The 55,957-nt window shown below is 74.7% G+C and carries 54 protein-coding genes, 4 tRNA genes and 1 pseudogene (1 of these 59 cut by a window edge); 30 read left to right on the top strand and 29 right to left on the bottom strand.

Going from position 1 to position 55,957, the window contains the following annotated elements:
* The 7 genes from ABWU78_RS10145 to ABWU78_RS10115 form a co-directional block, all read left to right on the top strand.
* Positions 1–298 carry the 3' end of a hypothetical protein gene (locus ABWU78_RS10145; protein WP_353708067.1) on the top strand. 1,046 nt of this gene lie to the left of the window's left edge, so 298 of the gene's 1,344 nt are visible here — the last part of the coding sequence; the start codon falls outside the window, past its left edge; its stop codon occupies positions 296–298.
* The gene (locus tag ABWU78_RS10140) at positions 295–1,320 is read left to right on the top strand and encodes a glutamate ABC transporter substrate-binding protein (protein WP_439158254.1); all 1,026 of its coding nucleotides are present in this window, start codon (positions 295–297) and stop codon (positions 1,318–1,320) included. Before ABWU78_RS10145 ends, ABWU78_RS10140 begins: the two co-directional genes overlap by 4 nt.
* A complete protein-coding gene (locus ABWU78_RS10135; protein WP_253051192.1) occupies positions 1,317–2,423 on the top strand; it encodes a hypothetical protein in 1,107 nt (368 codons plus the stop codon). Before ABWU78_RS10140 ends, ABWU78_RS10135 begins: the two co-directional genes overlap by 4 nt.
* A complete protein-coding gene (locus tag ABWU78_RS10130) occupies positions 2,420–4,777 on the top strand; it encodes a tetratricopeptide repeat protein (protein ID WP_439158253.1) in 2,358 nt (785 codons plus the stop codon). Before ABWU78_RS10135 ends, ABWU78_RS10130 begins: the two co-directional genes overlap by 4 nt.
* A complete protein-coding gene (locus tag ABWU78_RS10125; protein ID WP_439158252.1) occupies positions 4,774–6,054 on the top strand; it encodes a PP2C family serine/threonine-protein phosphatase in 1,281 nt (426 codons plus the stop codon). Before ABWU78_RS10130 ends, ABWU78_RS10125 begins: the two co-directional genes overlap by 4 nt.
* A 101-nt stretch (positions 6,055–6,155) precedes the next feature.
* Complete coding sequence (locus ABWU78_RS10120; RefSeq protein ID WP_253051189.1) at positions 6,156–7,439, top strand: VWA domain-containing protein; 1,284 nt, start codon at positions 6,156–6,158, stop codon at positions 7,437–7,439.
* Positions 7,436–8,347 (top strand): FHA domain-containing protein, encoded by a 912-nt coding sequence (locus tag ABWU78_RS10115; RefSeq protein WP_439158251.1) that lies wholly within the window; start codon positions 7,436–7,438, stop codon positions 8,345–8,347. Before ABWU78_RS10120 ends, ABWU78_RS10115 begins: the two co-directional genes overlap by 4 nt.
* Before the next feature lie 6 nt (positions 8,348–8,353).
* On the opposite strand, the gene ABWU78_RS10110 is transcribed toward ABWU78_RS10115, so the two are convergent.
* The gene (locus ABWU78_RS10110) at positions 8,354–8,842 is read right to left on the bottom strand and encodes an Hsp20/alpha crystallin family protein (RefSeq protein ID WP_374614547.1); all 489 of its coding nucleotides are present in this window, start codon (positions 8,840–8,842) and stop codon (positions 8,354–8,356) included.
* Positions 8,843–9,198: 356 nt separating this feature from the next.
* On the opposite strand from ABWU78_RS10110, the gene ABWU78_RS10105 reads away from it, so the two are divergent.
* From ABWU78_RS10105 to ABWU78_RS10085, 5 genes are all read left to right on the top strand, one after another.
* Entirely contained in the window at positions 9,199–9,879 is a 681-nt protein-coding gene (locus ABWU78_RS10105) for a biotin transporter BioY (protein ID WP_439158250.1), read from the top strand.
* Positions 9,880–9,898: 19 nt separating this feature from the next.
* Positions 9,899–11,365, top strand: a complete 1,467-nt coding sequence (locus ABWU78_RS10100) for a class I adenylate-forming enzyme family protein (RefSeq protein ID WP_439158249.1) — start codon at positions 9,899–9,901, stop codon at positions 11,363–11,365.
* Entirely contained in the window at positions 11,362–12,555 is a 1,194-nt protein-coding gene (locus ABWU78_RS10095; protein WP_439158248.1) for a thiolase family protein, read from the top strand. The genes ABWU78_RS10100 and ABWU78_RS10095 overlap by 4 nt, the downstream gene beginning before the upstream one ends.
* Positions 12,556–12,668: 113 nt before the next feature.
* Positions 12,669–13,376 carry an energy-coupling factor ABC transporter ATP-binding protein gene (locus ABWU78_RS10090; RefSeq protein WP_439158247.1) on the top strand — a complete coding sequence of 236 codons (708 nt, stop codon included), beginning with the start codon at positions 12,669–12,671 and terminating at the stop codon, positions 13,374–13,376.
* The gene (locus tag ABWU78_RS10085; protein WP_439158246.1) at positions 13,373–13,972 is read left to right on the top strand and encodes an energy-coupling factor transporter transmembrane component T family protein; all 600 of its coding nucleotides are present in this window, start codon (positions 13,373–13,375) and stop codon (positions 13,970–13,972) included. Before ABWU78_RS10090 ends, ABWU78_RS10085 begins: the two co-directional genes overlap by 4 nt.
* A gap of 155 nt (positions 13,973–14,127) precedes the next feature.
* Here ABWU78_RS10085 and ABWU78_RS10080 read toward each other — a convergent pair whose 3' ends face one another.
* From ABWU78_RS10080 to ABWU78_RS10070, 3 genes are read right to left on the bottom strand one after another with little or no spacing between them, the layout of a single operon-like run.
* Entirely contained in the window at positions 14,128–15,465 is a 1,338-nt protein-coding gene (locus ABWU78_RS10080) for an MFS transporter (protein ID WP_439158245.1), read from the bottom strand.
* Positions 15,462–16,130 (bottom strand): ArsR/SmtB family transcription factor, encoded by a 669-nt coding sequence (locus ABWU78_RS10075; protein ID WP_439158244.1) that lies wholly within the window; start codon positions 16,128–16,130, stop codon positions 15,462–15,464. The genes ABWU78_RS10080 and ABWU78_RS10075 overlap by 4 nt, the downstream gene beginning before the upstream one ends.
* 44 nt (positions 16,131–16,174) lie before the next feature.
* Positions 16,175–16,921 (bottom strand): phosphatase PAP2 family protein, encoded by a 747-nt coding sequence (locus tag ABWU78_RS10070; RefSeq protein ID WP_439158243.1) that lies wholly within the window; start codon positions 16,919–16,921, stop codon positions 16,175–16,177.
* Between the two features lie 209 nt (positions 16,922–17,130).
* On the opposite strand from ABWU78_RS10070, the gene ABWU78_RS10065 reads away from it, so the two are divergent.
* The 3 genes from ABWU78_RS10065 to ABWU78_RS10055 all read left to right on the top strand — a co-directional run bounded on the left by ABWU78_RS10065 (position 17,131) and on the right by ABWU78_RS10055 (position 18,263).
* The gene (locus ABWU78_RS10065; RefSeq protein WP_156533217.1) at positions 17,131–17,280 is read left to right on the top strand and encodes a hypothetical protein; all 150 of its coding nucleotides are present in this window, start codon (positions 17,131–17,133) and stop codon (positions 17,278–17,280) included.
* A 187-nt stretch (positions 17,281–17,467) separates the two neighbouring features.
* On the top strand, positions 17,468–18,112 hold the full coding sequence (gene orn, locus ABWU78_RS10060; RefSeq protein ID WP_374614651.1) for an oligoribonuclease: 645 nt from the start codon (positions 17,468–17,470) through the stop codon (positions 18,110–18,112).
* Positions 18,113–18,187: 75 nt separating this feature from the next.
* A tRNA-His gene (locus ABWU78_RS10055) sits at positions 18,188–18,263 on the top strand.
* A 64-nt stretch (positions 18,264–18,327) separates the two neighbouring features.
* Here the strand turns inward: ABWU78_RS10055 and ABWU78_RS10050 are convergent.
* On the bottom strand, positions 18,328–18,969 hold the full coding sequence (locus tag ABWU78_RS10050; RefSeq protein ID WP_439158242.1) for a LysE family translocator: 642 nt from the start codon (positions 18,967–18,969) through the stop codon (positions 18,328–18,330).
* A gap of 237 nt (positions 18,970–19,206) precedes the next feature.
* Here ABWU78_RS10050 and ABWU78_RS10045 point away from each other — a divergent pair, with 237 nt between their 5' ends.
* From ABWU78_RS10045 to ABWU78_RS10030, 4 genes are all read left to right on the top strand, one after another.
* Positions 19,207–20,040 carry an ABC transporter ATP-binding protein gene (locus ABWU78_RS10045; RefSeq protein ID WP_353708054.1) on the top strand — a complete coding sequence of 278 codons (834 nt, stop codon included), beginning with the start codon at positions 19,207–19,209 and terminating at the stop codon, positions 20,038–20,040.
* A complete protein-coding gene (locus ABWU78_RS10040) occupies positions 20,037–20,678 on the top strand; it encodes an ABC transporter permease (RefSeq protein WP_353708053.1) in 642 nt (213 codons plus the stop codon). The genes ABWU78_RS10045 and ABWU78_RS10040 overlap by 4 nt, the downstream gene beginning before the upstream one ends.
* Positions 20,675–21,409 (top strand): ABC transporter permease, encoded by a 735-nt coding sequence (locus tag ABWU78_RS10035; RefSeq protein ID WP_253051176.1) that lies wholly within the window; start codon positions 20,675–20,677, stop codon positions 21,407–21,409. Before ABWU78_RS10040 ends, ABWU78_RS10035 begins: the two co-directional genes overlap by 4 nt.
* Positions 21,410–21,500: 91 nt before the next feature.
* Positions 21,501–22,406, top strand: coding sequence for an ABC transporter substrate-binding protein (locus ABWU78_RS10030; protein WP_253051175.1), 906 nt, complete (start codon positions 21,501–21,503; stop codon positions 22,404–22,406).
* A 120-nt stretch (positions 22,407–22,526) separates the two neighbouring features.
* Here the strand turns inward: ABWU78_RS10030 and ABWU78_RS10025 are convergent, their stop codons facing one another.
* From ABWU78_RS10025 to ABWU78_RS09995, 7 genes are all read right to left on the bottom strand, one after another.
* Positions 22,527–23,450, bottom strand: coding sequence for an ATP-grasp domain-containing protein (locus ABWU78_RS10025; RefSeq protein ID WP_253051174.1), 924 nt, complete (start codon positions 23,448–23,450; stop codon positions 22,527–22,529).
* Between the two features lie 95 nt (positions 23,451–23,545).
* Complete coding sequence (locus ABWU78_RS10020; protein ID WP_439158241.1) at positions 23,546–25,126, bottom strand: dihydrolipoyl dehydrogenase family protein; 1,581 nt, start codon at positions 25,124–25,126, stop codon at positions 23,546–23,548.
* A 64-nt stretch (positions 25,127–25,190) separates the two neighbouring features.
* Positions 25,191–25,757: an AAA family ATPase gene (locus ABWU78_RS10015; protein WP_439158240.1), complete on the bottom strand. Its 567-nt coding sequence runs from the start codon at positions 25,755–25,757 to the stop codon at positions 25,191–25,193.
* Between the two features lie 168 nt (positions 25,758–25,925).
* Complete coding sequence (locus tag ABWU78_RS10010) at positions 25,926–27,572, bottom strand: solute symporter family protein (protein WP_439158239.1); 1,647 nt, start codon at positions 27,570–27,572, stop codon at positions 25,926–25,928.
* On the bottom strand, positions 27,569–27,919 hold the full coding sequence (locus tag ABWU78_RS10005) for a DUF485 domain-containing protein (protein ID WP_439158238.1): 351 nt from the start codon (positions 27,917–27,919) through the stop codon (positions 27,569–27,571). Before ABWU78_RS10005 ends, ABWU78_RS10010 begins: the two co-directional genes overlap by 4 nt.
* A gap of 186 nt (positions 27,920–28,105) precedes the next feature.
* Positions 28,106–28,921, bottom strand: coding sequence for a tRNA (guanosine(46)-N7)-methyltransferase TrmB (gene trmB / locus ABWU78_RS10000; protein WP_439158237.1), 816 nt, complete (start codon positions 28,919–28,921; stop codon positions 28,106–28,108).
* A 61-nt stretch (positions 28,922–28,982) separates the two neighbouring features.
* A complete protein-coding gene (locus tag ABWU78_RS09995) occupies positions 28,983–30,293 on the bottom strand; it encodes a TrpB-like pyridoxal phosphate-dependent enzyme (RefSeq protein ID WP_353708049.1) in 1,311 nt (436 codons plus the stop codon).
* A 351-nt stretch (positions 30,294–30,644) separates the two neighbouring features.
* Between ABWU78_RS09995 and ABWU78_RS09990 the strand changes: the two genes are divergently transcribed.
* The gene (locus tag ABWU78_RS09990; RefSeq protein ID WP_253051168.1) at positions 30,645–31,406 is read left to right on the top strand and encodes an SDR family NAD(P)-dependent oxidoreductase; all 762 of its coding nucleotides are present in this window, start codon (positions 30,645–30,647) and stop codon (positions 31,404–31,406) included.
* A gap of 121 nt (positions 31,407–31,527) precedes the next feature.
* On the opposite strand, the gene ABWU78_RS09985 is transcribed toward ABWU78_RS09990, so the two are convergent.
* The 4 genes from ABWU78_RS09985 to ABWU78_RS09970 all read right to left on the bottom strand — a co-directional run bounded on the left by ABWU78_RS09985 (position 31,528) and on the right by ABWU78_RS09970 (position 36,397).
* Positions 31,528–35,334 carry a metallophosphoesterase gene (locus ABWU78_RS09985; RefSeq protein ID WP_439158236.1) on the bottom strand — a complete coding sequence of 1,269 codons (3,807 nt, stop codon included), beginning with the start codon at positions 35,332–35,334 and terminating at the stop codon, positions 31,528–31,530.
* Between the two features lie 295 nt (positions 35,335–35,629).
* A tRNA-Lys gene (locus tag ABWU78_RS09980) sits at positions 35,630–35,702 on the bottom strand.
* Between the two features lie 122 nt (positions 35,703–35,824).
* Positions 35,825–35,900, bottom strand: a tRNA-Lys gene (locus ABWU78_RS09975).
* A 116-nt stretch (positions 35,901–36,016) separates the two neighbouring features.
* Entirely contained in the window at positions 36,017–36,397 is a 381-nt protein-coding gene (locus tag ABWU78_RS09970) for a GroES family chaperonin (protein ID WP_439158235.1), read from the bottom strand.
* A 74-nt stretch (positions 36,398–36,471) separates the two neighbouring features.
* Here ABWU78_RS09970 and bcp point away from each other — a divergent pair, with 74 nt between their 5' ends.
* Complete coding sequence (bcp, locus tag ABWU78_RS09965) at positions 36,472–36,948, top strand: thioredoxin-dependent thiol peroxidase (RefSeq protein ID WP_439158234.1); 477 nt, start codon at positions 36,472–36,474, stop codon at positions 36,946–36,948.
* A gap of 99 nt (positions 36,949–37,047) precedes the next feature.
* Positions 37,048–37,132 (top strand) — tRNA-Leu (locus tag ABWU78_RS09960).
* Between the two features lie 317 nt (positions 37,133–37,449).
* Here the strand turns inward: ABWU78_RS09960 and ABWU78_RS09955 are convergent.
* Complete coding sequence (locus ABWU78_RS09955) at positions 37,450–38,016, bottom strand: ImmA/IrrE family metallo-endopeptidase (RefSeq protein ID WP_353708047.1); 567 nt, start codon at positions 38,014–38,016, stop codon at positions 37,450–37,452.
* Positions 38,017–38,020: 4 nt separating this feature from the next.
* A complete protein-coding gene (locus ABWU78_RS09950; RefSeq protein ID WP_353708046.1) occupies positions 38,021–38,410 on the bottom strand; it encodes a helix-turn-helix transcriptional regulator in 390 nt (129 codons plus the stop codon).
* Positions 38,411–38,704: 294 nt separating this feature from the next.
* On the opposite strand from ABWU78_RS09950, the gene ABWU78_RS09945 reads away from it, so the two are divergent.
* The gene (locus ABWU78_RS09945) at positions 38,705–38,932 is read left to right on the top strand and encodes a DUF2188 domain-containing protein (RefSeq protein WP_353708045.1); all 228 of its coding nucleotides are present in this window, start codon (positions 38,705–38,707) and stop codon (positions 38,930–38,932) included.
* Positions 38,933–39,725: 793 nt separating this feature from the next.
* Here ABWU78_RS09945 and trxA read toward each other — a convergent pair.
* Positions 39,726–40,109, bottom strand: a complete 384-nt coding sequence (trxA, locus tag ABWU78_RS09940; protein ID WP_253051165.1) for a thioredoxin — start codon at positions 40,107–40,109, stop codon at positions 39,726–39,728.
* A gap of 133 nt (positions 40,110–40,242) precedes the next feature.
* Between trxA and ABWU78_RS09935 the strand changes: the two genes are divergently transcribed.
* From ABWU78_RS09935 to ABWU78_RS09915, 5 genes are all read left to right on the top strand, one after another.
* Positions 40,243–41,688 (top strand): MFS transporter, encoded by a 1,446-nt coding sequence (locus tag ABWU78_RS09935; protein ID WP_439158233.1) that lies wholly within the window; start codon positions 40,243–40,245, stop codon positions 41,686–41,688.
* A complete protein-coding gene (locus tag ABWU78_RS09930; RefSeq protein WP_439158232.1) occupies positions 41,654–43,279 on the top strand; it encodes an aminotransferase class V-fold PLP-dependent enzyme in 1,626 nt (541 codons plus the stop codon). Before ABWU78_RS09935 ends, ABWU78_RS09930 begins: the two co-directional genes overlap by 35 nt.
* A 41-nt stretch (positions 43,280–43,320) precedes the next feature.
* Entirely contained in the window at positions 43,321–43,890 is a 570-nt protein-coding gene (locus ABWU78_RS09925) for an NUDIX hydrolase family protein (RefSeq protein WP_087471623.1), read from the top strand.
* Positions 43,887–44,549 (top strand): Pr6Pr family membrane protein, encoded by a 663-nt coding sequence (locus ABWU78_RS09920; protein WP_439158231.1) that lies wholly within the window; start codon positions 43,887–43,889, stop codon positions 44,547–44,549. The genes ABWU78_RS09925 and ABWU78_RS09920 overlap by 4 nt, the downstream gene beginning before the upstream one ends.
* 146 nt (positions 44,550–44,695) lie before the next feature.
* Positions 44,696–45,238 carry a flavodoxin family protein gene (locus ABWU78_RS09915; protein ID WP_439158230.1) on the top strand — a complete coding sequence of 181 codons (543 nt, stop codon included), beginning with the start codon at positions 44,696–44,698 and terminating at the stop codon, positions 45,236–45,238.
* A gap of 114 nt (positions 45,239–45,352) precedes the next feature.
* Here the strand turns inward: ABWU78_RS09915 and ABWU78_RS09910 are convergent, their stop codons facing one another.
* Entirely contained in the window at positions 45,353–46,987 is a 1,635-nt protein-coding gene (locus ABWU78_RS09910) for an ABC-F family ATP-binding cassette domain-containing protein (RefSeq protein ID WP_253051160.1), read from the bottom strand.
* Positions 46,988–47,097: 110 nt separating this feature from the next.
* Here ABWU78_RS09910 and ABWU78_RS09905 point away from each other — a divergent pair, with 110 nt between their 5' ends.
* Entirely contained in the window at positions 47,098–47,571 is a 474-nt protein-coding gene (locus tag ABWU78_RS09905) for a DUF3054 domain-containing protein (protein ID WP_439158229.1), read from the top strand.
* A gap of 65 nt (positions 47,572–47,636) precedes the next feature.
* Here the strand turns inward: ABWU78_RS09905 and rdgB are convergent, their stop codons facing one another.
* The 6 genes from rdgB to clpS all read right to left on the bottom strand — a co-directional run bounded on the left by rdgB (position 47,637) and on the right by clpS (position 51,880).
* Complete coding sequence (rdgB, locus tag ABWU78_RS09900; RefSeq protein WP_439158228.1) at positions 47,637–48,326, bottom strand: RdgB/HAM1 family non-canonical purine NTP pyrophosphatase; 690 nt, start codon at positions 48,324–48,326, stop codon at positions 47,637–47,639.
* Positions 48,323–49,093, bottom strand: coding sequence for a ribonuclease PH (rph, locus tag ABWU78_RS09895; RefSeq protein WP_253051157.1), 771 nt, complete (start codon positions 49,091–49,093; stop codon positions 48,323–48,325). The genes rdgB and rph overlap by 4 nt, the downstream gene beginning before the upstream one ends.
* Positions 49,094–49,185: 92 nt before the next feature.
* Positions 49,186–50,016, bottom strand: a complete 831-nt coding sequence (locus ABWU78_RS09890) for an MBL fold metallo-hydrolase (RefSeq protein WP_353708037.1) — start codon at positions 50,014–50,016, stop codon at positions 49,186–49,188.
* Positions 50,016–50,819: a glutamate racemase gene (murI, locus tag ABWU78_RS09885; protein WP_253051155.1), complete on the bottom strand. Its 804-nt coding sequence runs from the start codon at positions 50,817–50,819 to the stop codon at positions 50,016–50,018. Before murI ends, ABWU78_RS09890 begins: the two co-directional genes overlap by 1 nt.
* Before the next feature lie 111 nt (positions 50,820–50,930).
* The gene (locus ABWU78_RS09880; RefSeq protein ID WP_353708036.1) at positions 50,931–51,596 is read right to left on the bottom strand and encodes a DUF2017 family protein; all 666 of its coding nucleotides are present in this window, start codon (positions 51,594–51,596) and stop codon (positions 50,931–50,933) included.
* On the bottom strand, positions 51,593–51,880 hold the full coding sequence (gene clpS / locus ABWU78_RS09875; protein ID WP_253051450.1) for an ATP-dependent Clp protease adapter ClpS: 288 nt from the start codon (positions 51,878–51,880) through the stop codon (positions 51,593–51,595). The genes ABWU78_RS09880 and clpS overlap by 4 nt, the downstream gene beginning before the upstream one ends.
* Before the next feature lie 113 nt (positions 51,881–51,993).
* Here clpS and ABWU78_RS09870 point away from each other — a divergent pair, with 113 nt between their 5' ends.
* Positions 51,994–53,421, top strand: coding sequence for a nicotinate phosphoribosyltransferase (locus ABWU78_RS09870; protein WP_290444919.1), 1,428 nt, complete (start codon positions 51,994–51,996; stop codon positions 53,419–53,421).
* Between the two features lie 19 nt (positions 53,422–53,440).
* Here the strand turns inward: ABWU78_RS09870 and ABWU78_RS09865 are convergent, their stop codons facing one another.
* From ABWU78_RS09865 to ABWU78_RS09855, 3 genes and pseudogenes are all read right to left on the bottom strand, one after another.
* Positions 53,441–55,294, bottom strand: a complete 1,854-nt coding sequence (locus ABWU78_RS09865) for a DEAD/DEAH box helicase (RefSeq protein ID WP_253051153.1) — start codon at positions 55,292–55,294, stop codon at positions 53,441–53,443.
* On the bottom strand, positions 55,291–55,626 hold the full coding sequence (locus tag ABWU78_RS09860) for a DUF3039 domain-containing protein (RefSeq protein ID WP_141388733.1): 336 nt from the start codon (positions 55,624–55,626) through the stop codon (positions 55,291–55,293). Before ABWU78_RS09860 ends, ABWU78_RS09865 begins: the two co-directional genes overlap by 4 nt.
* 183 nt (positions 55,627–55,809) lie before the next feature.
* Positions 55,810–55,957: pseudogene (locus tag ABWU78_RS09855) on the bottom strand (glucosamine-6-phosphate deaminase); the annotation flags it as partial.

Raw genomic sequence — 55,957 nt, 5'->3', positions numbered from 1 at the left:
GCTCGACGCGTGGGTGACCCGGCACGCGGACATCCGCGCGCTCGACGACGCGGGACAGTGGGACGACGCCGTCGCGCTCGCCACCGCGACGGACCCCGAGAGCCCCAACGCCGCCTTCGACGCGTTCTCCACGTCCGCGCGCGACGACATCGAGACCAACGCGGCCGCGACGAGCCAGCGGCTCGACGGGGCGGCGACGACCGCGACCGTCGCGGGCTGGCTCCTGCTCGCTGCCGGCCTGGTCGCCGCCCTGCTTGCGTGGCGCGGCGTGACCGCACGACTGGAGGAGTACCGGTGATCACGACGCTCGCCACCCCCGACCGGTCCGCCCGGAGCCGGCGCGCCGCACGGCGCCGCCGCACCGGCGTCGTCGGTGCCGCGCTCGCCGCGGCGCTCGCGCTGACCGCGTGCTCGGGCCCGTCCGGCGCGGACGACCTCCGCCTCACGGCGGCACCCCAGGACGAGGCCACCGAGGAGGCCCCCGCCGCCCCCGCGGCTCCCGCCGAGTGCGCGGACCCGCTCGCGTCCTACGCGCCCGAGGGTGCGCTGCCCGGTCCGGACGCGCTGCCCGGCGGGAGCACGATGGCCGCGATCCGCGACCGGGGGTCGCTTGTCGTGGGCGTCTCCGCCGACACGCTGCTCATGGGCGCACGCAACCCGCTGTCGGGCCAGATCGAGGGCTTCGACATCGACGTGCTCCACGAGATCTCGCGCGCGATCTTCGGCGACCCCGACCGCCTCCAGTTCCGCGTCATCACCTCCGGCCAGCGCCTGGAGGTGCTCGAGAACGGGGAGGTCGACCTCGTCGCCCGCGCGTTCACCATCACCTGCGAGCGGTGGGAGTCCATCGCGTTCTCGGCCGAGTACTACCACGCGGGCCAGAAGGTGCTCGTCACGCGGGACTCGACGGCCGGCGGGATCGCGGACCTCGAGGGCCAGCGCGTGTGCGCCCCGGAGGGCACGACGACGCTCACGCGCCTCGAGCAGTTCTCGGGCATCGAGCCCGTCCCGGCCACGACCCACACCCAGTGCCTCGTGCTGTTCCAGCAGGGCAAGGTCGACGCGATCACGGGCGACGACACGATCCTCGCGGGCTTCGCGGCCCAGGACCCGTACGCGAAGGTCGTCGGCGAGGCGATCAGCGACGAGCCCTACGGCATCGGCGTCCCGGCGCAGAACGTGGACATGGTCCGGTTCGTCAACGGCGTGCTGGAGCAGATGAAGTCGGACGGGCGCTGGGCCGCGATCTACGGCGAGTGGCTCGGGGGCCTCGGCCCCGCCCCGGCCCCGCCGACCGCGGTGTACGGCCGCACGCCGTGACCCGCACGACCGCACCCGAGGCGCCGGGACGGCTCGGCGAGGCGATCCCCGCCGCCGACCTCCTGGCGTACCTCGCCGCGCTCGAGACGTGGCTCGACGAGCGTCGCACCGAGCTCGACCGGCTCGACGCCGCCGCGCAGGCCGCCGCGACGCCCGACGTCTACACCGCCGACCTCGTGCTCGCGCTGTCGCTCTGGCAGGCGATCCGCACGCGCGCGGACGAGATCCGGCCCGTGTGGGACTCGGGCCGGGCCGACGCCGTCGCGCGCGAGAAGATCTCCCAGCTCGTCTGGGGGCGCCTCGACTCCGGCTCGGGCGCCGCGCTCGTCTCGCTCGTCGAGGCGGTGAAGCTGTGCGACGCGCTCGTCGTCCAGCTCCGCACCCGCCTGTCGTTCGACCCGCACACGGCCGACCAGGTCGCGCGGCTGCGCGGCGTGCGCGCCGAGCTCGTGCGCTGCGAGGACCTGGCGGGCTCCGACGCGGACGCGCGGGGACGCGTCGAGACCCTGCGCGGGCGTCTCGACCACCTCGTCGCCCAGGCCGCGCGCGGGGCCGACGTCGCGGGCCCGCTCGCGGAGCTCGAGACCGAGGTGGCGCGCGCCGAGCGCGACCTCATCGTCGCGTCGGCGCAGCGCCGCGAGCTGCGCCGCGACCGTGCCCGCACCGAGGAGCAGCGCGACGCGCTGGAGGCGCGCGAGCCCGCGCTGCGCGAGCTCGTCGCGCGGTGCCGTCGCGAGATCGCGCACCCGCCGCGGCTCGCCGTCCCCGACGTCTCGCGGCTCGGCCCGGTCCCCGACTCCCGCTTCGAGCTCGACGCCTACACGGCGCGACTGGCGACCGTCGCGCGCGCCGTCGAGACCGTCGAGGACGCCTACACGCGCCCGCTGCGCGAGCGCGCCGAGCTGCGCTACAGCCTGGAGCGGCTCGCCGAGAAGGCCGAGGCCAACGGGCGGTCCGCGTCACCCACGGTGCGCTCCGGCCACGCCGAGGCGCGCGCGGCCGTCGAGGCCGTGCCGTGCGACGTGACGCTCGCCCGCTTCCTCGTCGAGCAGTACCAGTTCCTCACCCGCGACCTGCCCACCCCGGAAGGAGCGTCGTCGTGACCACCACCGCGACCGTCCCGTGCTCGGAGCCCGGCTGCCCGGGCACCATCGAGGACGGCTACTGCAACGTCTGCGGCGCACCCGCCGGCGGATCCGGCGGCACGCCGACGGGGGCCGCGACCGGGACCTCCGGCGCGCCGGCACCGGGCACGGCCGCCGCCGCGTCGCCGTCCGCGATGCTCGGCACCGGGTTCGTCCAGGGCCGTCCCGGGACCGGGCCGTCCGCGGGCGCGGACCCCGACGCCGAGCGCTCGACGCGCACGGGCCGCACGAGCTCGAGCCGCCTCGCGACGGCCGCGCTCGGCTCGGCGCGCACCGCCGCGACCGGATCGAAGGCCACGCGCCGCGTCGGGACGTCGTCGACGCGCCTGCGCGGTCGCGGCCTCGGCGCGGGACTGACGACCGTCCCGTCCGTCCCCGCGCGCGACCCGCTGCAGTCCGTGATGGCGGTGCCCGAGGTCGCGGAGCGCAAGCGCTACTGCCCCGCGTGCGGCGAGAAGGTCGGCCGCGGCCGCGACGGGCAGCCCGGTCGGACGTCCGGCTTCTGCCCCCACTGCGGCAACCGCTTCGACTTCACGCCCCAGCTCTCCCCGGGCGACCTGGTCGGCGGGCAGTACGAGGTCGTGGGCTGCCTCGCGCACGGCGGCCTCGGCTGGATCTACCTGGCCCGCGACCAGAACGTGTCGGGCCGGTGGGTCGTGCTCAAGGGCCTGCTCAACTCGGGCGACCCGGACGCCTACGCGGCCGCGATCTCCGAGCGGCAGTTCCTCGCGGAGGTGGAGCACCCGCTCATCGTCGAGATCTACAACTTCGCCATGCACGACGGCGCGGGCTACACCGTCATGGAGTACGTGGGCGGCGAGTCGCTCAAGGAGATCCTCCAGGACCGCCGGGACGCCAACAACGGCGTGATCGACCCGATGCCGGTCGACCAGGCGCTCGCCTACGTGCTCGCGATCCTTCCCGCGTTCGCCTACCTGCACGACCACAACCTGCTGTTCTGCGACTTCAAGCCGGAGAACGTCATCCAGCAGGGCGACGGCGTCAAGCTCATCGACCTCGGCGGCGTGCGGCGCGCCGACGACATGACGTCAGCGATCTTCGGGACGGTCGGGTACCAGGCGCCCGAGGTCGCCGAGGTCGGCCCGTCGATCGCCTCCGACATCTACACGATCGGCCGCACGCTCGCGACGCTCGTCCTCGACTTCCGGGGCAACACGACGACGTACGTCGCGTCGCTCCCGCCGGTCGCCGACACGCCCGTGTTCCAGCAGTACGACTCGTTCTACCGCCTGCTCGCCAAGGCGTGCGCGCTCGACCCCGCGGACCGCTTCGCGACCGCCGACGAGATGCGCACCCAGCTCCTCGGGGTGCTGCGCGAGGTCGTGGCCGCCGACGCCGGCCCGGGCAACCCGGCGCTGCACTCGGCGGCGTCGGTGCTCTTCGAGGCGCCGGTCGCCGACGTGGCGGCCCGGCCGCTCGCCTGGGACGAGCTCCCCACGCTGCGCCGCGACGACCACGACCCGATGGCGAGCTGGCTCGCCGGGGTCAACGTCGTCGACCCGGACGCGCGGCTCGCCGCGCTCGCGGACGCGCCCGAGGACACCGTCGAGGTGCACCTCGCGCGCGCCCGCGCGGCCATCGAGGCGGGCCGCTTCGACGTGCTGCGCGGCACCATCGGCACGATCCTCGCCGACGACCCGTGGGAGTGGCGCGCGGCGTGGCTCGGGGGCCTCGGCGAGCTCGCGCAGGGCGACCCGGTCGCCGCGCGCGCGTCGTTCAACGCGGTCTACGGCCAGGTGCCCGGCGAGCTCGCGCCGAAGCTCGCGCTCGCGGCGGCCTGCGAGCTGAGCGGCGAGCCGGACATCGCGGAGTCGCTCTACGTGATCTGTGCCCGCACCGACGCCAACTACACGGCGCCCGCCGCGTTCGGTCTCATGCGCATCCGCGAGGCGCGCGGCGACCTCGACGGCGCGCTCCACGCGCTCGACCTCGTGGGTCCGACGCGCGGCTCGTACGTCGAGTCCCGCACCCTGCGCGCGCACCTGCTCGCCGAGTCGGGCCGCGGCCTGCCCGCGCTCGCCGACGCGATGGCGAGCGTCGCCGCGGTGTCGATCGCGCCGCGCGAGCGCGCCGAGCTCTCCGTCGGCGTGCTGCGCTCCGCGCTCGAGACCGTCACGCGGTCCGGGCCCGAGCCGACGACGCGGATCGCGGGGGTGCCCGCCGACGAGCCCGCGCTGCGCGACGCGCTCGAGGGTGCGTACCGCGAGCTCGCGTCGCTCACGGACTCGCGCGACGAGCGCATCACGCTCGTCGACCGCGCGAACGAGGTGCGACGGTGGACGGTCCGATGAGCGACGCCCCGGCACCCGCGCCCGACCAGGCCGTCCCCGACCTGGCCGTGCCCGACGACGCCGTCCCGGCGCCCGTGCTCGCGTGCCCCGCGTGCGGCGAGCCGTCGCCCGAGGGCGCGCGGTTCTGCGAGGCGTGCGGCACGCCGCTCGCCCCGCTCCCCCCGGCGGGCGGCTCGGACGACGAGGCGCGCCGCGACGCGGCGGACCTCGACGCGGCGGACGGAGGACCTGCCGGGCCCGCGACGTCGCAGCACGCGTCCGAGGAGGCGGCGTCCGCCCCGGACGACGGCACCCCCGAGCCCGACGCCCGGCCGTGCGTGCGGTGCGGGGGCCGCGTGGCCGAGGACGGGTACTGCACGGAGTGCGGCGAGCCGGCCGCGTCCGAGCGAGACCACTGGGCCGAGCGCCCCGCGACGTGGGTCGCCGGCGTGTGCGACCGCGGCGTGCGGCACTCCCGCAACGAGGACGCGATGGCCCTCGCCGCGAGCCCGTCCGCCGCCGCGGACCGCGCGTTCGCCGCGCTCGTCGTGTGCGACGGCGTCTCCTCCGCGCCCGACTCCGACGTCGCGAGCCTCGCGGCGGCGCGGGCGGCGCGCGACGTGCTCGCCGCGGGCGCCCCGGAGGGCACCTCCCCCGTGGTCGGCGAGCCGACGGCGCGGGTCGCCGCCTGGTCGACGCTCGTCGCGGACGCCTCGCGGGCCGCGCAGGACGCGATCCTGACGACCGTCGGCGCGATGGCCGACCGCGAGAACCCGCCGTCGTGCACGTTCGTCGCGGCGGTCGTCGACGGCCCGCTCGTCGTCACGGGCTGGGTGGGCGACTCGCGCGCCTACTGGATCCCGGACGACGGCGAGGCGCACCAGCTCAGCGTCGACGACTCCTGGGCGCAGGAGATGATGGCGCAGGGCATCCCCCGCGTCCAGGCGGAGAGCTCCCCGCAGGCCCACGCCATCACGCGCTGGCTCGGCCCCGACGCCCCGGACCCCGTCGCCCGGACGGCTGCCACCTTCCCCGACCGCGACGGCTGGGTGCTGGTGTGCTCGGACGGCCTGTGGAACTACTGCTCCCCCGCCGGCGACCTCGCGGCGCTGCTCCACGCCACCCAGGAACGGGTCGGTCACGACCCGCAGACGGTGGCGGGCGCGCTCGTGGACTGGGCGAACGCCCAGGGCGGCCGGGACAACATCACGGCGACGCTCGCGCGGTTCGACAGGTCGTCGGACGCGGCCTCCCCCGAGCTCGACCCCGACCTCGAGACGACCGTCCCCACGACCTGACGGGCCGCGCGCCGCCGTCCGGCCCGACCCCCGCACGACCCGCCACCACCCACCCCGACCCGATAGCCTGCACGAACACCCGCACCACCGAAGGAGCCCCCATGGCCGAGTTCGCCGCCGAGGTCTACCAGAACGAGTTCCTGTCCGAGGGCGCCACGGACGTCCACGCGATCGTCACCGTGACGTGCACGGGGGCCGGGAGCGCGGGGAGTGTCGGCGGCGCGGGCGGGGTCGCCGAGATCATCATGGTCGACACGTCCGGATCGATGTCGGGCCGGAACATGGAGGCCGCGAAGCACGCCGCCCAGGTGGCCGTGGACCAGATCCTCGACGGCACGTGGTTCGCGATCGTCGGCGGCAGCCATGTCGCCAACCGCGTCTTCCCGTACCCGAACGCGCGCATGGCGATGGTCCAGATGGAGCCGGGCGCGCGCGCCGAGGCGAAGCGCGCGGTCTCGATGCTCACGCCCGGCGGCGGCACGGCGATGAGCACGTGGCTGCGCCTCGCGGACCAGCTCTTCGCGACGGTGCCGCAGGCCACCCAGCGGCACGCGATCCTCCTCACGGACGGCAAGAACGAGTCGGAGCCGCGCGCGAACCTCTCCGCCGCGGTCCGCGACGTCACGGGCCACTTCCAGTGCGACGCGCGCGGCGTCGGCTCGCGCTGGCAGGTCGACGAGCTGCGCGAGATCTCGACGGCGCTGCTCGGCTCGGTCGGCCTCATCGCGGACCCGAACGAGATCGCGGCCGACTTCGAGAGCCTCATGCAGGCGTCCATGGCGCGTGGCGTGGCCTCCGCGGACCTGCGCGTGTGGGCCCCGCAGGGCTCGCAGGTCCTGTTCGTGCGGCAGGTCGCGCCGACCGTCGAGGACCTCACGCACCGCCGCGCCGAGGTGAACCCCCTCACCGGGGCCTACCCGACCGGCTCGTGGGGCGACGAGTCGCGCGACTACCACGTCGCGGTCCGCGTCGCGTCGAAGCCGGTCGGCTCCGAGCAGCTCGCGGCGCGCGTCCAGCTCGCGGTGAACGGCGAGGTCGTCTCCTCCGGTCTGGTCAAGGCCAAGTGGTCCGACGACGAGTCGCTCACCACGCGCATCAATCCCGAGGTCGCGCACTACACGGGCCAGACCGAGCTCGCCGCGGCGATCCAGGAGGGCCTCGCGGCCAAGGCCTCGGGCGACGAGGCGACGGCGACCGTCAAGCTCGGGCGCGCCGTGCAGCTCGCGCAGCAGACGGGCAACGAGGAGGCTACGTCGCGACTGCGCAAGGTCGTCGACATCGACAACGAGGAGCAGGGCACCGTGCGGCTCAAGCGGAACACCTCGACCCTCGACGAGATGGCCCTCGACACCGCCTCGACGAAGACGACGCGAGTCCGCCGGTGAGCGCCGTCGTCTGCCCCAACGGGCACCCGTCGGAGTCGACCGACTACTGCGACGTGTGCGGCGAGCCGATCGGCGCGGCGTCGGCCCCGTCCACGCCCGTGGCGAGCGGTGCGACGCCCGCGGGCGCCGCCCCGGCGGCCGCCCCCGCGACGACGTGCCCGAACTGCGGGTCGCCGGCGCCCGGCGGGGCGCTGTTCTGCGAGAACTGCGGCTACGACTTCACGACGGGCGCGCTGCCCGACCCGGTCGAGCCGCCGTCGGCGCTCTCGCTCGACCCGCCGTCGCGCCCGACGCCCGCGCCCGCGACCTCCGCACCCCCGCCGGCGGGCACGCCCTCGGGGTCCACCCCGCCCCCGCTGCCGACCTCCGCGGCGGGATCCGCGGCGACGCCCCCGTCGTCGTCGACCCCGCCCCCGCTGCCCGCCCCGAGCACCGCCGTCGCCCCCGAGGCGAGCGAGGCGGGGGCGTCGGGCAGCCACCTCCCGACGCCCCCGGTCCCGGGGCCGGACCAGTGGGTCGTGGAGATCTGGATCGACCCCGACTGGTACCAGGCGCAGCAGCCCGAGGACCCGATGCCCTCCGCGGGACTGCCGGGCCTCGTCGTGCTGCGCGAGCGCAGCGTGCTCGTCGGCCGCCCGTCGGTGTCCCGCGGCATCCACCCGCAGGTCGACTGCGGCGCGGACACGGGCGTCTCCCGCCGGCACTGCCAGCTCAGCACGGACGGCCAGCGGTGGTGGGTCGAGGACCTGCAGTCGTCGAACGGCACCTACGTGAGCCCCGCGGGCGAACCGCTGCCGACCGACCCGATCCCCGCCGGACAGCGACGCGAGCTGTCCGACGGGGACCGGGTCTACCTCGGCGCGTGGACGCGGCTCGTCGTCCGCAAGGCGCTCCCGGGCGAGGTCTGAGCCGGCTCAGCCCTCGGTCGTCCGAGGCTCGGCCTCGGCCGTGATCTGGGTCGCCGCACCGCTGCTGCCCGCGCGGTGCGCGACCTCGATCCGGCGCGGCCGGGCCTCCTCGGCCACGGGGATGGTCAGCGACAGCACCCCGTCCTCGTACGACGCCGAGATCTGGTCGAGCGCCAGACCGCGCCCCACCGTGAGCTGGCGCGCGTAGGTTCCCGAGGGCCGCTCGCGCGCGAGCCACTGGACGTCGGGATCGGTCCGCGGGCTGCGCTCGGCGCGGATCGTCAGCGTGCGGTCCTCGACGGACACGTCGATCGTCCCCGGGTCGACACCGGGAAGGTCCATCGTCAGGACGTAGTGGTCGCCCGCCCGGAACAGGTCGAGCGGCATGCCGCCCGACGCCGACGCCGCGGTCGCGCGCGCCCCGGACGCGAGCTGGCCGACCAGGCGGTCCATCGCGTCGAAGGTGGTCGTGAACGGGTCGATCATCGCAGCCACACCTCTCACCTCCTCGTCGGTCGGTCCCGGACCGTCCGGGACCGGTCGGTGGTCCCGCGAGGTAGGCACCTCGCGGGCGGCTACGTCTCTGTTCTAGCACTCTCCCCCGGAGAGTGCCAAGAGCCGGCGCGCGCCTTCCGGGGGCGGGGCGGAGGGGCGGTTGTCGACTTCCTCCGAGACCGGATCCCGCGACGACAGCATGGTTGGTGGAACCCTCCAACCCGTTGTGCGATCCGTGCACGCGGCGACACCGTCGTCGTCCGCGTCCCCGTCGTCGCGCACCGCGCAGGGCCGGGAGAGTGGACCTGGCCACGACGGGTCGGGCACCGACCCGTCACGACGACGCAGGGAGCACCATGACCGACGCACCGACCACGGCGACCCCCGGGACGCCCGCGCCCGCCACGCAGACCACCGGTCCGGGAGCGGGGCGCCGCGGGCCGCTCGCGCTCGACGCGGGCGACGCCGCGCGCGTCGCGACCTTCGCGGCGCTGATCGCCGCGCTCGGGATGCCGGGGTCGATCGCGCTGTTCGGGAACGCGGTCCCGATCACGCTCCAGACGCTCGGCGTCATGCTCGCCGGCACGATCCTCGGCGCGTGGCGCGGCACGCTCGCGGTCGCGACGTTCCTCGCGCTCGCGGCGGCCGGCCTCCCGGTGCTCGCGGGCGGGCGCGGCGGCCTCGGGGCGTTCGTCGGCCCGTCCGCGGGCTACCTGCTCGGGTTCCTCGCGGGGGCGGCGGTCGTGGGCTGGCTCGTCGACCGGCTGCGCCGGGTGACGTTCGGCGGTGTGCTCGTCGCGTGCCTCGTCGGCGGGGTCGCGGTCGTCTACGCGTGCGGCGTGCCGGTCCAGTCGGCCGTCACGGGGGTACCGCTCGCGACGACGGCGCAGCTCTCCCTCGTGTTCCTCCCGGGCGACGTCCTCAAGGCGCTGGCGGCCGCGGCGATCACCGTCGGCGTCGTGCGCGCCTACCCGGCCGCGCGCCGGTCGGGCCGTTCTGCGGGCCGTCCCATGGCCGTCGGCCGCACCGCCTCCTGACACCTGCGAGAGTGTCCGCGTGCCCGTCGCCCACCAGGTCCTGACGCACGCCGCCGACCCGGCGGTGCGCGACCGTCCCGCCCTGCGCACCCCCGAGCGGTCGCGCACCTACGCCGCGCTCGCCGCGGACGTGCGCGCGGGCGCGACGCACCTCGACGCGACGGGCACGCGCCCCGGCGACGTCGTCGCCGTGTCCCTGCCCGACCCGCTGGACCTGCTCACGGCGGTCCTCGCCGCCGACCACGCCGGCGCGACGCCGCTCGTGTGCGACCCGGCGTGGCCGCGCGCGCACCGCGCGGAGGTCCTGCGCACCCTCGCCCCGCGCACGTTCGTCGAGGTGCCCCTGCCGCGCGGGACCGGCACCCTCCCCGACCTCGTGCCGGGGCTCGCCCCGCAGGGGGGTCCGGGCCCCGGCACGGGCCACGAGCCCGGTCCGGACGACCTCGCGTGGGCGGGGTTCTCCTCGGGCAGCACGGGCCGGCCGCGCGCGGTCGTGCGCACGCGCGCGTCGTGGGCGGGGTCGTTCGACGACGTCACGCGGTTCCTCGGGCTGCGCCCCGCCGACACCGTGCTCGTCCCCGGCCCGCTCGCGTCGTCGCTCTACTGCTTCGCCGCCGTGCACACGCTCGCCGTCGGCGCGTGCGCCTACCTCACACGCACCCCGGCCGCCACGACCTCCGCGCTCGCGAGCAGCGACGTCGTGCACCTCGTCCCGCAGGTCCTCGACGACGTGCTCGACGCCGTGGCCGCGGGGGCGCCGTCCCGGCTGCGGCACGCGGTCGTCGGCGGGGCGTCCCTCGCCGCCGGGGCGCGGTCGCGCGCGGCGGCGCTCGGCATCGACGTGCTCGCCTACTACGGCGCGGTCGAGCTCTCGTTCGTCGCCTACGACCCCGACGGGTCGGGGCTGCGTGCGTTCCCGGGGGTCGACCTCGAGGTCCGGCCGCTGCCGCAGGCGAGCGTCGGCGAGGTCTGGGTCCGTTCGCCCTGGGTGTCTAGCGGCTACCTCGCGCGCGCCACCGGACCGCTGCGGCGCGACGGCGCGTGGAGCACCGTGGGCGACCTCGCCGACCCCCTGCCCGACCCGTCGACGTCGCCGTCCGCGCCCGGCGCCCCGCCCGGCACGCTCGTGCTGCGCGGCCGCGGCGACGGGGCGATCCTCACCGGCGGGTCGACGGTCGTGCCCGAGGACGTCGAGGTCGTGCTGCGCGCGGTCCCGGGGGTCCGGGACGTCGTCGTGCTCGGCACGGCGCACCGGCGCCTCGGGGCGGTCGTGAGCGCTGTCGTCGAGTGCGACGACCGGCCCGGGCTGCGCGCCCACCTGGAGCGCGTCGCGCGCGGGGCGCTCGCCCCCGCCCAGCGGCCGCGGCGCTGGTACGGCACGCGCGCCCTCCCCCGGACCCCGTCGGGCAAGCCCGCGCGCGGGGCCGTGAGCGAGGTCCTGCTGGGGACCGACCCCGCGCGCTCGGGGATGGAGCCGCTGCGATGACCGCGTCGGCTCCGGGGGCGGACGCGCCCGTGGTCGTGGCCGCGCGCCGCACCTGGGTCGGGACCGCCGGGCACGGGCACCGGTCGTCGTCCGAGGTCGACCTCGCGGCGGGTGCGCTCGGCGCGACGCTCGGCGACGCGCGGGCCCTCGGGGTGGAGGACGACGTCGTCGACGTCCTGCTGGGGTGCTGCACCGGGCCCGGCGGGAACGTCGCGCGGGCCGCGGCGCTCGCCGCGGGACTCGGCGTCGTCGTGCCCGGGCTCACCGTCGACCGGCAGTGCGCCTCCGGTCTCGCGGCGGTGCTGCTCGCCGCGCAGCAGGTCCGGGCGGGCGAGGCGCGCCTCGTCCTGGCGGGCGGGACGGAGAGCGCGTCCCTCGCTCCCAGGCGCTCCCACCGCACGGCGTGGGGCGACGTGCCGTACGTGCGCGCCGCGTTCGCGCCGACGCCGTGGGCCGACCCGGGCATGGGGGCCGCCGCCGACGCGCTCGCGCGCCGCCGCGGCGTGACCCGCGAACGCCAGGAGGCGTACGCGGTGCGCAGCCACGCGCGCGCCCTCGCCGCGCACGCGGGCGGGCGCTTCGCGGCCGAGGCGGTCCGGCTCCGCGCGCCGGCGCGGTCGCTCGCGCGCGACGAACGGGCGCGACGCCTCGACCCCGCGGTGCTCGCCCGCCTCTCGCCGGCCTTCACGCCCGGCGGCACCGTCACCGCCGCCACCGCGAGCCCGGTGAGCGACGGCGCGGCGGCGGTCGCGGTCGTGCCCGAGCGCGTCCGGCGCGAGCTCGGGGTCCCGGGCCTGCGCGTGCTCGCGTCGGCGACGGTCGGCTGCGACCCCGCGCTGCCGGGGTGGGGCCCGGTCCCGGCGGTGCGCGCCGCGCTGGACCGGGCGGGCGCGCGGCTCGACGACGTCGCGGCGGTCGAGGTCGTCGAGGCGTTCGCCGCGCAGGTCCTCGCGGTGACCGACGCGCTCGGGCTCGACCCGCTCGGCGACCCCGCCGACGACGCGCGGGTCTGCGCCGACGGCGGCGCGCTCGCGCTCGGGCACCCGTGGGGCGCGAGCGGCGCGGTGTCGGTCGTGCGGCTGTTCTCCCGGCTCGTGCGCACGGGCGCTCCGGCCGGGACGCTCGGCCTCGCGACGGCCGCCGTCGGCGGCGGGCTGGGCGTCGCGGCGGTCCTGGAGGTCGTCCGGTGATCGCGAGAGCCCGGGCCGGCCTGGGGCGACCGCGCGCCGTCGGGGACGCTCCGGCCGCGACGGCTGGGACGCCCGGGACGCCCGGGGCGTCCCCCGGGTCCGGAGCCTCCCTCGTGGACGAGTCCTCCGGGTCGGGCTGCACGGTCCGGCTCGAGGACGTGCGCGTGCGCCTCGGCGAGCGCGACGTGCTGCGCGGCGTCGACCTCGAGCTGCGCGAACGGCGCGTGGGGATCGTCGGGGCCAACGGCTCGGGCAAGAGCACGCTCGCGCGCCTGCTCAACGGGCTCGTCGTGCCGACGTCGGGCCGGGTCCTGGTCGACGGCCTCGACACGCGCCGCGACGGCCCCGCGGTCCGGCGGCGCGTGGGGTTCGTCTTCACGGACCCGGACGCCCAGATCGTCATGCCGACCGTCGCGGAGGACGTCGCGTACTCGCTGCGTCGCCACGCCCCGGCCGAGCGCGACGCGCACGTGCGGGCCGCGCTCGCCGCGCGCGGCCTGGCGGACCACGCGGACCATCCCGCCCACCTGCTCTCGGGCGGGCAGAAGCAGCTCCTCGCGCTCACGTCGGTGCTCGCCGCGGGGCCGCGGCTCGTCGTCGCCGACGAGCCCACGACGCTCCTCGACCTGCGCAACACACGGCGGTTCGCCGCCGAGCTCGCGGCGCTCCCCCAGCAGGTCGTGCTCGTCTCGCACGACCTGTCGCTCATGGACGCGATGGACCGCGTGCTCGTGGTGGACGGCGGGCGGGTCGTCGCCGACGACGCGCCGGGGCCCGCCGTCGCGCGCTACCTGCGCCTCGTCGACGGGGCGTCGTCGTGACCCCGGGCACCTACCGGCCGGGGTCGTCGGTCCTGCACCGCGCCCCGGCCGGGGCCAAGCTCGTGGGGCTGGCGGCGGCGTCGGCCGTCGTGCTGCTGGTGTCCTCGCCGGCGGGGGTCGGCGCGGTGGCCCTCGCCGTCGGCGCGCTCTACGCGGTCGCCGGCATGGGGTGGCACGCGACGTGGGAGCAGGTACGCCCCCTGCGCCTGGTCGTGCCCGTGCTGCTGGCCGTCCAGTGGCTCGCCCTCGGGCCGGCGCCGGCGGTGGTGCTCACGACCCGGCTCGTCGCGCTCGTCGCGCTCGCGGGGCTCGTCCTGCTCACGACCCGGACGTCGGCCGTCCTCGCCGCGATCGAGCGGGGGCTGCGGCCGCTGCACCGACTCGGCGTCGACGTCGACCGCGCGGCCCTCGTCCTGTCGCTCGCCGTGCGCTGCGTACCCGTCGTCTCCGCACTGGCTCAGCGCGTGCGCGACGCGTGCCGCGCCCGGGGCCGCGAGCACGACGTCCGCGCCTACGCCGTCCCGCTCGTCGTCGGCGCGCTGCGCCAGGCCGACGCCCTGGGCGACGCGCTGCGCGCCCGCGGCCTCGACGACTGACGACCCGCCCACCGCCATGCCGAGAGAGAGCCGTGGTCCCGCGAGGTAGACCCGTGGTCTCACGAGGTAGAGCCGTGGTCTCGCGAGGTAGAGCCATGGTCAGGACCAGACCTCTACCTCGCCGTACCAGGCCTCTACCTCGCCGTACCAGGCCTCTACCTCGCGGAGAGGGGGCTCTCATCGGCCGGCTCGCCCGTGGCGCGGTGGCCGCGGAGGGAGACGACCGCCGCGACGACGATGCCGACCACGGTCACGACGAGCAGGGCGCGGTAGTCGACGGCGCCCACGAGGGCCGCGCCGACCACGGTCAGCACGAGCTGCGGGACGTTGACCAGCAGCAGGCTCGCCGCGGCGACGCGCCCCTGGAGACCCGGGGGCGTGCGGAGCTGCCGCTCGGTGACGAAGCCGACGATCGACCAGGTGGCGCCGAGCCCGACCGCGCCCATGCCGAGGACGATCGCCACGACGTTCGTCCCCGTCGCGGGCACGATCCCGAGCGCGAGCACCAGCAGCCCGAGGGCGACGAGCCGCTGCGCGCCCCAGCGGGCGACCAGACGGGCGGCCGTGAGCCCTGCGACGATCGCGGTGAGCGCCTGGACCGAGGAGACGGGGCCCAGCAGCTCCGGGGCCAGCCCGAGCCCGTCCTCGATGATCGCGAGGCTGACCGCGTTGAGCAGCCCGACCCCCGCGAACGCGACGAGCATGGCGAGCGTGAGCACGCCGAGCGGGGCCGTCCGCACGAGGTGGCGGAAGCCCGCCGTCATCTCGGCCAGGTACGGCTCGCGCTCGGCGGCCGGGGTCGGGGGCGTCTCGACGATCCGGATCCGGCCGATGACGGTGCCCGAGACGGCGAACGCCACGGAGGCGGCGACCACGAGCGGCCACGCTCCGGCGAGCGCGTACGCGCCCGCGCCGACGACCGGCATGAGGAGGCGGAAGACCTGGTCGATCGTCGTGAGCCGGCCGTTCGCGGGGGCGATCGCCTCGTCCGGCAGCATGTCCCGCACGAGGCCCGCCTGGGCCGCCGCGGTCGCGAAGCCGACGGCCGAGTAGATCACCGTCACCACGAACACGAGCCAGACCTGCTCGGGCCCGCGCACGGCGAGGAGGGCGAGGAGGCTCACGGCACCGACGAGGTACGTGACGACGAGCATCCGTCGGCGCGACACGCGGTCCGCGAGCTGCCCGAGGAGCGGCGACGCGAGCGCCGGCAGGCCGAGCGCCGCGAACACGAGGCCGGCGGCGCCGTTCGAGCCGGTGAGGTCCTTCACCCAGACGGCGAGGATGATCGCGAGGACCGAGTCGGCGAAGTTCGTGAACCCCCACGCGACCGACAGGAGCCGGAACGGACGGGACCGCAGCGCGGCACGAGGGTCCGGGGCGTCGTCGCGACCGGCGGCGGGGGCGGTCGCGGTGCGGGACTCCGGCGCCACCTCGGGCGCGTCGGCGGGAGCGGGCCGGGTGGTGGCGGTCGGCTCGGGCGTCGCGCTCATCGAGGGGCCTCCGGCAGGTCGGCGTTGACGATCGAGAAGAGGCGCGCGCGACGTGCCCCCGCGGGACGGAGCGACGGGTCGTCCCAGCGCCCCCGGAAGCGGTCCGTGAGCGCCTCGACCTCGCGAGCGAGCGCGTCGAGCTCCTCGCGCGTCGCGTAGAAGGACGCGCCGGTCATCGTCGAGGCGAGGAGCCACTGCGGGTCGTCGGCGGCGGACCCGGCGAGCCACGCCCGGACACGCGCCGTCTCCTGGTCCAGCATGAGGGTCGCCACCGCGCCCGCGGCGTGCAGGGACTCCGGGACGTCGGGGTCGAACTTCGTCTGGCGGCCGCGCCCGACGGAGCGCCACGGGCGTTCCTTGCCGCGACGCTCCGCGGGCTCGACGTACCCGTACTTGGCGAGCATCCGCAGGTGGAAGGAACAGCTCGCGACGGACTCGCCCGTGACCTCGGCGCACCGTGTCGCGGTGACCTCGCCCTCGTCGTCGAGCAGCGCGAGGATCCGCAGGCGCAGCGGGTGGGCGAGCGCGCGGATGGTCGCCGGGTCGGTCGCGACGACCTGCCCGGGCTCGGGCCTCGGGCCGCGCGGGAGGCGGCCCGACGACGCCGGGCCGGGGCCGGTCGGGACGGCCGGCGGGCTGGGGTGGGGGTCGGCGGGCGTGCTCATGCCCGCCAGGCTAGTTCACGAAAGAGTTCTTGCGCAAGAGTTCTTTAGTGAGAATCGCCCGTCGCTCCGGGAGCCGCACGGCGCGCGACCACGAGGTCGTGCACGCGGCTCACCGCGACCACGACCCCCAGAACCGCCACGGCGAGCGACAGGCCTGCCAGGACGTCGGTGAGGAAGTGGTACCCGAGGTAGAGCCGGCTCAGCGCCACGGACCCGATCACGAGCACGGAGGCGACCGCCCAGACCGCCAGGACCCGTGGGTCGTGGTGGCGGTGCCACACCAGGTAGCCGCCCACCAGGACGAGCGTCGCCGCGCCGATCGTGTGCCCGGACGGGAAGGAGAACGACCGCTCGACCCCGGCGACGACCATCGACACGTCGGGCGGCCTCGGCCGGGCGATCACGGCCTTGAGCACGGTCGAGACCAGCGTCGCGAGCACCATGGCGCCCGCGAGCAGGCCGGGCTCCCACCACGTCCCCGTGCGCCGCGCCCACACCACGCACCCGACCGCGACGAGGACGGGCAGCACGAACGGCCCGGACACGGTCGTGACCACCGTCAGGACGCCCGTCACGACCGGCGTGCGGTGCGCGACCATCCACGCGAGCAGCGGCTCGTCGAGCCGCCACAGGTCGTCCTGCTCGCGAACCGCGTCCAGGAGGAGGGCGAAGCCCGCGACCCCCGCGAGCACCAGGAGCACGCCCGGCCACACGCTCGCGAGGACCGCGCGCGCGGGCACGCCGCGCCGTTCGCCCGCCCTGCCGCCTGGCTGCCCGTCCCCCGCGCTCATCCCCGGAGGCTACGCACGGCGAGCCGACCGCGCAGCGCGGCCGACCGCCGTCGTGCACCGGCACCCGACGCTCGTGGCGAAAAAAGGGATGCAGCGCCCCCGACGACCGTGGTCGGATGTACCCACACCGCGGTGACGTCCGTCCGGTCCGTACCGGGCGGTGGAGGGTCCGGCCAGACCCACGAACCCAGCGTCACGAGAGCAGAACCATGCATCCCTTGATCACGTACGACGTGGCGGCCCTCAGCCGTCGCGAGCAGCTGCAGGAGCAGACCCTGCGCCGGTCGCAGCTGCGCCGCACCACGACCCGCGTCCCGGCGAACACCCGGCAGGCCCGCCTGCCGCGCCGCACCGCATGACGCGCACCGACCGCTCGCCGGACCGGGGACCCTCCCCGACAGGCGGCGGCACCCCTCGTCGAAGGCCCCGACCGTCCGGACCCTGGTGGACCGGACAGCCGGGGCCTTCGTCGTGCGTGCCGCGGCTAGGCTGTCGCCCGTGAGTCCTGTGAACGCGAACGAACGCATCGTCTGGATCGACTGCGAGATGACCGGGCTGGACCTGGGCGCCGACGCCCTCGTCGAGGTCGCCGCCGTCGTGACCGACTCCGAGCTCAACGTGCTCGGCGACGGGGTCGACGTCCTCGTCCGGCCCCCGGCCGAGGCGCTCGAGCAGATGGGCGACTTCGTCCGCCAGATGCACACGACCTCCGGGCTGCTCGACGAGCTCGACGAGGGCCTGACGCTCGCCGAGGCCGAGCAGCGCGTCCTCGACTACGTCCGCACGTGGGTCCCCGAGCCCGGCAAGGCACCGCTGGCCGGCAACTCCGTCGGCACGGACAAGGGGTTCCTGGACCGCGACATGCCCGCTCTCATGGGCCACCTGCACTACCGCATCATCGACGTGTCCTCCGTCAAGGAGCTCGCGCGCCGCTGGTACCCGCGCGCGTACTTCTCCTCGCCGGAGAAGCACGGCGGGCACCGCGCGCTCGCGGACATCCTCGAGAGCATCGACGAGCTGCGCTACTACCGCGCTGCCGTGTTCGTCCCGCAGCCCGGTCCCGACTCCGCGACGGCGCGCAAGGTCGCCGAGCAGGTCGTGGCGACGAGCGTCACGCGCGGCCGGACCCGACCCTCCGACGACGGGGTCGAGACGTCCGTGGCCACCGTCACAGGATCCGCCGACGCCTGACCTCGAAAAGCGGTCCGGGAGCACCTCGCGGACCGGGTACACTTTTCGACGGCCGATGCTTCACGCCCGGTCATGGTGGGTATAGCTCAGCTGGTAGAGCACCTGGTTGTGGTCCAGGGGGTCGCGGGTTCAAGTCCCGTTACTCACCCCAGACGGCGAGGGCCGGTCTCCGCAGGGAGACCGGCCCTCGCTGCGTCTCCCCGTCCGACCGCGCGTCAGGCGGCGCGGTGCGAGGCGACGGCGAGCACGCCACCCAGGCCGATCATCATGCCGCCGCCCGTCGCGCGGACCGCGCTGAGGCGCCGGGGCGAGGAGGCGAACCACGCCCGTGCCGCGCCGGCGGCGAGCGCCCACGCGCTGTCGCAGACGAACGCGATCACCGTGAAGACCAGCCCGAGCACCATCATCTGGGCGGGCACGCGACCGGCGTGGAAGTCCGTGAACTGGGGCAGGACGGCCACGAAGAACACGATGGTCTTCGGGTTCGTCACGCCGACGACGTAGCCCTGCCGCACGACGCGCCACCACCGCTCGCGCACGGGCGCGACGTCGACGTCGACGCTCCCGTCGCGCCGGTGCCGGATCGCCTGGACGCCGAGGTAGGCGAGGTAGGCCGCGCCGACGAGCTTGACGACCGTGAAGACGGCGACGGACGTCGCGACGACCGCGCCGACGCCGAGCGCCACGGCGGTGACGAGCGTCAGCGCGCCGAGCTCGTTGCCGAGGACGCTCAGCACCCCGCCGCGGTGCCCGAGCGTGAGCGACCGGCCGACGACGAAGAGCACGCTCGGGCCGGGGATCACGACGAGCACGAGCGAGGCGAGGGAGAAGGCGAGCAGGGAGTCGAGGTGCGGCACAGCGCCACGATAGGACCCGACGTGACGTGCGTCACGGGAGAATCCCCCGCGACCCCCGAGCGGCCCGCGACGACTCACGAGGCCTGGGACGGCGCGAAGCCGACGTACCGGTGCGAGTGCGACGTGTCGGTGGTTCGACGTACGGTCGGTGGACGCGTGGCAATGCGCTACGGCTCGCCGGCCACGGTCGTGGTTGGGTGGGAGGCCGGTTCACCGACTGTCGGGAGGCAGCGCCCCATGATCGAGTTCCGATCGGTCACCAAGACGTACCCGGACGGCACGGCGGCGGTCGCGGACTTCGACCTGGTGATCCCGCCCCACCGCACGACGGTGCTCGTCGGGTCGTCCGGGAGCGGCAAGACGACGCTCCTGCGCATGATCAACCGCATGGTGGAGCCCACGTCGGGCACGATCGAGATCGACGGCGCCTCCGTCCTCGCCCGGGACCCCGTGAAGCTGCGACGCAGCATCGGGTACGTCCTGCAGAACGGCGGCCTGCTCCCCCACTACAAGGTCGTCGACAACGTGACGACGGTCCTGCGCCTCGAGGGCACGCCACGCCGGCAGACGCGCGACCGTGCGCTCGAGCTGCTCGACACCGTGGGACTCGACCGCGGGCTCGCGGACCGCTACCCGAGCCAGCTCTCGGGGGGCCAGCAGCAGCGCGTGGGGGTGGCGCGCGCGCTCGCCGCGGACCCCAACATCCTGCTCATGGACGAGCCGTTCGGGGCGGTCGACCCGATCGTGCGGGCCGAGCTCCAGGCGGAGACCATCCGGCTGCAGCGCGAGCTGGACAAGACGGTCGTCTTCGTCACGCACGACATCGACGAGGCGTTCCTGCTCGGCGACCAGGTCGTGATCCTCGAGAAGGGGGCGCAGGTGGCCCAGATCGGGTCGCCGAGCGAGATCCTCGAGAACCCGGCGAGCGAGTTCGTCGCGAGCTTCATCGGGGCGGAGCGCGGCACCCGCGCGCTGCACACGAAGCACACGGAGCACGGGACCGTGCTCGTGGACGGGAAAGGACGCACGCAGGGCGTCCTGGTCGACGACCACGTCGAGGGCGGCGCATGACCTGGGTCCTGGACAACCTCGACCTCATCGGCCGCCTCACGGTCGAGCACCTGAGCCAGTGCGTGGTGCCGATCGTGCTCGGGTTCCTCGTCTCGATCCCGCTGGGCTGGCTCGCCTTCCGGTTCCGCCTCACGCGGGGCCTCGTCCTGACGCTCGTCGGCCTGCTCTACACGATCCCGTCGCTCGCGCTCTTCGCGCTGCTCCCGCCGCTCCTCGGCATCAGCTTCCTCTCCGAGCTCAACCTGGTCGTCGCGCTGACGGTCTACGCCGTGGCCATCATGACCCGGTTCGTCGCCGACGCCCTGGCGTCGGTCGACCCGACGGTCCGGCAGGCGGCCCTCGCGGTCGGCTACGGGCCGTGGCGCCGCTTCTGGCAGGTCGACCTCCCGCTCGCGGGCCCGGTCGTGCTCGCCGGGCTCCGCGTCACGGCGGTGTCGACCATCTCGCTCGCGACGGTCGGCATCCTCATCGGGATCGACAACCTCGGCTACCTCTTCACGAACGGCTACCAGCGGCAGATCGTCGCCGAGATCCTCTCGGGCGTCGTCGCGGTCGTCGTCATCGCCCTGCTCGTCGACCTGCTGCTCGTGCTCGCCGGGCGAGCGATCATGCCCTGGTCCCGGAAGGTGCGCGCATGAACCTCTTCTCCGACGCCATCGCCTGGATCTTCTCGCCCGCCCGGCTGACCGGCGCGCTCCCCCTCCCGGAGGCGATCTGGACCCACCTCGCGTTCACGTTCGTCTCCGTGCTCGTCGCCGCGGCGATCGCGATCCCGGCGGGCTGGGCCATCGGCCACACCGGACGCGGGCGGGAGTTCGCGGTCGCGCTCTCGGGCGCGGCCCGTGCTGTGCCGTCCTTCGGGCTCGTCCTGCTCCTCGTGCTCGTCTTCGGGGTGACGCACAAGGTCACCGCGTCCGTCACCGCGTTCGTCCTCCTCGCGATCCCGCCGATCCTCGCCGGCGCCTACGCCGGTGTGGAGGCCGTCGAGCGGCGCGTCGTCGACGGCGCCCGGTCCGTCGGCATGACCGGCTGGCAGGTGCTCTTCCGGGCCGAGGTGCCGCTCGGTCTCCCGCTGCTCATCGGCGGTCTCCGCTCCGCGACCCTCCAGGTGGTCGCGACCGTCACGCTCGCGGGCTACATCGGCAACTGGGGCCTCGGCTTCTACATCGTCCAGGGCATCCAGATCCGCGACTTCTCCCAGATCCTCGGGGCCTCTCTCCTCGTCGTCGTCCTCGCCGTCGTGCTCGACGCGCTGTTCGCGATCCTCCAGCGGGTCGTCGTCCCGCGCGGCGTGACCGCCGGTCGCTCGCCGGACGACGCACCCGCCCGGCGGAGGCGTCGCCCGGCCCCCGCCCCGACCACCGCCTGACGCGCGGGCGAGACCACCGCACCGCACGTCGCCCGACCGACCCCTCCCAGCCCCTCCCGGTCCCCGGGACGGCCCTCAGAAAGGCAGACACATGCGCAGCACCCGACGCACCGCCGCCCTCGTCGCCGCCGCGGCGACCGCCGTCCTCACGCTCACCGCCTGCGGCGGCGGGTCCGACCCGCTCGACGCCGACACCGGAGACGCCTCGTCCGACGCCATCGTCATCGGCTCCCAGGCCTACGACTCGAACGAGATCATCGCCGAGATCTACGCCCAGGCTCTCGAGGCCAAGGGCTTCACGGTCGAGCGGAACTTCTCGATCGGCCAGCGCGACGCCTACATGCCCGCGCTCGAGGACGGCGAGATCCAGCTCTTCCCGGAGTACACGGGAAACCTGCTGCAGTTCTTCGACCCGGAGACCACCGCGACGTCCCCCGAGGACGTCTACGCCGCGCTCCAGGAGGCCCTGCCCGACGGGCTCACGGTCCTCGACCAGTCGACCGCGACGGACCAGGACTCCTACAACGTGACCGAGGCCTTCGCCACGGAGCACGACCTCACGAGCCTCGCGGACCTCGCCGGGCTCGACGTGCCGCTCACGCTCGGCGGCCCGGCGGAGCTCGAGCAGCGCCCCTACGGCCCGCAGGGCCTCAAGGACGTGTACGGCGTGGACGTCTCCTTCGTCGCCACGGGCGACACCACCGTGCAGGACCTCGTGGCCGGCACGGTGAACATCGCCAACGTGTTCAGCGCCGACCCGAGCATCCAGACCGAGAACCTCGTCACCCTCGACGACCCCGAGGGCCTGTTCCTCGCGTCCCACGTGGTGCCGCTCGTCGACGCGGACGTCGCCGACGAGATCGCGGACGTCATCAACCCGGTGAGCGCGGCGCTCACCCCGGAGGGCCTGATCGCCCTGAACGTGGAGTCCCGGGTCGACCAGCGCTCCCCCGAGGACATCGCCGCCGACTGGCTGTCCGAGAACGGCCTGGCCTGACCTCGCGTCCGACGTGATCGTGGCCCGCCCCGCCCCGGGACGGGCCACGGTCGCGGGCCGGCCGACCGCCGGTCCGTGACGAAGCGCGCGACGCCGGTGCGGCGGCGTCCCTGTGCAGCGTCAGTGCGCGACGCGCGCGGTGATCGCGTCGGCGAACCGGTCGAGCGACCCCGGCGCGAGGGCGAGGAAGAGCGACGGCTCGGTGAGCTCGAGCTCGATGACGACGACGCCGCCGTCGTTGCCCGTCACGACGTCGACGCGCGCGTACAGGAAGCTCGCCACGTCCCCGCCACCGACGGCGTCGGCGGCCACCGCGAGCGCCCGGCGCGCGACGTCGAGCTGCTCCTCGGTCGCGGTGAACGGGCTCATCTCCTCCTGCTGGTACAGGCCGCGGGTCGGGCGGTGCGGCCCGGTGAGGAGCGCGTTCTTGCGCACGGCGTGGGAGAACTCGCCGTCGACGAAGACGAGGCCCGTCTCGCCCGCGGTGTCGACGCTCGTCACGTACGGCTGCACCATGACCTCGCGCCCCGAGACCAGCAGGTTCTTCGCGTGCTGGATCGCGAGCCCGCGCGAGTGCGCCTCACCCGCCTGGTAGCGGCCCGTGTCCTTGGCCCCGGCGCTGACGACCGGCTTGATGACGAAGTCGCCCTGCGCGGGCAGGCGCGTGTGGATCGCACGCGAGGAGAGGTTGCGCGCGGGGTCGAGCCACAGCGTCGGGATCACGGGGATGCCCGCGCCCTCCAGCTCGCGCAGGTAGCCCTTGTCGGTGTTCCAGCGCAGCACGGCCTCCGCGTTGAGGATGCGCGGGACGCGCGCCGCCCACGCGACGAACTCGTCGCGCCGGGCCGAGTAGTCCCACGTCGAGCGCACGACGACGGCGTCGAACGCGGCCCAGTCGACGTCCGGGTCGTCCCAGACGGCGGGCTGCGCGGCGACGCCACGGGCGTCGAGCGCGCGCACGAGCGGTGCGTCGTCGGGGTCCAGGTGCGGCAGGACGGAGCACGTCGCGAGGGCGACGCGCGGGGCTGAGGTCTCGGTCGTCACGCCCCGAGCCTAGGGGACGGGACCGCCGCGCGGGCGCCCGCACCTCGTGACGCGCCCACCCCGGGCGGCGCGCGCACGCCGCCGCGTGCGCGCGCCTACAGCCCGTACTCCTCGAGGAAGCGCAGCCAGACCTCGCTCACCGTCGGGTACGACGGGACGGCGTGCCACAGCCGACGCAGCGGGACCTCGCCCACGACGGCGATCGTCGCGGCGTGCAGCATCTCCGCCGCGTCGGGGCCGACGAAGGTGGCGCCGACCACGACCTCGCGCGCGGCGTCGACCACGAGCTGGGCGCTGCCGGCGTAGTCCTCGGCGCGCACGGCGGCGCCGGAGACGTTCGCGAGGTCGTACCGCACGACCCGCACGTCGATCCCGGCCTCGCGGGCGGACGCCTCGGTGTGCCCGACGGCCGCGACCTCGGGGCGCGTGAAGACGACCTGCGGGGACGCGACGCCGTCGGCCGTCGCCGCGAACCGCGACCACGGCTCGGGCGCGGCGCCGACTGCAGGTGCGCGCTCCCCCGCGGTCGGCGCCCCGTCGGCGTCCGGGTCGCCGAAGCGCGCGGCGACGACGTCGCCCACGACCCGGCCCTGGTACTTGCCCTGGTGGGTCGTCGCGACCCGGCCCGTGACGTCGCCCGCGGCGTACAGCCAGCCGTCGGCGTCCTCGGGGCCACTCCGCACCACCCCCTGGACGAGCATCGTGTCGTCGACGTCGAGCGCGCGTCCCGGGGTGAGGCCGACGCTGTCGACGCCGAGGTCCTGCGTCCGGGGGGCGCGACCGGTGGCGACGAGCACGCGCTCCGCCGTCACGGGCGACACGTCCGGCGCCTCGCCGGCGTCGTCCCCACCCCGGCGCGACCCGACGGACGAGAGAGTGAGGCGCGCCCCGCCGTCGGGCAGCGCCTCGACCGACTCGGTGGCGACGCCGAGGCGCACGTCCACGCCCAGCTCGCGCAGCGACGCCGCGACCGCCTCGCCCGCCCACGGCTCGGTCCGGCCCAGCAGCCCCCCGCGCGAGAGGACCGTGACGCGCGCGCCGAGGTCGGCGAACGCGACGGCCATCTCCGCCGCGACCACTCCGCCGCCCACGATCGCGAGCGACGCGGGGACGTCCTCGACCGCCGTCGCCTCACGGCTCGTCCAGGGGTTCGCGTCGGCGAGGCCGGGCACGTCCGGGAGCACGGGGACGCCCCCGGTCGCGACGATCACCGCGTGCCGGGCCGCGAGCCGCCGCGTCCGCGGGAGGTCGTCCGGGTCGGCGTCGGGCTCCTCGGCCACGACCTCCACGAGGCGCGGTCCGACGATCCGTCCCAGCCCGCGCACGAGCGCGATCCCCGCGCCCTCGACCCAGGAGACCTGGCCGCCGTCGTCCCAGTCCGCGACCATCGCGTCGCGGCGCGCGAGGACCGCGGGGACGTCGAGCGCGTCGTCCACGCCCACCCCCGGCACGCCCCGCGCCTCGGCGCGCGCCGCGCCGGGCCGCAGGAGCGTCTTGGAGGGGATGCACGCCCAGTAGGAGCACTCGCCCCCCACCAGCTCGGCCTCGACGAGCGCGACGCTCAGGCCCGTGCGCCCGGCGCGGTCGGCGGCGTTCTCCCCGACGGGCCCGCCGCCGATCACGATCACGTCGTAGGTCTCGTCGGGCGCGGTCTCCTGCTGCGGGTCGCTCGTCATGGGCCCATCCTCACGCGGCGTCGCGCTCATCGCCCAGCGGGAGGTCGGCGGGCTCGGCGGCGGGTCAGGCGACGCGCGCCTCGTCGAGCCGGTCGAGGACCTGCCGCACCGTCTCGGCGACGGACCGTCCCGTGGTGTCGAGGTGCAGGCCGCCCGGCGTGGCCCGGGCCGCCGCGGCGAACTCGTCCGGTGTCCACTCCCCGTACGCCTGCTTGTGCCGTGCGGCGTCGCGCGCGGCGAGGGTCGCGGCGTCCGGGGTGAGCACTACGGCGTAGCACGGCCGGGTGCGGACGCGCGCCGTGAACCGCTCGAGGTCGGGCCCGAGCAGGATGTCCTGGACGACCGCGACCACTCCCGCCGCGGCGTAGGCGTCCGCCGCCTGCGCCGCGAGCACCTGCCGCAGGTCGAGCTGGGCGCGCGCCGCGGCCGAGAGGGGTGGCGCCATCGACGCCTGCCCGCTCACCACGAACCGGCGGAACATGTCGCCGCGCACGTGCGCGGCGAGGGGGAACGTCCGGGCGAGCGCGTCGGCGACCGTCGACTTGCCCGAGGCCATCGCCCCTGTGACGACGAGGACAGGCGCCGGGATCCCCGCGGGGGCGACCGCGTCGGGTGGGATCGGAGAGGTCATGGCGCGACCGTACGTCGCGGGCCGGGCCCGCGGCGACGGGATTGCGGCGCGACGTGACGTCGGTGCGGCGGGACGGGCGGCGCGCGCGTCGACCGGTCCACCGGACGCGGGACGCCCCCGGTCCGGTCGGACCGGGGGCGTCCTCGCGCGGAGGGCAGGAGCGTCCCGCTAGTGCACGACCGCCTTCTCGGCGCCCGCGCCCGTGAGCGAGCGGACCTCCATCTCGGCGAACTTCTCCGGGTGCGGCTTCTCCTTGCTGAGCAGCGTCCCGACGATCCCGAGCAGGAACGCGAGCGGGATGGAGATGATGCCCGGGTTGCTCAGCGGGAAGATCGCGAAGTCGATGTCGGTGTTCTTGATCATCGACAGGCTCGCGCCCGTCATCGGGTCGACCTTGCCGGACACGACGGGCGAGAACGCGATGAGCACGATGCACGAGACGAGCCCGCCGTACATGCTCCACAGCGCCCCGGACGTGTTGAACCGCTTCCAGAACAGCGAGTAGAGGATGGTCGGCAGGTTCGCGCTCGCCGCGACCGCGAACGCGAGCGCCACGAGGAACGCCACGTTCTGGCCCTGCGCGAAGATGCCGCCGAGGATCGCGAGGATCCCGATGACGACGACGGTGATCCGCGCGACCTTGACCTCGCCGTCGGGCTTCACCTCGCCCCGCTTGATGACGTTGGCGTAGATGTCGTGGGCGAAGCTCGCCGCCGCCGTGATCGTCAGGCCCGCCACGACGGCGAGGATCGTCGCGAACGCGACGGCGGAGATGAACCCGAGCAGGATCTCGCCACCGAGCGCGAACGCGAGCAGCGGTGCCGCCGAGTTCACGCCGCCTGGTGCGGCGCTGATGGTCTCCGGCCCCACGAGCGCCCCGGCGCCGTACCCGAGCACGAGCGTGAACAGGTAGAAGATGCCGATGAGCCAGATCGCCCAGACGACCGAGCGGCGGGCCTCCTTGGCCGACGGCACGGTGTAGAACCGCATGAGCACGTGCGGCAGGCCGGCGGTCCCGAGCACGAGGGCCAGGGCGAGCGAGAGGAAGTCGAGCTTCGTCGTACCGGTCGCGCCGTACTGCTTGCCCGGCTCGATGAGCGCCTCGCCGCCCGGACCGGCCTTGTCGATCGCGCCCTGGAGCAGGTCGGACAGGTTGAAGCCGAACTTCGCGAGGACCCACACCGTCATGACGGCGGCGCCCGCGATGAGCAGCACGGCCTTGATGATCTGGACCCACGTGGTGCCCTTCATGCCGCCGACCAGCACGTAGAGGATCATCAGCGCACCCACGACCGCGACCACGACGCTCTGGCCGGCCGTGGTGTCGATGCCGAGCAGCAGCGCGACGAGCCCGCCCGCGCCGGCCATCTGGGCGAGCAGGTAGAAGAACACGACGGCCAGGGTCGCCAGCGCCGCCGCCATCCGCACGGGCCGCTGCTTGAGCCGGAACGACAGCACGTCGGCCATCGTGAACTTGCCCGTGTTGCGCAGCAGCTCGGCCACGAGCAGGAGCGCGACGAGCCACGCCACGAGGAAGCCGATCGAGTAGAGGAACCCGTCGTACCCGTTGATCGCGATGGCGCCGCAGATCCCGAGGAAGCTCGCCGCGGAGAGGTAGTCGCCCGCGATGGCCGTGCCGTTCTGCGGGCCGGTGAACGACCGCCCGCCCGCGTAGTAGTCGGCCGCGGACTTGTTCTGCCGCGACGCCCGCAGCACGATCACGAGCGTCACCGCGACGAACACGCCGAAGATCGCGATGTTGACGACCGGGTTGCCGACGTCCGTGGCCTCCGCGGCCAGCACCTGCGCGCTCACAGCTCGTCCTCCTCGATCTCGAGGCGCAGCTCGTCGGCCGCGGCGTCGAACCGCCTGTTGGCCCAGCGCGCGTAGATCATGGTGATCGCGAACGTGGACACGAACTGCCCCAGGCCGAAGAGCAGCCCGACGGTGATGTTCCCCCACACCGTGGTGCTCATGAAGTCGTGCGCGTAGTTCGCGAGCAGGACGTAGGCGAAGTACCACACGAGGAAGAGCGCGGTCATCGGGAAGACGAAGTTCCGGAACCGTCTGCGCAGGTCCTGGAACTCGGGCGAGCGTTGCACGCGCTGGTAGTCGGTCTCGTCGACGGACCCCGGTCCGGGGTCGGCCGTCACGTCGGTCATGACGCCTCCGTTGGCTCATTCCGTGGACTGACAGAGAGCCCGCACCCCGCAGACGGCCACCTGTCGACGCGACCGCACGCGACACTGCGTGCCCGGGGCGACGTTCCACCCCCGGCACAATGTGCCGTAGATCACTTCTGTCCGCAAGAACCTGACGCGGCCGGTCGGCCGACGGGCACCACGGCGTCAGACGCGCGCGTACTCCAGGTCGGTGATGACGCGGCCTGCCGTCTGGCCCTTGCGCTCGAACCCCGTCAGCACGCGCCCCTCGAAGCGCGGCGCCACCCCGCGCGGGCCATGGACGTTGCGCAGCCCCGGCGCGGCGTCGAGCACGTCGAGCATCTGCTCCGCGTACTCCGCCCAGTCCGTGGCGAGCCGCAGCGTGCCGCCCGGCCGCGCGTCGTCGCCCTCGCCCGGAGCCCGCAGCACCCGCTCGGCGAGCGCCGCGAACGACGGCGCCACGAGGCGCCGCTTGTGGTGGCGAGACTTGTGCCACGGGTCCGGGAAGAAGACCCACAGCTCGTCGACGCTCCCCGCGGGCAGCGTCGTGGCCAGCAGCTCGGCCGCGTTCGCCTGGACCAGCCGCACGTTCGTCAGGCCGCGCTGGGACGCGCGCAGCACGGTCTGGGCGAGGCCCGGGGCATACACCTCGACGGCGAGGAAGTCCGTGCCCGGGTCGTTCTCGGCCGCGGCCACCACGGCCTCGCCCTGGCCGGAGCCGATCTCCACCACGAGACGCGCGTCGCGCCCGAACGTGCCCGCGACGTCCAGCACGAACTCCGGGTCGACCGACGTCCGCGCGACGTCCCGCGGCACGTCCACGACGTAGCGGTCCCGGTGGGCGTCCCACGCGCGCTGCTGGCGCGGCGCGAGGCGCCCGCTGCGCCGCACGAACGACACGGGCTGGGTCCGGTAGCGCGGGCGGTCGTCGCCGGCGACCGGGGCCACGGAGGGCGCGCCGGTCACGGGCTCGTCGAGGGTCTCGGGGGTCGGGTCGGGCACCGCACCAGGGTACGGGCGCCCCACGCGAGGACCTACCGCGCGGGGCGCCCGGGGCCGTCCGTCAGACGTACGCCGCGTACGCCGGCAGGTCGAGGACGCCGTTGCCCGACAGCCCGAGCACGATGACCTCCGGCTCCGTCGCGGCGCGCGCGTGCGCGATCGCGGCCGCCACGGCGTGCGTCGACTCGGGCGCCGGGATGATGCCCTCGCTGCGCGCGAAGAGCGTGCCCGCGACGAACGCGTCGTCCTGCTCGACGGCGACCGCGTCCATGAGCCCGAGGTTCACCGCGTGCGACACCATCGGCGACATGCCGTGGTACCGCAGGCCGCCCGCGTGGATCGCCGGCGGGACGAAGTCCTTGCCGAGCGTGTGCATCTTGAGCAGCGGCGTGAGGCCCGCGACGTCGCCGAAGTCGTACCGGTACTCGCCCTGGGTGAGCGACGGGCACGCGGCCGGCTCGCACGCGACGAGCCGCGTCGTCGTGCCCTCGCGCAGGTTGCGGCCCAGGAACGGGAACGTCAGGCCCGCGAGGTTCGACCCGCCGCCCGCGCAGCCGAACACCACGTCCGGCGCGCCCTCGCCCGCCTCGTCGAGCTGGACGAGCGCCTCCTGGCCGATGACGCTCTGGTGCAGCATGACGTGGTTGAGCACGCTCCCGAGCGCGTAGTGCGCCGCGGGGTCCTTCGCGGCCGTCTCGACGGCCTCGCTGATCGCCATGCCCAGGGAGCCGGTCGTCTCCGGGTCCGCGGCGAGCATCGCCCGCCCCGCCTCGGTGAGGTCCGACGGCGACGGGTGGCAGATCCCGCCGTAGACCTCCATCTGCGCCCGGCGGTACGGCTTGGCGTCGAACGACGCGCGCACCTGCCACACCTCGACGTCGAGCCCGAGCAGCGCGCCCGCGAACGACAGCGAGGCGCCCCACTGGCCCGCACCGGTCTCGGTCGTGAGCTTCGTCGTGCCCTCGAGCGCGTTGTAGTACGCCTGCGCGACGGCGGTGTTCGGCTTGTGCGAGCCGACCGGGCTCACGCCCTCGTACTTGTAGTAGATCCGGGCCGGGGTGCCCAGGGCCCGCTCGAGGCGCCGCGCGCGCACGAGCGGCGACGGCCGCCACAGCGCGTAGATCTCGCGGACCGTCTGCGGGATCTCGACGTAGCGCTCCGTCGTCACCTCCTGCTGGACGAGCGCGAGCGGGAACAGCGGCGCGAGGTCGTCGGGCGTGAGGGGCTCGCGCGTGCCGGGGTGCAGGTGCGGGGGCACGGGCTCGGGCAGGTCCGCGGCGAGGTTGTACCAGTGCGTCGGGACGGTCGAGGGCACCTCCGCTCCGGTCGGCTCGAGGGACCGGACGGGGACGGGAGACTGCTGTGTCGTCATTCTGGGGCTCCAGCTCGGGGGTACTCGGGGGTACTCGGGAGGTACAGGCCGCTGGGCCGACGACGCGTGCACCGGGGTCCGCCGAGGCCGCCCACGTCGTCGGGGCACGGCCGGATGAGGTCACCGGCCGTCAGGCGGCCGGCCACCAAGGGGTCACGGACGGGTGCGTCACGAGGCCGACCCTACCCCGCCGCGCGCGGTCCGGACACCGCCGGACGGGCCCGCGGGCGACGGAGGACCACCGGCACCGACCCCGGGACGATCGGCTCTCGCGCGCGCGGGGCGCCGGGCGGTGGGATGGGGCCAGGACGCCGGACGACGGCAGTGCCGGCGCGGACGGAAGGAGCCGTCATGGTCAGCAACCACGTACCGGGGAGGTTCGAGGGCCGCACCGCGATCGTCACCGGCGCGGGCGCCGGGATCGGGCGCGCCACGGTCGAGCGGCTGCTCGCGGAGGGCGCGCGCGTCGTCGCGACGGACGTCCGGGAGGACCGGCTGGACAAGCTCGTCGCGGACGTCGGGACCGACGCCCTCGTGACGGTCGCGGGCGACGTGAGCGCGCAGACCACCGTGGACGCGGTGGTCGCGGCGGCGGACGGCCGCGTGGACGCGCTCGCCAACGTCGCGGGCATCATGGACGGGTTCCTGCCGACGGCCGAGGTCGACGACTCCACGTGGGACCTCGTCCTGGCCGTCAACGTCACGGCCGTCATGCGGCTCACGCGCGCGGTGCTGCCCCTCATGCTCGCCGCGGGCAAGGGCGCGATCGTCAACGTCGGGTCCGAGGCGGGCTCGCGCGCCTCGGCCTCGGGCACCGCGTACGCCACGTCGAAGCACGCGATCGTCGGCTTCACCCAGAGCACGGCGTTCTTCTACACCCCGCAGGGCGTGCGGGCGAACGTCGTCGCGCCGGGCGCCGTCGCGACGAGCATCGAGGCGCCCTTCCGCTCGCAGTACGCCGGCGAGCGGCTCGGACCGGTCATGGCGACGACCGTCCCGCCCGCCGCGAGCGCCGACGAGCTCGCCGCAGCGATCACGTGGCTGCTGTCGGACGACTCGGCCAACGTCTCCGGTGCGGTCCTGCACAGCGACGGGGGCTGGGCCGCCGTCTGACACGGCGGCTCCGGGCCGAGAACGGAGACGTGGCCCCCGAGCGCGAGTGCTCGGGGGCCACGTCTCACCTCTCGCCGCCGCGCGTCACCGGGTCGCCCCGGTCACCCGCGGGGTGCACGGGTCAGCCGCACGACAGCGCGTCGAACGCGACGTCGCCCGCGAACGTGCGGTCGCCTCCGCTCGCGGCCACGTGCGCGCTGCCCGCCGCGACCTGCGCCGAGCGGACCGCGAACGCCTGGTACGCCGACGCGCCCGGCTGCACGTCCGTCACGGTGCGCTCGCCGTACGGCGTGCTCAGCGTGACGTCGACCGGCACGGTGTCGGCGTTGGTCGCGCGGACCGCGACGTACGCCGCGCCCGCCATGCACTGGCTGCGCGCCGTCGTCGAGACGACGAGGCCGTCCTGGGCGGGTGCCGTCGTGAACGTCGTGACCGGCGAGACCGCCGTTCCCCCGCCGGCGCTCGTCGCGGTGACGACCCACGCGTGCAGCGCGCCCGCCTCGAGGCCGTCCCAGGTGACGGTCGCGACCTCGCCCGAGGGCACGGTCGTGCTCCCGATCTCCTCGGCCGGGGCGTAGAGCGCCACGGCATCCGTCACGAGCGTGGTCGTGCGGGTCGTGAGGTCGACCGGCACCGTGAAGTCGTCCTCGAGCCCGTTGTAGCGCTGGCGGTCGTCGTACTCCGTGGCCCCGAAGTTCTCGAGCCACGGCGAGTACGTGTCGACGACGAGCTCGGAGCGGTCGACGTCGAACTGGAGCAGGCGCAGGTAGCTCGACCCGAGCCGCAGGCCCTGGTCGGGCGCGTAGCCGCCGATCTCGGTGAGACCGGCCTCCTCGGCGGTGACCTCGTAGAACTGGTAGTCCGCGAGCAGCTCGACGACGCCGTTGCCGGGCGTGCCGACGTCGCGCTTCACGTTGATGCCCACGCCGTGCTCGTGGCCGGAGAGCACGAGGAAGACGTTCGGGTTCGGCTCGACGACCTTCGAGTACAGCAGGCGCCCGTCCGGGGTGGAGAACGGCGCTCCACGGCCGTCGGGGTTGGTGCTCGGCGCGAGGTAGTCGTGCGCGAGCAGGATCGCGTTGCGGTCGGCGAACTGCTCGAGCACGCCGTCTGCCCAGGCGGCCTCCTCGTCGGTCACGCCGTACGAGAGGTACACGGCGACGAAGTCCAGACCGCCGGCCGTGAACAGGTCGTAGTGGTTCTGGTTGTCGCCCTCGCGCCACGGGCCGCCGTAGGACGCGTCCTGCCAGCCGGCCGACAGCGCCTCGTACCGCTCGGGCCCGTAGTAGGCGTTGTAGAGCGCGCCGGGTCCGTTGTCGGCGCCCGTGAGGTTGTCGTGGTTGCCCGCCAGGACGCCGTTGGGGATGCCCGCGTCGTCGAGCAGCCGCTGCGCGGACGACGAGAACTCGTACTCGCCGCGGACCTGGGCCGCCATCGCGTCGTCCGCCGGCGTGCGCGTGTAGTTCTCGACGATGTCGCCCGTGTGCGCGACGTACTCGATGCCGCGCTCGTCCGCGTTGTCGACGACCCACTGCACGAGGTCGGTGTAGGCCTTCGCCCAGACCGCACGCTCCTCGGCGGTCTCCTGCTCGACGGCACCCTCGGACAGGTACTGCGTGTCGGTGAAGTGGACCATCGAGAAGTCGTACGCGTCGCGGTCCGCGAACGACGTCGGCTCCTCGGTGCCGACGCCGTCGTCGATGTCGTCGGCGAACGGGTCGGTGCCGGTGACGAGGACGTGGACCGTCCCCTGCGTCGCGTGCCGCGCGGACAGCGTGGCCGTCAGGCTCGTCGGCCCCTCGACGGCGCCGCGCGCGGAAGCCAGCGCCTCCCAGGCCGCACCGTCCCAGACGTGGAGCGTCGCGAGGCGCTGCGGGTCGATGACGCCGTCCCACCGGACGGTCTGCCCCGCCACGTCGCCCTCCGCCGGGATCTCGAAGCGCTGGAACGCGACGTCGGCGGCGGGCGCCGCGTCGAGCGTCGCGCCGTCGCCCGGGACGAGCGCGTCGACGTCGGCCGGGCTCTCGCCCTCGACGTGCAGCACGTCGGTGGGCACCGCGGCGGTCTCGCCCTGCGCCGCGGCCACGGGCGAGCGCACGTCGGCGCGCGCGAACGTCGCCGTGACGTCACCGCCGCCAGGGGCGCTCACGCGCGCGCCCAGCTCGACGGAGCCCTCGACGCCGGTCGTGCCGGTCGCGGGGGTCAGGTCGGTCAGGACGTCCGGGACGCCGAGGCTCGTGAAGCCGATCTCGTGCGTGCTCGCGTTGCCGAGCACGTCCGTCGCCGTGACGACGAGGGTGTGCGCCCCGGGCTCGAGGCCCGGGCCGACGAGCGCGCCCGCCTCGACGGCCTCGCCGTCGAGCGTGACGGACGGGCCCTCGAGCACGCCCGACGCGTCCGTGAGCTCGACGGCGAGGCTGGTCGCCGTGGCGAGCTCGGCCCCGGCGGCGGGCGTGCTCGACGCGACGGCGGGGCCCGTGTTGTCGGTCGTGACCGTGCGCCGGGCCGTGGCCCCTGCGGCGGTCGAGGAGGTCAGGACGTGCTCGCCGTCGGCGAGGGCGGCGGTGTCGAGGTCCGCGCGCAGGCCGGGCGCCGGGGCGTCGGCGGCGGGGACGACGTCGAACGTGAGGACGGCCTCGCGCGGCTTGGTCGCGCTCGAGCCGCAGTCGCCGTCACCGAGCGAGTACGACGACGCGACGTCGACCGGGGTCGCGGTGCCGTGGCTCGGCACGAGGCCGATGCCCGAGATCGCGAAGTCGTCCCGGTTGTCGCCGCACGAGGTCGGGTAGGTGCCCGTGACGAACCGGACGGTGTTGCGGCCGGCTCCCAGGTACGCGTTGGGCACGTCGACGCGCACGGTCTCGCTCACGTAGTCGCGGTCGACGAGGTCGATGCGCTGGCCGTTGACGAGCAGGTGGTTGGCGTAACGGGCCTCGATCGAGTTCGAGCCCACGGTGAAGACGAACTGCGACGAGCCGGCGCCGAGGGTCGCAGTGGTGGCGAGCGGCGCGCCGTCGACCTCGATCCCCGTCGGGGCGTCGCCACCGGCGGGCGGGGTCGCGAGGACGGTCCGCGTGCCGTTGAGGAGCTCGCCGTCCGCCGGGGTCAGGGCCGGCGCGCCGGGCGCGGAGTTGTTCACGGTCACGCCGCTCGTCGCGGTCTGGCCCGACGCGGTCGTGGCCGTGAGGGTGTGCGCACCGTTCTCGAGCGTCGTCGTGTCGAGCTCGGCCGCGAGGCCGGTCGTCGCGGCCGGATCCTGGGCGACCGTGAACGTCAGGTCGGCCGTCAGGACGCGGGACGTGTTCGTCCCGCACGAGCCGTCGCCGAACTGGTAGGAGAAGCGGTTGCCGGAGCCGTCGGCGACCTCGCCGAGCAGCTCGAGCGAGACCTCGGTGAGGTCGAAGTCGTCGTAGTTCGAGCCGCACGACGTGGGGACGGCGCCCACGACGAACCGCACCGCGTTCTCCCCCTGGACCAGCAGGTCGTTCGGCACGTCGAGCGCGACGCGCTCGGAGACCATGTCCCGGTCGAGGTCGAGTCGCGTGCCGTTGACGAGCACGTAGCTGCCGTAGCGCTTCTCGATCGAGTTGCTGCCCACGTCGAAGAGGAGGCGCGACGTGGCGGGGGTCGCCGTGGCGCCCCCGAGCGGACGGCCGTCGACCGCCAGCTCGCGGACCGGGTCACCGGCCTGGACGGGCTGCGCCGTGACGGTCACCGTGCCGTCCAGGTACGTCCCGGGCGTCGGGTGGAGCACCGGGATCCCGCTCGGCTCCTCGGCCGCCGCGGCGGCGCGCTGCGTGGGCGCGCGGTCGGCGGCCACGGCCGCCGTCACGGGGAGCGCGGCCCCCACGGCGAGGCTCGCTCCGACCACGGCGGCGAGCCCTCGGCGTCTTCTCCGGGTGCGGGGCGTGTGCACGGGCGTGCGCATCGGTGTGTCCTTTCGTCGTCGACAGGCAAGGGCACGACCGTCCGGCGTCCGCGGCGAGCGCACCCGTACCGGACCATTCCGGGCACGGGTGAACTCTCGGACGAGACGGGACGAACGCGATCCGAACACCGGGAGACGGTCCGGTGCCCGGCACGGTGACGGGACGGGGACAGGGACGGAGGACGGAGCGCCCGGCGGGGAGCGCGCGACGACTCCGGCACCGGCACGGGTGCGGCGGACCCCGGGGACGACGCAGGCCGCCCACCCGGAGGGTGGACGGCCTGGTCAGGAAGGGTGCGCCATCAGGGACTCGAACCCCGAACCCGCTGATTAAGAGTCAGCTGCTCTGCCAATTGAGCTAATGGCGCGCGAGAGGGAACACTACCAGCGGCCACGGGTCGTCCTGCACGAGGGTCCCGCACCCGCCGCCGCCCCGGTCCCTCGACCGGCACGGCTCAGGCCGCCCGCGTGCGGACGGCCCGATCGGTGGTGGTGCGCCATCAGGGACTCGAACCCCGAACCCGCTGATTAAGAGTCAGCTGCTCTGCCAATTGAGCTAATGGCGCGCGAGAGAAAACACTAGCAGCCACGGGCGCGCCGGGAAAATCCGTTCCGCCCGTCCCCGTGTGACGTCGGCGACAGCCTCCGACGGGGCGCGTCGTGGCGACGTCGAGAGGCGCGCCTAGAGGTAGAGGCCCGTCCGGCCGTCCTCCTCGACCTCCTGGGACACGGCGTGCACGTCGCGCTCGCGCAGCAGCACGAGGTCCCGACCCCCGAGCTCGACCTCCGCGCGGTCATCCGGGTCGAACAGGACGCGGTCGCCCACGGCCACCTGGCGCACGTGCTCACCAGCGGCGACGACGACGGCCCACGCCAGGCGCTTCGGGCCCACGGCCGTCGCGGGGATGACGAGGCCCGCCGAGCTCTGGCGCTCGCTCGCGTCGACCTCCGGGTCGACGAGGAGCCGGTCGTGCAGCATCCGGATCGGCAGGTCACGGGCCGCCGGCCGGGCGGAGGACGAACGGGGCGAGGAGGGGGAGGGCGCGGACGTCGTCTTGCTCACAGCCACAACGCTACCGGTGCCGCGACGCCTCACCTACGCTCGAACCCACACCCTGGCCGGACCGAAGGAGATCCATGTCCACGCGCCTCACCGTCGGCGACACCGCTCCCGACTTCACCCTGCCCGCCGCCGACGGCAGCACCGTCACGCTCTCCGACCTGCGCGGCAAGCACGTCGTCGTCTACTTCTACCCGGCCGCCGGCACCCTCGGCTGCACGACCGAGGCGTGCGACTTCCGCGACAGCCTCGCCTCGCTCCAGGGCGCGGGGTACTCGGTCGTCGGCGTCTCCCCCGACCCCGTGGACAAGATCGCGGCGTTCGTCGAGGCCGAGCACCTCACGTTCCCGCTCGTCTCCGACGTCGACAAGACGGTCCTCGAGGCGTACGGCGCGTGGGGCGAGAAGAAGCTCTATGGCAAGACCGTCGTGGGCGTCATCCGCTCGACGGTCGTCGTCGACCCCGACGGCACGGTCGAGCTCGCGCAGTACAACGTCAAGGCGACGGGCCACGTGGCCAAGCTGCGCCGCGACCTGGGCATCGACCCGAAGTAGCCGTCGCGGCGCGAGCGCTGCGTCCCCGCACGAGCGCGGCGTCCTCGGACGCGTCGCCCGACCGGGAGCGCAGCGCTCGCGCCGTAGACTGACCACCGCGCGCGAGTGGCGTAACTGGCAGCCGCGCCAGGTTTAGGTCCTGGTGTCCTCGGACGTGCGGGTTCGAGTCCCGCCTCGCGCACCATAGACGACCTACTGTCTACATCACGGGTAAGTACGCCGGCCCGCAGGTGGGACTGCCCCAGCATCGGTTGGCTCCTGATCTGTGAGGACTGCGGTCCTCGCTGGAAGGATGTCCCGCTTCCCAAGCCCTATCGCGCCGAGTTCCGTCGTGATGTGGGCGCCGTTGCCCGCCAGTGCGGCTCGATCGCTCAGATTGCCAAGCACTTCGGGATCACCGAGTCCTGTCTCCGTACTTGGCTCGAGGCGGCCGATGGCGAAGACGGCGGGCAGCCCGGTGTAACGAAGCAGGAGTCGGCCGAGCTGCGCGATAGCGCATCCCTACCTCCCGCTGCGAGCCCGCCACCGCTTGGCGATGACCGCGCCCCCTGACATTCGCATGCGCCACTCGGCCATCTCGACGCTGACATCGAACTGACGGGCGACGGTCTCGGGCGCACGGCCGTACATCGCCGCGCGCTTGGCCGCTTCAGGCGGCACCAGTAGCGCCCCGGCGAGTTCGGCCGCCTCCTGTTCCTGCACCTTCCCCGTCCCAGTGCACCCGCCATCCTCATCGAGCCACGTCGTGCCGAGCACGTGTTCGGCAACGATGTGTGCCACCTCGTGGGCGAGGTTCGAGCGCACTCGAACCGGCGAGTGGGCAGGGTTGAACACGATGATCTGCCCGGTCCCGTCCCGTATCAGCCCTGCAGACCACAGATGCGGCGCGAACCGAGTGAAGTGGGCTACTGCGACCTCGCTTGCACCGACAGCTGCCGCCGAGACGATCGGGATGCTGTACTCCTCCGACCATCGGTCGAAGTCGAAGGGAGATTGGCCGTCCAGATCGAGTTCGGAGCGCACTTCGCTCGCGAGCCTCTGCAGCGCGGCCTTGGATGCTGCTGCCATGCTGTCATCCGTCCGCCGACTGGCGGGCACGTACGTGCCGCAGCGTCGCGGAAAAGATCTCCTCGAGGTACCGCTTGTCGTCATCTGCGAGGTCTCGCCGAGCACGAAGTAGCGCGCTCACCTCGCTGGCGAGCTCCGGCGGAGGAGCACCGTCCTGGCTGCGCGTGGTCGCAGAAGCAGCCGGATCGACGAGGAACTCGTCGGCAGACATGTTCAGCCAGCGCGTGATCTTCGCGTACGAAGGCAGGTCAGGTTGCTGACCGTTACGAAGCCGAGACAGGAGCGCCGGGCTGACGCCGATCTCTCCGGCGGCTTGGCGCCAGGTGCCCCCCTGGGCCGTGATCCTTGCCTCCAGGACGCGTGCCAACTGCTCGACATTCACCGTTCGACTCATGGCTCGAGTGTCTCCACGACCCGAGCGTATCAGTAGCGACACGCGGTTGCGCCACCGATGCGAGACCGTTACGGTGCAGATACGACGTTGCAGCAGCGCAACCCCGGATGCAAGGAGGAAGTCGATGGCCACCAACACGGGTAAAGGTCACCGGCGAGGGGCGGTGACTGGCCGGTCCCAGACCTACAACCCGCGAACCAAGTCGTTCGTGAAGCGGGACTCTGGGACAGGCCGGTTCATGGACGGCAAGAGCGATGGGCGTCCGTTCAAGGGCGTCAGGAAGGAGAACTGATCATGGCGCGCAAGCGATACGACGTGGTCTACCGGTCCGTCTCGGACAAGTGGAACGTGACGCACCAGCAGACCACGCTCTCGACGCACTTCACCAAGGAAGCGGCCGTCAGTGCCGGCGTCGACGTGGCGAGGCGCAACGCGCCGAGCCAGCTGATCATCCACCGCAAGGACGGCACGATCGAGGACGAGCGCACCTACGGCGACGACCCCTACCCCCCGCGCGGGTGACGCGCCAGTCGGGGCGGGCTGCCCACGTTCTGGGGCAGCCCGCCCGCCAAATCCCTGAGGCACGGAGGAGTCTTCCACGCCGGATCAATGGGAGTTCGAAACTGGCTCGTCGACAGTGGTCGGCGCGGCGTTGTGGCGCCACACGGGTGGAAGTCGGCCGACTCGCAGACGAGGGAGGTGCGCGGTCGACCAGACGACCCCGCTCCTTTTCCATCGCCTTCAGTACCGCCTCGGCCAGCGCACCAGCGCCGATGAGACTGCAGTTTCTCTGCACGATCCGCACCGTCGCGCCAGTTCCGGGCGCGGGGCAATTAGTAGGTTGCCGTCCAGGTCGCGGAGCTGCGGGGACGACACGCTCCCAATGCCCTGCACGCCCCCGACGACCTCGACCCGGGGGCGTCGAGGGCGCTCGCACGGCTGCGAGGTCGTCGACCCACCGGAAGAACCTCGGCCTCGTCGGCCGTGAGCGCGGTGACGGTGCCGTCCAGCGCGAGGTCGAGCGCCCCGGGGGCGCGCCATCCGTCGCGATGCCCGCACCCGAGGAGGCGCTGCGACGACCCTGCCACGGGCGCTGGCGCCCGCCGACGGGATTCACCCGCCCATCAACTGGACGCCCGTCCAGTTGGGCGGCTAGCCTGACGCCAGAGCCGGTGTCCGCACCATTGCCCCCTGCCGGTGCGGGCACCGGCTTCTTCCGTCGAGGCGCACCCTGCGCGCGCACGACGGCCTCTGACCGAGACGCGAACGGCCCGGCACCTCCAGGTGCCGGGCCGTTCGCGTGCGCGGGGACGGGTCAGGCGTCCTGCGCCGGGGTCCCGTCGTTCGCCGCGGCGATCTGGCGACGCACGTCGTCCATGTCGAGGCCCTTGACGGCGTCCACGACCTGCTTGAGCGCGGGCGCGGGGAGCGCACCCGGCTGGGAGAAGACGAGGATGCCCTCGCGGAAGGCCATGAGCGTCGGGATCGACGTGATGTTCGCGGCCGCCGCGAGGCCGCGCTCGGCCTCGGTGTCGATCTTGCCGTGCACCACGTCCGGGTTCTCCTCCGACGACGCCTCGAACACCGGGGCGAACATCTTGCACGGTCCGCACCAGTCGGCCCAGAAGTCGACGAGGACGATGTCGTTCTCGGTGATCGTCTGCTCGAAGGTGGACTCGGTGAGCGTCTGCGTGGCCATGGATGATCCTCCTGGGACGGTGGGGGTGTCTGCCTCGTAGAGCAACGATCCTCCCCCACGTATTCCCCTCGCTCTCCCGGCACGGCGTGGACCTCGACCCGCCCCGGGCGCGACCAGCCTCTACGCTGCCCCTGTGACGAACGCCACCGCTTCCCCCCGGCTCTCGCGCGCCACCATCGCCGGCTACGCCGCCGGCTCCGTCGGCACCGGGGGCTTCGGCACCCTGCCCGGCCTCGTGCTGCTCGTGTACCTGACCGACGCGCTCGCGGTGCCCGCCGCGGTCGCGGGGCTCATCGTCACCGGCGCGAAGGTCTGGGACGTCGTCATCGACCCGTTCATCGGGTACGGCTCCGACCGCGACCTCGCCCGCACCGGCTCGCGCCGGCGCTTCATGACGATCGGCGCCCTCACGCTGCCCGTCTTCTTCGCGCTGACGTTCGCCGTCCCCGCCGCGGCCGGGCCCACCGCGGCGGCGATCTGGGTGCTCGTCGCGTTCCTCCTCGCCGCGACGGCGTTCTCGCTCTTCCAGGTCCCGTACATCGCCCTGCCGGCCGAGCTCGACCCCACCTACGACGGCCGCACGCGGCTGCTCGCGTGGCGCGTCGCGGCGCTCGCGTTCGCGATCCTGCTGTTCGGCGCGGGCGGCCCCGCGCTGCGCGGGGGCGGCGACTCGACCTCGGGCTACCTCGTCATGGGCGTCGTGTCCGGCCTCGTCATCGGCGCCGGGATGCTCGTCGCCACCCGCGTCGCCCCACGCACGCCGGGCGCCCGGGACGCGGGCTCGCCCGTCGGGACGACGACGCCGCTCGCCCCCGCCGCCTCGACGTCCGCCTCGCGCGCGTGGACCGTCGCGGTCCGCGAGGCGTTCGACGCGCTGCGCCGCTCGCGGCCGTTCCGCACGCTGCTGTCCGCGTTCTTCCTCCAGGCGGTCGCCACCGGCCTCATGCTCGCGGGCGCGGCCTACGTCGCCCGGTACGTCCTCCACGACGAGGCCGCGGTGAGCTACCTCTTCGCCGCCCTCATCGCCCCCGCCCTGCTCTGCATGCCCCTGTGGACCCGGCTCGCGCGCCGCGACGGGAAGGAGCGCGGCTTCGTCGTCGCCACGGTGCTCTTCGCCGTCGCCGCACTGGGGATGGTGCCGCTCCTCTGGGCGCCCGGCGCGTGGGTGTACGGCCCGACGGCCCTCGCCGGGATCGCCTACGCGGGCATGCAGGCGCTGCCGCTCGCGATGCTCCCGGACGTCATCGCCCACGACGCGCGCACGCACGGCGAGGGGCGCGGCGGGGCGTTCAGCGGCGTGTGGACGGCGGGCGAGACCACGGGCATGGCGCTCGGCGCCGCGGTGCTCTCGCTCGTCCTCGGCATCACGGGCTACGTGTCGTCGCGCGCCGGGGAGACCGTGGCGCAGCCGACCGCGGCCGTCGACGGCATCGCCCTGGCGTTCTCGGTCGTCCCCGCGGTCCTCGTGCTGACAAGCCTCGTACCGCTCGTACGGTACGGTCTGCGCAAGGGGGACATCGACGACACAGCACCGGAGCTGCCGCGTGACCACGCCTCCACCGACCGAGCGCACGACTGACCCCTCCTCGGAGCACTCCGGGGGCGCGCCGGGCGACGTCCCGCTGCGCACGGACGGGATCCTCGACCGGCTCGCCGCGCTCCGCGCCGCCGACGCCCCCACGCACGGGGGCCGCGTCCTGTCCTACGTCTACGACCCGGGTCTCGCCGAGCTCGACGAGCTCGCCGCCGCGGCCGCCCGCGCGGTCCAGCCCGTCAACGGCCTCGACCCGACCACGTTCACCTCAGTGGCCGTCATGGAGTCCGAACTCGTCGCCTTCGCCCGGGCCATGCTCCGTGGGCCCGCTGCGGGGCCGGACGCCGTCGTGGGCTCGGTGACGTCGGGCGGGACCGAGAGCTGCCTCCTCGCCGTGAAGATCGCCCGCGACGCCGCCCGCGCGGCCCGGCCCGGCGTGCGCCCGCGCGTCGTCGCCCCGGTGAGCGTGCACGCGGCGTTCCGCAAGGCCGCGCAGTACCTCGACGTCGACCTCACGCTCGTGCCGGTCGACCCCGCGACCGGCACGCTCGCCGCCGCCGACCTCGTCGCGGCGCTCGACGGCGGGCCCGACGGCGACGACGTCGCGCTGGTCGTCGTGTCCGCGCCGTCGTACCCGCACGGCGTCGTCGACCCGGTGGCCGAGGTCGCCGCCGCGGCCGCCGCGCGCGGCGTGCCGGTGCACGTGGACGCGTGCGTCGGTGGGTGGGTCCTGCCGTTCTGGGAGGACGCGGGCGGCGAGCAGGTGCCCGCGTTCGACTTCTCCGTGCCCGGTGTGACGAGCATCTCCGCGGACGTGCACAAGTACGGCTACGCCCCCAAGGGCACGTCGGTCCTGCTCGTGCGCGGCCGCGACCGGCAGCGCCGCCAGTTCTTCGCGACGACGGGCTGGCCCGGCTACCCGGTGGTCAACCCGACGACGTCCGGCTCGCGCTCGGCGGCCCCGCTCGCCGCGGCGTGGGCCGTGAGCCAGGCCCTCGGGACGCCCGGGTACACGGCCCTCACCGCACGGTGCGTGCGCGCGACCCGGGCGCTGCGTGCGGCGATCGAGGGGATCGACGGGCTGCGCGTCGTCGGCCACCCGACCGGCCCCCTCGTCGCGGTGGCCTGCGACGAGTCCGTCCCGGCCGCGCGGCAGGTCGACCCGCACCTGTGGGCCGACGCCGTCCGGTCGCTCGGCTGGAGCCTCCAGCCCCAGCCCGGGCTCGCGCAGGACGACGGGACCCACCTGCCGCACACGACCCACCTGACGGTCACCCCCGTGACGGAGGCGGGCGTCGAGGGCCTCGTGGCGGCGCTCGTCCAGGGGGCCGACGCCGTCCGCGGCGAGCCGCGCCCCGACGTGAGCGCCGTGCTCGGCGCGCTCGCGGGGGCGTTCGCCCCGGGCACCGACGGCGCTGCGCCGGAGCCCACCGCCGACGCCGTCTGGGAGGCGCTGCTCGCGGCGCTCGCCGTGGACGGCGGCGAGCGCGGCGGGACGGCCCGCTCCGTCCTGCCCGACCGGCTCGCGCCGCTCATGGCCGTCATGGAGGTGCTGCCGGCGGCGGTGGCGGAACGGGCGCTCGTCGAGATCGTCGCGCGGGTCGCCGAGCCGCCCGCCGGTCCCGGCGCGCCGTGAGCGGACTCGCCCCGGCGCACCGCACGGGGTAGAACAGTCGCGTGACCGACACCGCCGACTTCGTGCCCGACGACTTCTCCCACGAGAACCCGCAGCCCGCGGGCTGGCTCAGCCCGGAGGAGATCGCGGTCGCCCGTGCGCAGCTCCCGCTCGTCTACGTCGACGCCGTCCCGGTGCGGGTCGACGACTCGGGCGACGTCGTCGCGGTCGGGCTCCTGCTGCGCGTCACGCCGGAGGGCATGATGACGCGCGCCCTGGTCTCCGGCCGCGTGATGTTCCACGAGCGCATCCGCGACGCCCTGCTGCGGCACATCGAGAAGGACCTGGGCCCGGTCGCGCTCCCCCAGGTCCCCGCGTCGCCGCAGCCGTTCACGGTCGCCGAGTACTTCCCGACGCCGGGCATCACCTCCTACCACGACCCCCGCCAGCACGCGGTGTCGCTCGCGTACGTGGTGCCGGTGACGGGCGACTGCCGCCCGCAGCAGAACGCGCTCGAGCTCGCGTGGCTCACGCCCGAGCAGGCGTGCAGCGACGAGGTGCAGCTCGAGATGCGGGGCGGCCAGGGGGTGCTGCTGCGCCAGGCGATGGCGTACGTGGGCCGCCTCCCGTGACGGGCGCACCGCGCGTCCCGGCGGCCGGACGCCGGATCGCCGCCGCTCGGGTGCTCCACGCGCTCGTGGCGCTCGCCGCGCTCACGGGCGTCGCCATGGAGCTCGTCATCGCGCTGGTCGACGGGCCCGGCACGGCCCCGAGCCAGGCCGAGCGGCTCGTGCGCCTCTTCTCCTACTTCACGATCCAGTCGAACCTGCTCGTCGGGATCGTCTCGGTCCTCCTCGCGGTGCGGCCCGAGCGCGACGGCCCGGTGCTCCGCGTCGCGCACCTCGACGCGCTGCTGTGCATCGCCGTCACCGGCCTCGTCTACAACACCGTCCTGCGCGGTCTCGCCGAGCTGAGCGCCGCCGGCCAGGTCTCGAACCTGCTCCTGCACCTGCTCGCGCCCGTGCTCGCCGTCGCGGCGTGGCTCCTCGTCGGTCCGCGCCCCCGGGTCGACGCCGCGACGGTGTGGTGGTCCGTCGTCTACCCCCTCGCATGGATCGCGTACACGTTCGTCCGAGGCGCGGCCGTCGGCTGGTACCCGTACCCGTTCCTCGACGTGAGCGCGCTCGGCCTGGGCCGGGCGCTGGTCAACACGGCGGTCGTCGCGGTCGTCTTCCTCGCGCTGGCGTGGGTCGTGCGCCTCGTCGACGCGCGGCTGCGCCCGGCCCCCTGACGCCTCGTCCACCGGACGACGGCGAGCCAGGGACCAACGACCCCCGCGCTCCGTCCGCTCGGCCCTGGGCCGGGCGTGCCCTCGCCCGGAGGCTGGACGGAGGGGACCCGTCCGGTCCGGACGGGCGTTCGACGAAGGGGCGCGCCATGGATGCCGCAGTGGTCTACGAGTCGATGTACGGGAACAGCGAGCGGGTCGCGCAGGCCGTCGCCGAGGGGCTGAGCGAGACGGTCCGCGTGACGGTGGTCGACGTGACCGACCCCGCGGCGAGCCCCGAGGCGCTCCGGCACATGGGCCTCGTCGTCGCCGGCGGCCCGACCCACGCCTTCGGCATGACCCGGCCCACGACCCGCGCCGAGGCCGTGCAGCGCGCGAGCGGCGACGTGTCCGACCGCGCGACGGGACTGCGCGAGTGGGTCGATTCCGTCCCGCGCCAGGACGAGACGCGCCTGGCCGCGACGTTCGACACGCGCGTCACCAAGGTCAAGCCCCTGCCCGGCTCCGCCGCGCGCGGCGCGGCCAAGGTGCTGCGCCGCGCCGGCTTCCGCCTGGTCACTCCCCCGGCGTCGTTCTACGTCGGGGACGTCGAGGGGCCGCTCGACGACGGCGAGCTGGACCGCGCCCGGGCGTGGGGCCGCGCGCTGGGCAAGGTGCTCGTGCCCGCGGCGAGCCCGGCCGAGGGCCGCTGAAGCTCCCGCGGTTGGTAGGGATCGGGGTCGGTGCCGCCGCGGATCCGTACCGCCGCGGATCCGTGCCGTCGCGCGTCGGTGCCGTCGCAGGTCGTGCCGGTCTCGCCGCCGGGGTCAGCCCCCGAGCTCGAGCCTCGGCCAGTCGTCGAGGTCCTCGCGCATCCGACGGTCGTGCGTCGCGACGACCACGGCCGCGGGCGTGACCCGCAGCGCCTGCGTGAGCTCGTCGACGAGGTCGATCGAGAGGTGGTTGGTCGGCTCGTCGAGGATCAGCACGTGCGGCGCGGCCAGGAGCGCCCGGGCGAGGTCGAAGCGGCGCCGCTGCCCCGCGGACAGCTCGCGCAGCGGGCGCTCCAGGTCCTCCTCGGTCAGCAGGCCGAGGAACGCGACCGGCACGAGGTGGTCCGGGTCCAGGCGTCCCGCGTCGAGCAGCTCGAGGGCCTCGCGCGCGTACTCGTCGAACCCGGTGCGGTCCTCGGCCTCGGGGGGCAGCGCCGGGCCCTCCTGCGCGACCACGCCCAGCCGTGCGCCGTCGACCACGGACCGTGCCCCGCGGTCGAGGGGCACCAGTCCCGCGAGCGCCGCGAGGAACGTCGACTTGCCGCTGCCGTTCGGCCCGGTGACGAGGAGCCGGCCCGAGGGCGGGAGCGCGACCCGGGTCCCGGGCAGGTCGAGGCGCGCGCCGCCGTCGGGCCCGACGCGCGGGCTGCGCAGCTCGAGGACCGGGTCGCCCGGGTCCCAGCCCGGCGACATCGCGGGCAGCTCGGGGAAGACGAGCTGGAGCGGCGGCACCGGGACCTCGACGGCCTCCGCCTCGAGCTGCTGGAGGCGCCGGTCCGCGGCCTTGACGTGGATGCGGGCCCGCGTCGCGCGACGGTGCTTCTGGCTGCCCTTGGGCGGGCGCCACTCGTCGGACAGCCCCTCGTACGACGCGTCGAGCACCGCCGCGAGCTTCTCCGCGCGCTTCTGCTCCGCACGGAACCGCTGGCGCCAGCGGTGCAGCGCCTGGTTCTTGGCGAACCGGTAGGACAGGTAGCCCGGCTGCCCGTAGAGCACCGGCTTCCCGTCCATGGCCGGGTCGAGGTCGAGGATCTCGGTCGCGACGTCGTCGAGGAGCTGCCGGTCGTGCGTGACCATCACCACGCCGCCGCGCCACGCGACGAGCTCGCCCGTGAGGAAGTCGATCCCGCCGGTGTCGAGGTGGTTGGTCGGCTCGTCGAGGAGGAGCAGGTCGGCACGCTCGGCGAGCCGGCACGCGAGCCGCACGCGGTAGCGCTCGCCGACGGACAGGGTCGCGAGCTCGCGGTCCCGGTCGCGGCACGCGCCGAGCCGCGAGAGCGCGACGTCGACGCGCCGGTCCGCGTCCCACACCGCGAGGTGCTCGGCCCGCCCGAGGATCTCCGTGAGCTCGGCGAGGTCGCCGGCCTCGTGGTCGAAGTCGCGTGCTGCCGCCTCGAGCTCCGCCGCGACCGCCCGCAGCCCGCGGAGCGTCGCGGCGACGAGCGTGCCGACCGTCTGGCCCGGCGCGATCGCGAGCTCCTGCTCGACGAGCGCGAGCGAGCCCGCGCGCCGGACCTCCCCGCGGCTCGGCGCGAGGTCCCCCGACAGCACGTGCAGCAGCGTCGACTTGCCCGTGCCGTTCTCCCCCACCACCCCGAGCCGCGTCCCCGCCGCGACGCGCACCCCGACCCCGTCGAGGACGGGTCGTCCGGGGTAGGCGAAGGCGAGGTCGTCGGCGGCAAGATGCACGGGGACTACCTTATGGTCCGCGAGATCGGCCCCCGCGGCGCGAGATCGACCTCCCGAGGGTCGATCTCGACCGTACGGGCCGATCTCGCGAGCGGGGTACGGTCGAGCCCATGAGCACCGCGCCCTCCGGACCGGACCACGCGAACGTCCCGTCTCCCGCCGCCGGCACCCCCGGGACGACGACGGCGTCCCCGACGGACCGGGCCACGACCGGGGCCGTGGCGCTCGCCGTCGCGCTCGACGTCGTGAGCGTCCTCGCCTTCGCCGCCGGTGGCCGCGCGACCCACTCCGCGAACAGCCCCCTGACCGCCGTCGCCGGCATCGCGTGGCCGTTCCTCGTCGGCCTCGCGGTCGCGTGGATCGTGCTGCGCGCGTGGCGACGCCCGCTCGCGCCCTGGCCCGTCGGTGTCGGCGCGTGGGCGCTGACGTGGGCCGTCGGCATGGCCCTGCGGGCCCTGACGGGCGAGGGCCTCGCCGTGCCGTTCCTCGTGGTCTCCGCGCTGTTCCTGCTCGCGACGCTCGTCGGGTGGCGCCTCGTCGCCACGCTCGTCACGCGCTTCCGCGCGGCCCGCGCCCCGAGGTAGAGGCGTGGTCGCCCGAGGCAGAGGCGTGGTCTGGGACCGGGCCTCTCCCTCGCCGTACCGGGCCTCTACCTCGACGAGAGGACGGTCACGATCTCCGGTGCGAGCGCGCGGAACGCCTTGCCCCGGTGGCTGACGGCGTTCTTCTCCGCGGGGCTGAGCTCGGCCGCGGAGCGGGCGGGCGCGCCGGGGTCCGGCTGCTCGTCCGGCAGGAGGATCGGGTCGTACCCGAACCCGTTCTCACCGCGCGGTGCGGTCAGAAGGGTCCCGCGCATCTCGCCGGTGCGCACCACCTCGGTGCCGTCCGGCGTGACGAGCGCCGCCGCGCACACGAAGCCCGCTGCCCGGTGCTCGGCGGGCACGTCGCCGAGCTGGGCGAGCAGGAGCTCGAGGTTCGCGACGTCGTCGCCGTGCCGCCCGGCCCAGCGCGCCGAGAAGATCCCGGGGGCGCCGCCGAGCACGTCGACGGCGAGGCCCGAGTCGTCCGCGACGGCGGGCAGCCCCGTGGCCGCGACGAGCGCGCGCGCCTTGATGAGCGCGTTCTCCGCGAACGTCACGCCGTCCTCGACCGGCTCGGGCGCGCCCACGTCGCCCGCGCCGACGATCGCCTCGGGCGCGAGCTCGAGCCCCGGGTGCGCGTCGAGCTCAGCGGCCAGGATGGCTCGCAGCTCGGCGATCTTGCCCGGGTTGTGCGTCGCGAGGACGAGGCGCGCGCCGTCGGGCACGACGACGCCCGTCGCCCCGGGCGCGCCGCTCACCGCGCGTCCGCCGCGAGCGCCGCGCGCTGGATCGCGGTGAGGTCGGCCGTGCCTGCCACCGCGAGGTCGAGCAGCGCGTCGAGCTCGGCACGGTCGAACGGCGCGTGCTCCGCCGTGCCCTGCACCTCGACGAACGTCCCGGAGCCCGTGACGACGACGTTCATGTCCGTCTCGGCGCGCACGTCCTCGACGTACGGGAGGTCGAGCATGGGCGTGCCGTCGATGATCCCGACGCTCACCGCCGCGACGGAGTCGGTCAGCACGGGCTTGCCGCCCGTGATGTGGCCGTGCCGCTGGCCCCACGCGACGGCGTCGGCGAGCGCGACGTAGGCGCCGGTGATCGCCGCGGTGCGCGTGCCGCCGTCGGCCTGCAGGACGTCGCAGTCGAGCACGATCGTGTTCTCGCCGAGCGCCGAGACGTCGATGATCGCGCGCAGGGACCGGCCGATGAGACGCGAGATCTCGTGCGTGCGCCCGCCGATCCTGCCCTTGACCGACTCGCGCTGGCTGCGCTCGTTCGTCGCGCGCGGCAGCATCGCGTACTCGGCGGTGACCCAGCCCTCGCCCGACCCCTTGCGCCAGCGCGGCACGCCCTCCGTGAACGACGCCGCGCACAGCACGCGCGTGCGACCGAACTCGACGAGCACGCTGCCCTCGGCCTGGTCGAGCCAGTGGCGGGTGATGGTCACGGGGCGGAGCTGGTCGGGCGTGCGGCCGTCGGCGCGCAGGCGCGCGCCCGTGTCCGAGGACGATGCGGGGATGGTCATGCCGCCACCCTACCGACCACCCGGCACCCGCTGAGTGCCGGGTGTCTGTCGTCACGACGCCGTGCGGGCGACAGGTCCCCCGCACTCAGGGACTAGAGGTCGAACACCGCGCCCGTCGTCGCGACGTCGACCGGACCCGCGTACGACTCGCGCGCTTCCGCGCGGGAGCGTTCGGGGTCGTTCCACGCCGGGAGGTGCGTCAGCACCAGGCGGTGCGCGCCGGCCGCCGTCGCGACCTCGCCCGCCCGGCGCCCCGTGAGGTGGATGCCGCGCTCGACGCCGTCGTCGCGGCCCTCGTGGAACGCGGCCTCCGACAGCAGCAGGTCGGCGTCCCGCGCGAGCTCGACGACGCCGTCGCACGCGTCGGTGTCGCCCGTGTACGCGAGCACGGCCCGCTCGCCGGGCCGCGCGGACGAGGGCCCGGTGACCCGCACGCCGTACGCCTCGACGGGGTGGAACACGCGATAGGGCTCCAGCGTGAACGGCCCCACCTGGACGGGCGCGCCCGGGTCCCAGACCCGCACGTCGAGCTCCTCGGTCATCCCGTCGCCCGGCTCGGCGCCGTACGCCGCCTCGATGCGCGCGGCCGTCCCCGACGGACCGAGCACCGTCAGCCGGCTCGGCACCCCGGTCCGGGTCGAGCCGCGCTCGGGGTGGTAGCGCAGGTAGACGTACAGCCCGCAGACGTCGACGAAGTGGTCGGGGTGCAGGTGCGACAGCACGACCGCGTCGAGGTCGAGCGGGTCCACGAACCGCTGGAGCGCACCCAGCGACCCGTTCCCGAGGTCGAGCACGACGTTCCACTCGCGCGCCTCGAAGCCCGCGGCCGCGGCCTCGGCGGCCGGGACCTGGACGAGGTACGACGACGCGGGCGACTCGGGCCCGGCGAACGACCCCGAGCACCCGACCGTGACGAGGCGCATCAGGCCGCCTCCACGCGGAGCACCTCGGGGCCGAGGAAGCGGCGCGCCAGGTGCTCGAACGGCTCCGCGCTGCCCGTCGCGAGGAAGCGGTGCTGCGGCGGCCCCGCGTCGCGCGAGCGCTCGAGGTCGTGCGCGACGAGCGTGCGGTAGACGTCCTTGGCGGTCTCCTCCGCGCTCGACACGAGCGTGACCTCCTCGCCCATGACGTAGGAGATCGCGCCCGTCAGGAGGGGGTAGTGGGTGCACCCGAGCACGAGCGTGTCGACGCCCGCCGCCTTGACCGGGTCGAGGTAGCGGTGCGCGACCTCCAGCACCTCGGGCCCCGACGTCACGCCCTGCTCGACGAGGGGCACGAAGTCCGGGCACGCCTGGGTCGTCAGGTGCAGGCCCGGCGTGACGGCGAACGCGTCCTCGTAGGACCTCGACGTGATGGTGGCGCGCGTCCCGATGACCCCGATCCGCCCCGAGCGCGTCGCCGCGACCGCGCGCCGCGCCGCCGGGAGGATCACCTCGACGACCGGCAGGCCGTGACGCTGCGTGTACCGCTCGCGGGCGTCGCGCAGGACCGCCGAGGAGGCCGAGTTGCACGCGATGACCAGCATCTTCACGCCGTCGTCGACGAGCTGGTCCATGATCGCCAGCGCCATCGCCCGGACCGCCGCGAGCGGCTTGGGCCCGTAGGGGCCGTTCGCGGTGTCCCCGATGTAGAGGAGGGACTCGTTCGGGAGCTGGTCCAGGATCGAGCGCGCGACGGTCAGGCCGCCCACGCCCGAGTCGAAGATCCCGATGGGAGCGTCGTTCACCCGCCCGAGCCTACTGGCGCGCCCGCGCGCGGGGCGCACCGAACCGCGGCTGCCGCCTGTGGCAGCGCCCACAGGGCGGTCGCCCGTCCGGCCCGACGCGCGGCACGACCCTCAGGGCCGGCCGCGCCCCGCGCGCAGGTCGGCGAGCATGCCGTCCACGAGCGACTCCTGGAGCAGTCCCGTGAGCAGGAACACGCTCACGAGGAAGCGGCGCGGCGCGCCGCCCACCTCGCCGTCGTCCGGGCCGTCGTCGCCCTCGCGGTCCAGCTCGTCGTACAAGCCCTCGACCTGCTCGTCGGTCCGCAGGCCGAGCCGCTCCGCGAGCACGAGGCGGACGTCCGTCAGTGCCCCCGCCACGTCCTCGGCCTCGTCGCGCGCGACCGTGAACGGGGCCACCTCGGCGGGCTCCGGGTCCACGAGCAAGCGCGCCAGCCGCACCAGCCGCCCGACCTTGCGCGCCGCGAGGTCGTCCTGCGTGAACCGCCGGAACTCGGCAGCCACCTCGACGTCGTCCGACGCGTCGGGGAGCAGACGACGCACCGCCGGGTCGGGCGGGGGCGTCGCGTCCGACCCGTGCCCACCGGGCACCGGGCCCGTCCAGCCGGCGGGCGCCCACCCGTCGCCGGGCCCGGACGGCCCGGGCTCCCCCGGCACCCGACCGGGCACGCCCTCCTGGAGCATCTGCGCGACGTCGCCCGCGAGCTGGGCCAGCACGATCCGTTCCGACGGCTCGAGCTCTGCGACGTACCCGTGCGCCTCCGCGCGGAACGGCCTCACTGCTCGCCGTCCTTCTGGAGCGTCGCCCACAGCCCGTACGAGTGCATCGCCTGCACGTCGACCTCCATGCGCTCGCGGTCGCCCGTCGACACGACGGCACGACCCTCCTGGTGCACCTGGAGCATGAGCTCGTGGGCGCGCTCCGCGGCGTACCCGAAGTAGGACTCGAACACGTACGCGACGTAGCTCATGAGGTTGACCGGGTCGTTCCACACGAGGGTGACCCACGGGCTGTCGGGGAGGACGGACTCGTCGACCCGGGTCGCCTCCTCGGGCACGGTCACGGACGCCCGCGCGCCGACGGCGCGGGTGAAGATCGGCTGGGGGCTCACGCCACCACTGTATTCGTGGGCCTGTCGACACCCGTCGTGCCCGTCGCTGCCCTACCGTATTCCGCATGAGCCTCGCCGATCCGGGCAGCGTCGCCCTCTCCCCGACCGACAGCGCTGCCTCGCCGGGACAGGCCGGCCCGGTCCCGCAGCGCCCGCCGTACCGGCCGGTCGCGTCGACCGCCCTGCTCACCGACCGCTACGAGCTGACGATGCTCCAGGCCGCGCTCGCGGACGGCACCGCCGACCGGCACTGCCTGTTCGAGGTCTTCACGCGCCGCCTGCCCCCCGGGCGGCGCTACGGGGTCCTCGCGGGGACCGGACGCGTCCTCGAGGCGCTCTCGTCGTTCCGCTTCGGGGCCGAGGAGCTCGACTGGCTGCACGCGCAGTCCGTCGTCGACGACCGCACCCTCGAGTTCCTCGCCGGGTATCGGTTCACCGGGACGATCACCGGGTACGCCGAGGGCGAGGTCTTCTTCCCGCACTCCCCCGTGATGACCGTCGAGGGCACGTTCGCCGAGGCGGTCCTGCTCGAGACGCTCGTGCTGTCGATCCTCAACTACGACTCCGCCGTCGCCTCGGCCGCGTCGCGCATGACGAGCGCCGCCGTCGAGCGCCCCTGCCTCGAGATGGGCGCGCGGCGCGCGCACGAGCAGGCCGCCGTCGCCGCGGCGCGTGCCGCCGTCGTCGGCGGGTTCGCCGGGACCTCGAACCTCGAGGCAGGACGCCGCTACGGGCTCGCGACCATCGGCACGGCCGCGCACGCGTTCACGCTCCTGCACGACGACGAGGAGTCCGCCTTCGCGTCGCAGGTCGCCTCCCTCGGGCCCGAGACCACGCTCCTCGTCGACACCTACGACGTGCGCAAGGGGGTCCAGAACGCGGTCCGGGCCGCCGGCGGGCGCCTCGGCGCCGTCCGTCTCGACTCGGGCGACCTCGGTGTCCTCGCCGTCGAGGTGCGGCGCCAGCTCGACTCGCTCGGTGCGCACGACACGAAGATCACCGTCACGTCCGACCTCGACGAGTACGCCATCGCGTCGCTCGCCGCCGCCCCGGTCGACTCCTACGGCGTGGGCACGTCGCTCGTCACCGGCTCCGGCGCGCCGACGTGCGGCATGGTCTACAAGCTCGTCGCGCGCGCCGACTCCACCGGCGTGCTCCAGCCCGTCGCCAAGGCGTCCACGGCCAAGACCAGCACCGGCGGGCGCAAGGTCGCCGCGCGCCGGTTCGACGTCGACGGGCGCGCGGTCGAGGAGGTCGTCGTCACGGGCGCCGACCTCCCGGTCCAGGAGTGGGAGCCCGACGACGGCGACCTGCGCCCGCTCCAGGTCCCGCTCGTCGTCGACGGCGCGGTCGACTCCCGCTGGGTCGGGTCCTACGGCGTCCAGAACGCGGCGCACCGCCACCGCGAGGCCCGCGCCGAGCTGCCCCGCGGCGCACGACGCCTGTCCGCCGGGGACCCCGCGATCCCGACGGTCGTGCACACGCTCCCCTGACGCGCGGGGACGGTGTCGACTACCGCTTGCCGACGAACCAGCCACGGACGGTCGCGACACGGGCGTCGAGCTGTTCGACCGTCGCGAGCGGGACCTCGGGTCCGCCGCAGCGGCGGCGCAGCTCGGTGTGCACCGATCCGTGCGGCTGCCCGCTCCGGCGGGACCACGCGGAGACGAGCTGCTGGAGCTCCTTGCGGAGCTCCGCGGCCCGACGGTGGTCCATCTCGGACCGCTCCCGCTCCGCCGACTGGCTGGACTTCGAGCGGGCGCTCATCTGGTCCGCCTGGCGCTGACGCAGCAGCGTGGTGACCTGGTCGGCGTCGAGGAGGCCCGGCAGGCCGAGGAAGTCGAGCTCCTCGTCCGACCCGACGTCCGCGCCCGTGCCGAACTCGCCGCCGTCGAACAGCACGCGGTCGAACGAGGCCTGCGCCTCGAGCGCCTCGAACGAGCCCTGGACGAGCTCGCCCGACGCCTTGTCCTCGCGGTTCGCCTCCGCCAGGAGCGCGTCCTCGGGGTTGAACCCCTCTCCCTGCTCCTCCGCGGTGAGCGGCCGGTCGAGCGCGTGGTCGCGCTCGATCTCGAGCCCGTTCGCGAGCTCCAGCAGGTGCGGGACGCTCGGCAGGAACACCGACGCCGTCTCGCCCCGCTTGCGCGCCCGCACGAACCGCCCGACGGCCTGCGCGAAGAACAGCGGGGTCGCCGTCGAGGTCGCGTACACGCCGACGGCGAGGCGCGGGACGTCCACGCCCTCCGACACCATGCGCACGGCGACCATCCACCGGCCGTCGCCGTCGGAGAACTCCTCGATCCGGCTGCTCGCCCCGTCGTCGTCGGAGAGGACGACGGTCGGGGACTTCCCGGTGATGCGCGCGAGGTGACCCGCGTAGGCGCGCGCGTCGGTCTGGTCGGTGGCGATGACCAGTCCCCCGGCGTCGGGGATCGCGCGACGCACCTCCGTCAGCCGCTTGTCGGCCGCCGCGAGGACCGACGGGATCCACTCGCCGTTCGGGTCGAGCGCCGTGCGCCACGCCTGGCCGGTCATGTCCTTGGTGAGCGCCTCGCCGAGGCGCGCGCTCACCTCGTCGCCGGCCTTCGTCCGCCAGCGCATGTTCCCCGAGTACGACAGGAAGAGCACGGGTCGCACGACGTGGTCGCGCAGCGCGTCGCCGTAGCCGTACGTGTAGTCCGCGCGCGAGCGGCGGATGCCGTCGGGGCCGCGCTCGTACTCGACGAACGGGATCGCCGCGGTGTCGGAGCGGAAGGGCGTCCCCGTGAGCGCGAGACGACGCGTCGCGTCCTCGAACGCCTCGCGCACCGCGTCGCCCCACGACAGCGCGTCGCCGCCGTGGTGCACCTCGTCGAGGATGACGAGCGTCCGGTCGGCGGTCGTCCGTGCCGCGTGCAGCGCGGGCTTGGCGGCGATCTGCGCGTAGGTCAGCGCGACGCCGTCGTAGTGGGCGCCGTGCCGCCCCTGGCTGTTGCGGAAGTTCGGGTCGATCCGGATGCCGACGCGCGCCGCGGCGTCCGCCCACTGGTGCTTGAGGTGCTCGGTCGGCGCGACGACCGTCACCCGGCGCACGATCCCCTGCTCGAGCAGCTCGGTCGCGACGCGCAGGGCGAACGTGGTCTTGCCCGCCCCGGGGGTCGCGACGGCGAGGAAGTCCCGCGGCGCACGCGTGCGGTACAGCTCGAGGGCCTCGGCCTGCCACGCACGCAGCTTCGACGCCGAGCCCCACGGGGCGCGACGCGGGAACGCGGGCGAGAGGTGCGACGCCGCCGCGGACGAAGGGCTCTGCGGCGCGGGCGGGGTGGTCCTGCTACGGGTGTCGGAGGCGGAGTGACCGGTGGACGTCGTGTGGTGCTCCCCGCTCACTTGCCGGAGTCACCCTCGCCGTCCTGCGGGTCTCGCAGTCCCTCGTAGATCTCCTTGCACGTGGGGCACACGGGGAACTTGTTCGGGTCGCGACCGGGCACCCAGACCTTGCCGCACAGCGCGATCACCGGCTTGCCGGAGAGCGCGGACTCCATGATCTTCTCCTTGCGCACGTAGTGCGCGAAGCGCTCGTGGTCGCCCGGCTCGGTCTGCTCGCGCGTCTCCTCGCGCTCGAGCACCCCGGTCGACGTGCCGGTCGTCGGCTCGGTCGCAGGGTTCCGGAACGGGTCCTCAGGACCTCCGGGGGGAGTGCTCGCGCGGAGTTCGATCATGGAGGGAAGTCTACGTCGGGGCGCCGACACCCGGGTGGCACCACGTCATCGGTCGGCACGCACGGACCCGGGCACGGAAGACGAGAGAGCCCGCCGGCGCGGCGGTCCAGGGGCGTGGACCGCGCGCCGGCGGGCGGCTGTGCCTCGCGGGCCACGGCCCACGAGAGTTCATCGGCGGAGGGTCTACAGGCCCTGCCAGTCCGGCTTGGACGCGTACGTCTGGCGGTAGTAGTCCCCGAGCTGCAGACGCGAGGCCGCCGCGTCGTCGACCAGCACCGTCGCGTGCGGGTGCATCTGCATGATCGTCGCGGGCCACAACGCGCTGATCGGG

The organism is Cellulosimicrobium sp. CpK407 (assembly GCF_051844275.1).
In the GTDB taxonomy this organism is placed as follows: Bacteria; Actinomycetota; Actinomycetes; order Actinomycetales; family Cellulomonadaceae; genus Cellulosimicrobium; species Cellulosimicrobium cellulans_G.
This window is presented reverse-complemented; position numbering and strand designations above follow the sequence as displayed.

What these genes read in the sequence shown, in the direction of transcription:
- ABWU78_RS10120 (WP_253051189.1), top strand. Translation starts at nt 6,156, where the DNA reads ATGGCCGAGTTCGCCGCCGAGGTCTACCAGAACGAGTTCCTGTCCGAG.
- ABWU78_RS10020 (WP_439158241.1), bottom strand. Translation starts at nt 25,126, where the DNA reads ATGACGAGCGACCCGCAGCAGGAGACCGCGCCCGACGAGACCTACGAC.
- ABWU78_RS10045 (WP_353708054.1), top strand. Translation starts at nt 19,207, where the DNA reads ATGATCGAGTTCCGATCGGTCACCAAGACGTACCCGGACGGCACGGCG.
- ABWU78_RS09955 (WP_353708047.1), bottom strand. Translation starts at nt 38,016, where the DNA reads ATGGCAGCAGCATCCAAGGCCGCGCTGCAGAGGCTCGCGAGCGAAGTG.
- ABWU78_RS09860 (WP_141388733.1), bottom strand. Translation starts at nt 55,626, where the DNA reads ATGATCGAACTCCGCGCGAGCACTCCCCCCGGAGGTCCTGAGGACCCG.
- ABWU78_RS10040 (WP_353708053.1), top strand. Translation starts at nt 20,037, where the DNA reads ATGACCTGGGTCCTGGACAACCTCGACCTCATCGGCCGCCTCACGGTC.
- ABWU78_RS09995 (WP_353708049.1), bottom strand. Translation starts at nt 30,293, where the DNA reads ATGACGACACAGCAGTCTCCCGTCCCCGTCCGGTCCCTCGAGCCGACC.
- rph (WP_253051157.1), bottom strand. Translation starts at nt 49,093, where the DNA reads ATGACCATCCCCGCATCGTCCTCGGACACGGGCGCGCGCCTGCGCGCC.
- ABWU78_RS10125 (WP_439158252.1), top strand. Translation starts at nt 4,774, where the DNA reads ATGAGCGACGCCCCGGCACCCGCGCCCGACCAGGCCGTCCCCGACCTG.
- ABWU78_RS10075 (WP_439158244.1), bottom strand. Translation starts at nt 16,130, where the DNA reads ATGAGCACGCCCGCCGACCCCCACCCCAGCCCGCCGGCCGTCCCGACC.
- ABWU78_RS09945 (WP_353708045.1), top strand. Translation starts at nt 38,705, where the DNA reads ATGGCGCGCAAGCGATACGACGTGGTCTACCGGTCCGTCTCGGACAAG.
- ABWU78_RS10105 (WP_439158250.1), top strand. Translation starts at nt 9,199, where the DNA reads ATGACCGACGCACCGACCACGGCGACCCCCGGGACGCCCGCGCCCGCC.
- ABWU78_RS09950 (WP_353708046.1), bottom strand. Translation starts at nt 38,410, where the DNA reads ATGAGTCGAACGGTGAATGTCGAGCAGTTGGCACGCGTCCTGGAGGCA.
- bcp (WP_439158234.1), top strand. Translation starts at nt 36,472, where the DNA reads ATGTCCACGCGCCTCACCGTCGGCGACACCGCTCCCGACTTCACCCTG.
- ABWU78_RS10070 (WP_439158243.1), bottom strand. Translation starts at nt 16,921, where the DNA reads ATGAGCGCGGGGGACGGGCAGCCAGGCGGCAGGGCGGGCGAACGGCGC.
- ABWU78_RS09870 (WP_290444919.1), top strand. Translation starts at nt 51,994, where the DNA reads ATGAGCCTCGCCGATCCGGGCAGCGTCGCCCTCTCCCCGACCGACAGC.
- ABWU78_RS10080 (WP_439158245.1), bottom strand. Translation starts at nt 15,465, where the DNA reads ATGAGCGCGACGCCCGAGCCGACCGCCACCACCCGGCCCGCTCCCGCC.
- ABWU78_RS09915 (WP_439158230.1), top strand. Translation starts at nt 44,696, where the DNA reads ATGGATGCCGCAGTGGTCTACGAGTCGATGTACGGGAACAGCGAGCGG.
- ABWU78_RS10005 (WP_439158238.1), bottom strand. Translation starts at nt 27,919, where the DNA reads ATGACCGACGTGACGGCCGACCCCGGACCGGGGTCCGTCGACGAGACC.
- ABWU78_RS10035 (WP_253051176.1), top strand. Translation starts at nt 20,675, where the DNA reads ATGAACCTCTTCTCCGACGCCATCGCCTGGATCTTCTCGCCCGCCCGG.
- orn (WP_374614651.1), top strand. Translation starts at nt 17,468, where the DNA reads ATGACCGGGCTGGACCTGGGCGCCGACGCCCTCGTCGAGGTCGCCGCC.
- ABWU78_RS10095 (WP_439158248.1), top strand. Translation starts at nt 11,362, where the DNA reads ATGACCGCGTCGGCTCCGGGGGCGGACGCGCCCGTGGTCGTGGCCGCG.
- trxA (WP_253051165.1), bottom strand. Translation starts at nt 40,109, where the DNA reads ATGGCCACGCAGACGCTCACCGAGTCCACCTTCGAGCAGACGATCACC.
- ABWU78_RS10030 (WP_253051175.1), top strand. Translation starts at nt 21,501, where the DNA reads ATGCGCAGCACCCGACGCACCGCCGCCCTCGTCGCCGCCGCGGCGACC.
- ABWU78_RS09990 (WP_253051168.1), top strand. Translation starts at nt 30,645, where the DNA reads ATGGTCAGCAACCACGTACCGGGGAGGTTCGAGGGCCGCACCGCGATC.
- ABWU78_RS10015 (WP_439158240.1), bottom strand. Translation starts at nt 25,757, where the DNA reads ATGACCTCTCCGATCCCACCCGACGCGGTCGCCCCCGCGGGGATCCCG.
- ABWU78_RS09890 (WP_353708037.1), bottom strand. Translation starts at nt 50,016, where the DNA reads ATGCGCCTCGTCACGGTCGGGTGCTCGGGGTCGTTCGCCGGGCCCGAG.
- ABWU78_RS09905 (WP_439158229.1), top strand. Translation starts at nt 47,098, where the DNA reads ATGAGCACCGCGCCCTCCGGACCGGACCACGCGAACGTCCCGTCTCCC.
- ABWU78_RS10065 (WP_156533217.1), top strand. Translation starts at nt 17,131, where the DNA reads ATGCATCCCTTGATCACGTACGACGTGGCGGCCCTCAGCCGTCGCGAG.
- ABWU78_RS09985 (WP_439158236.1), bottom strand. Translation starts at nt 35,334, where the DNA reads ATGCGCACGCCCGTGCACACGCCCCGCACCCGGAGAAGACGCCGAGGG.